The organism is Nonomuraea sp. NPDC049400, assembly GCF_044466425.1.
Lineage (GTDB): Bacteria > Actinomycetota > Actinomycetes > Streptosporangiales > Streptosporangiaceae > Nonomuraea.
In genome coordinates this window covers 113,190-168,147 of the sequence record NZ_JBITMP010000008.1, presented here as the reverse complement: position 1 = coordinate 168,147, position 54,958 = coordinate 113,190, and the positions used below count along the sequence as shown (strand labels likewise).

The window sequence follows — 54,958 nt, the reverse complement described above, 5'->3', positions numbered from 1 at the left end:
GCCTGCTGCACAACTCCCGGTACTCCTTGCTGGTCGAGCGGGCGATCGGCGCGTACTGGCAGCGACTCGGCTGGGCGCACGACCCGGTGCGGTCGGCGTTCAAGGACGTGTTCCTGGCCGTGCGCGAGTTCAAGGTGACCTACCACGCGCCCATCGCCGGGGCGGGCGAGCCGCTGGTGCACTTCTGGATCGACCGCCTCGGCCGCACCAGCGGCGTCTACGGCTTCCGCGTGCTGTCGGCCGATCAGGCGGTGGTGCACGCCGAGGGCTACCGGGTCAACGTCAACCTGGACCCGGCCACGTTGCGGCCTGCGCCGTTCAGCGACGAACTGCGTACCGCCGCCGAGCCGCTGCTCCGCACGGCCGCGGCATGTTGAGGTCCCGCTGGATCGCCGGCCCGGCGGCCGGAGATCCGGGACCGCTGGTGGCCGCTCTGACGGACTACCGCATGAATCGGCTACTCGACCTGCCCGGCATCCTCCGGCATGGCCGGTCACTGAGCCGTCTGTGGCCGCAACTGCCCGGTGCGGTGGGCATGTGGCTCTGGGTGGACGTCGTCGGACGCCGGTGCGGCTCGCTGTCGGTGTGGCGTGGCGAAGAGGATCTCCAAGCGTTCGTACGGCTGCGCGCACACGTGCAGATCATGCGCGCATACCGCCACCGGGGCACGCTCCGATCCCGCACCTGGCAGATCGACACCCTGGACCAGGCCACCTTGTGGCGCTCTCTCGCCCCGGCGTGACGAAGTCGCCTTGACGCCCCGGCTCCGGTAGCCGGGGCGGCAGGAAAATCGTTCGCTCCCCCTGCACGCGCTGCGGCACCATGGCCACGGTGGGTGTCGGCACACGGGGAGGGGGAGGGGCTGTGCTCGGATCACTCGGGGACTCCAGAGGCGGTCCATCAAAACGAAAATCGGCGGTGCTGCTGGCACTGCGCTACTACTGCGGTGAGCTGGTGCGCCAGCGGCGGATCGCGGTGCCCACGCTGATTCTGCCCGCGATGGGGAACATCTGCCTGTTCTACCTGGCGCCGCTGGCGGTGGCCGGGCTCGTGGGGCATCTGTCCGGCGGCGGGGACGGCTCCGTCGCCGCGCTGCTGCCTTATGTGCTCGGCTTCGGCGCGGTGCTGCTGGCGGGCGAGGCGCTGTGGCGGGTGGGGCTGCACTTCCTGAACCGTACGGACGCCCGGGGCATCGAGCGGCTCGGCGTGGTGGGCATGGACGCGCTGCTGGCCAAGGACGCCGCGTTCTTCCACGACAACTTCGCCGGTTCGCTGACCAAGCGGGTGCTGTCGTTCTCCGGCAGCTTCGAGTCCTTCGTCGACACGCTCACATTCTCGATCATGGCCAAGCTGGTGCCGCTGGCCTTCGCCTCGGTGGTGCTGTGGCGCTACCACCCGCTGCTGGTCCTCGTTCTCGTGGGCCTCATCATCGTCACCGGCTTCCTCGTCGCCCCGCTCATTCGCCGTCGCCAGGAGCTGGTCGACAAGCGCGAGGCGGCCAAGGTCCGGGTGTCGGGCCACGTCGCCGACGTGCTGGCCAACATGGAGACGGTCCGCTCGTTCGCCGCCGAGGACCGCGAGGCCACCGAGCACCGGGCCAGGGTCGCCGAGCAGCGCAAGCTGACGCTGCGTTCCTGGGACTACAGCAACCTCCGGGTGGACACCGTCGTCGCTCCGCTGTCGGTGCTCACCAGTGCCGTGGGCCTGCTCCTCGCCGTGGCGCTCCGAGGCGGCCTGGGGGTGGAGGCCATCGTGGTGACCTTCACCTACTACACCAACACGATCAGCATCATGTTCGAGTTCAACCAGATCTACCGGCGCATGGAGAGCGTGCTCACCGAGGCCGCCCAGTTCACCGAACTGCTCCTCGTGCCGCCGACCGTGGTGGACCCGGCCGACCCGCAGCCGCTGCGCCCGGCCGACGCGAGCGTGCGCTTCGAGCGGGTGAGGTTCGCGCACGACAATGGCCCGCCCCTGTTCGATGGCCTGGACCTGCACGTTCCCAGCGGCACCAAGATCGGGCTGGTCGGCCAGTCGGGCGGCGGCAAGACCACCCTCACCCGGCTGTTGCTGCGGCTCATGGACGTCGACGGAGGGCGGATCCTGATAGGCGGCCAGGACATCACCCGGCTGCGCCAGGCCGACCTGCGCAGCCTGGTCGCCTACGTCCCCCAGGAACCCGCCATGTTCCACCGGTCGGTGCGTGACAACATCGCGTTCGCCCGCCCGGGCGCCACCGATGCCGAGATCCTCCAGGCGGCGCGGGCGGCGCACGTCACGGAGTTCGCCGAGTCCCTGCCGAACGGCTTCGACACCTTGGTCGGCGAGCGTGGCGTCAAGCTCTCCGGCGGCCAGCGGCAACGCCTCGCCCTGGCGCGCGCCATCCTGCGCGACGCCCCGATCCTGCTGCTGGACGAGGCGACCAGCGCCCTCGACTCCGAGAGCGAGCTCCTCGTCCAGGAAGCCTTGTGGCACTTGATGCAGGACCGCACGGCGCTCGTGGTCGCGCACCGCCTGAGCACCGTCGTCCGCATGGACCGGCTGGTCGTGCTCAACCGGGGACAGATCGTGGAGCAGGGCACCCACGGTGAGCTGCTCGAGGCCCAGGGTCCCTACGCCCGGCTCTGGCACCACCAGTCCGGTGGCTTCCTGGTTGACGACGACGCCCCGGACGCGGTCATCGGGCGGGGGTCATAGCCACAGGCGCACGGAGAGGGCCGCCAGGAGGATGATGATCGAGGTGGCGATGAGGACCTTCCCGAGGGTGGAGACCGGCTTCAGCCTGCTCAGACCGGGACGCCTGCGATACCACGGCTTCCGGCCGTGGCCGTCGTCCTCGGGGGCGGTCATGCGGTCGAGGCCGGCCTTGACGCTGTTGGCGACGGGCGTCCCGGCCAGGCCCAGTCCGCGCACCGCGCCGCCCGCCAGCGTGTGCAGCATGGCCGAGGCCGTTCCGGCGGCGCTCACGGCCACCATCGCGAGCAGGAAGGTCTGGGGAGGGCGGTCCAGGTCCGCGAGGATCTCCTCGATGTCGGCCGAGGTGAGCAGCCGGCGATGGCTCACCCAGAGCACATCCTGGTAGTAGAGGATGCTCTCCTCGGCGGCGCAGATGGAGCTGATCGCCTCGATGAGATAGCGGTGTCGCGTCAGCCCGTACTTGACGGCCTCCATGGCCCGTGGATCGGTGGGCACCGCGCGGCGGTCCGCCTCGGCGACGACGATGTCCAGCACCTTGCGGTTGCGGGACCGGACGGCGACGTGGAACAACTCGTCCTCCGACATGCCGTCCAGGATCTTGTGCAGGTGCTGGGGTCCCTGCAGGTTCGCGATGAGCAACCGGCCCGAGGGAGCGCTCCGCGGCAGGAGCCGGCTCAGCGCGGCGAGCAGCGCCGGCGGGAGGTCGGGCTCCGATCGGCGCGAGCCGCCCAGATCGACCAGCATCTCCTCGACGTCGGCCGCGTGCATCGGCGAGGCGTACAGCAGCCGTAGCAGGATCTCGAAGAAGTTCCGCACGACGGCCGAATCGGCCAGCCTTTCTGGCGGTCGGATGGGGTTCGCCCTGATGAACACCCGGTAGGTCTTGCGGTCCCGGTCCGGCACCCGTTCGCGAGCCCGCTGCGCCAGCTGCGCGTTGAGCACGCCGAGCCGCTGCTCCTCGGCGTTCGCGATGCTCTCACGGCACTGGTGCAGCAGGTGCTCCACCGAGGGTTTCGGCGGGCGTACGACGGCGGCGTGCTGGTCGGGCGCGGTCGCGAGCCGAGTGGGGGTACGGCCGCGGAGCAGCCTGGACGCCGCCGCGCGGTGGGACACGTTGTCGAAGTCGCGCGGCTCCGCCAGGGTGGCGAGCCACCTCATCAGCTCGCAGAGGTCGTCGCCCTGATAGCGCTCCAGTTCCTTTTCGTAGAACAGCGCCTGGGGCGGGTACGACTCCGCCGGCTCACCGGCCTCCCAGGGCAGCTCCCACGTCCCGTGGGTGGGCGACACCTCGGCGAAGGACAGGCGGATCCGGTGCCTGGAGGCGCTGTTGGTCCACGTCGAGACCGCGAGCGTGTGGCGGAACCCGTACGGAAGCAGCGCCGCGACGGCGTCGAGGAAGTCCAGCCGCCGGTCCATGGACAGATGGCCGGCCCGCACCACGCAGACGGGCCGCCCGGTGAGCAGGAGCGCCGCCGCCCGCCGGGCCGTGCCGTTCACCTCACCGGCGAGATGACGCTCGTCGTACGCCGCGAGGGAGAGCTGGAAGGGCCGGTCGCCGGAGAATTCCCCCTCCCGCAGCGCCTCGTACAGGGCCCGGTACGACACCCTGGACGGCTCGGAGACGACGTCCGCCCAGCGCACGCAGACGTAGTGCGTCATCGCGTACGGGCGTTGGAAGCCGTCCTGGGATTTCGGCTCGGTCTGCAGGGACAGCCCCAGCCAGGGCTCGCCGTCAGGGCCGGTGGCGAAGTAGCTGGTCGCCACCCGGGGGAGGGCCTTGGGCTCCATGGTGCCGGAGGTGAACGCCTTGAGCCACATGCCGAAGTCGGCGTTGCTGATCGCGCCCGTGCTGCAGCCGATCACGCTGTAGTCGTCCAGGCTCTCCGGGGTCTTGCCGAGAATCGCCCAGTGGGCGGTCAGTCCTCCCATCGGCTGCTCCTCATCGCGCCGGGCCGGAGCATGCGGCCGAGCCAGATCACGGGCTCCATCACGTTCAGGGGGCGGACGGCCCCCCGGATCGTCAGCCCGCCGTTCGCGTTGTCGATGACGTTGAGAAAGTCGTCAGGGTCGAAACGGCCGAAATCCTCATCGATAAACAGGCCCACCGAAGACGTTACGAAGTACCTGATGCGGTCCTCGTGGAAGAACGCCTCGATCAGGTCGAGGATCATCTCCGCGTTGTGGTCCTGGGCCTCCCGGCACAGCAGCCGGAAGAAGTCGCGGACCCGAGCTTCGGGCACACGGGGGATCCGCAGCTCATCGGTGGGATCCCGTTCCGTGTACCCCTCTTCCATCGCGACTCTCAGCACCCTGGGATCGTCGTACTTGGTGATGCAGACCGCGATGTGGTGGGGCAGCTTGCCGTCCTCGTACTCGTCCCCGACGAGCATCCGCCCGGCGACCTCGTGCAGTGCGGCGTCCAGGTGTTTGAAGGCGTCGCCCACCCGGGCCTCCCGGTCCGGGTCGAACATGTAAATCAGCCCGCGGCTCTTGACCAGGCTGTCGACCAGCGCCTTTTTGTCGATGTTCGTCTCGGACTCGGCGTACAGGTCGCCGCGCAGGTCCAGGAAGTCCAGCTTGACCTTCGGCGCCTTCGTCACGTGCGTGGTCCACGGCCTCCACCATCGTCTGCGCGGCGCCTCCGCCGGGCCGATGATCATCCAGCTGTAGTGGGTCAGCGCCTCGGTCGGGGCCGGGAACGTGCGCGCCTGCAGCAGCGTGTTGCGGAGCTTCGCGAGTTCTGTCCGGGACACCGGGTTCTCCCCGATGAGCCGCCAGCCCGCGTCGGGGGCCTTGTTCAGTGCGATGCTCAGCGCCGCCAGGAAGGCGGTCTTGCCGCTGCCCGAAGCCCCCCACATCGCGATGTCGGGATCGCGACCGCGCTCAGGATCGCCGGGGGCGGAGTCAGTGTCGACCACCGATGTCCTCATTCTGGGAGACGAAGGGAAGGGAAAGCGCGGCGGCGGGCTCGCTCGCCAGGCCGAGCCGGAAGACGAGTTCTTCCGCGTTCACCGCATCCACCTGGAACAGCGCGGCAGAGCCGAGCCGATGCCAGGGGGAGGAGGGGGCGGGCGGGCTGTCGCAGATGGCCGCGCTCCTCAGCTCGAGGCGCTGCTCCAGGTCGTGCAGCAGCGCCAGCCAGTCGTGCCGCGAGGGGCAGGGGGGCACGCGGTCGAAGCCGGACCGCGGGGGATGCGGCGGGCGCGCCCCGATGGTGAGCAGCGCCGTCCGCGGGTTGCCCTGCTGGGAGAGCAGCCGGGCGTGCACCTCCGCGAGCACGTCCTCGAGCAGGGCGGCGTTCGGGTAAGTCGGTGCGGTGGGCTGCAGGGACTCCAGGGCGGCCCGTGCCTGCGCCGTGGAGGCGGACCAGACGGCCAATCTCGGCCGCGTGCGGTCCGCGTGCCTGGTGCCGAACACGTGGGTGCCGTATCCCACGACGGACACCTCGAGCTGCTGGAGGTCGAGACGGCGTTCGGCGAGAAGGTCGATGACGTAGCCGGCCCAGTGGCAGCGGGCCTCGAACTCCGCCATGGTCCCCGCCGTCTCTATGGCGCACACCAGGTGCGCGGGCCGCGGCGCGGGTCCCAGCCGGTCCGGCAGCGCGGCCACCACCTCCGCCCACGGGCGCGTGTCCGGCTGGAGGCCGGGGACCTCGGGGAAGCGGACGACGCCGGGCCGTTCCAGCACCGCCCGCAGCACATGCCGTCCTGGCGGCAGCGGCGCGTGCTCCACCGACACCAGCTCCGACGGCTCGAGCAGGCCTGACCAGGCGGAGACCGCGAGCAACATGCCGGTAGGCGCGGTGCAGGTGACGGTCACCTGGGCCTCGTCCCCGGGCTTCGCGCCGGAGCCGAAGAGCCGCCGTCCCACCAGCTCGAGCCGGCCGTCGTCCGCGCGCTTGCGGGCCACGATCAGGTCGTACGCATGACGCAGGGGCGCGCCGGCGACCAGCTCGGCGAGCAACTGCCCGACCTTGACCCCGGGCGCCTCGACGACCTGGGCCGATGGGCGCCGTTGTCGCAGCGCGCGCAAGGCCGCCTCCTGTTCGGGCCCGTCGGCGGAGCGCACCACCAGCACCGGGTCCTCCTCGTCGGCGGAGATCAGATCGCCGGCGATCCGGAGCACCGCGTCGAAGACCTCATCGCCAGAGGCGGTCAAGGTGGACCACTTGGCGGCGGCTCTGCGCGTGTCGTACGGCGTGCCGACCTCGTCGACGCGGACCTCGAAGATCCGTATCCCGGCGGCGTCGATCTCGGCGACGGCCAGCCGTTCCCTGAACGAGTCGATCAGATCGGTGAGAGCGGCGCGCAACCCGCCCTCTGCGAAATGGTTCAAAGAATCTCCCGCCAGATTCGAACGTTTATTCGTTGTAAACCCCGGTTTGACATAATTGGCGGGACGTATGGCGATAAAGGCGGATTGTCAATTCTTTGTCCGATTTCTGGTGGTTTGTGATCGCTCTTTGCTCCTTGGGGAAGCGGCGGGCTGCCGGGCATAGTCTCTTGCGATAAATCAAGATTGCCGGTTGTTTATGGTAGTCAGTGGATTACTCACGGGGTAGGGCGTACAGCGCCCTGTCCCTTCTCCCCGGAGCCGCGCGTGGTCGGTAGATGGTTGATCGTATTGTCAGGTGCCCGTCCGGATGTGCTCGAGCAGTGCAGGGGGGAGCGCGCCAGGTTTCACGGCCTGGGTGGCGCCATCCTGACCACGGCCTGCATCGCCGCCATCTCCATGACATTCGCGCTCGCCTCTGCGCTCAAGGTGTTCCTGCCGGTCGCCGTCCTGATCGGTCTCGTCTGGGGTGTGGCGATCCTGAGCCTGGACCGGTGGCTCGTCACGTCCCTGCCGGTCCAGGGCGGGCGGCGCTTCTGGCTCGCCCTGCCCCGGGTGCTCCTCGCGCTGCTGCTGGGCGCCGTCATCTCCACGCCGCTGGTCCTGCAGATCTTCAAGCCCGAGATCGATGCCGAGATCGTCGACATCCAGCAGGAGAAGGCCGACGCGTTCACCCGCACGCAGCAGGGTGGCGAGACCGGTCGGCGCATAGCGGCGCTGCAGAAGTCCGCGGTGGCGCTGCAAGCTGTGATCGCCTCCCGCGGGGAGACGGCTCTCGATCCGGCGGCCGATCCCCGGATCCAGGAGCTGAACAAGTCGCGCGATCAGGCGGTGAAGCAGCGGGACAAGTTCTACCAGGAATGGCAGTGCCAGCTGTACGTCGGGCCGCCCAAATGCGCGAAGAAGGGGTCCGGGCCTCTTGCGAAGGCGGCGGAGGAGGCGTACAGAGCCGCCCGCGACCGGGTGAATGAGATCAACCAGCAGATCGAGCAGCGCAAGAAGCAACTCAGCAGCACTCAAGAGGCCGGAAAGGCGAGCAGGCTGGCCCAGGCGGAGCAGGACCTGCGCGGTGTGCAGGCGGAGCTGGACAAGCTGACCAAGCAGCAGGCGGGGCTCCGGGACGGCTTCGCCGCCGAGATCACGGGGTCCGACGGCCTGATGCTGCGGCTGGAGGCGCTCGGCAGGGTGTCGCAGGACAACGCGACCCTCAACATGGCCAGGCTCTTGCTGTTCCTGTTCATCCTGCTCATCGAGTGTCTGCCGGTCCTCGTCAAGCTGATGCAGCGGCCTGGTAGTTACGACACGATCGTGGCCGCGCTGGAGAAGCAGGAGATCGAGACGGCCATCGACAAGATCTACAAGGCGGACAGGCAGCCGCGGCGGGCCGCCTGGGGAGAGGGCACGACCCGGCCGTACATCGCGGACGAACCCCGTACTGAAGTTTTCCACCAATCCGGCACGCCGTCCTCGCCCCCGCGGGCGGAGCACAACGAGCCCAGGAGTTTCGAGGACGACGCACTTCGCAATCTCCGCGACAACCGCGCTTCGCGGCCGGCGGGCACCGGTCACGGCCGGCGCACTGAGCACGCCGGACTGAACGATGATTGGTGACCGCATCGCCGGCCGGTTCGTCATTGAGGCGCAACTGGGCGCCGGCGGCATGGGACGGGTCTGGCGCGGCCGGGACTGCAAGCTCGACCGCGTGGTGGCCCTCAAGCAGGTACGCGCGGACGTCGGGCGACTGCCAGAGCTGAAGAAACGGGCCAAAGTGGAGGCGCAGGCGCTGGCCCGGATCGACCACCCGGGCATCGTCCGGGTCCTCGACGTGCTCGACGTCCCGGACGGCCCGTGGATCGTGATGGACTACGTGCGGGGCGACGCGCTCAGCGCGCTCATCAAGAGGGAAATCCTGTCCGAGCCCGCCGTGGCGCGGATCGGCGCCCAGGCGCTCGACGCGCTCGCCGCCGCTCATGCGGTGGGGGTGTTCCACCGCGATGTGAAACCGGACAACATCCTGATCACCGCTGCCAAGCAGGTCGTCCTGGTGGACTTCGGGATCGCCGCCATCGAGGGCCACGAGCGCATCACCATGCTCGGTCAGGTGGTCGGCACCCCGGACTTCACCGCCCCTGAGCGGTTACGAGGCGAGCCGGCAAGTGAGGCGTCCGATCTCTGGTCGCTCGGCGCCACCCTCTACACGGCCCTGGAGGGACGTCCCCCCTTCCACGGGAGCTCCGACCAGGCCACCAGGCTCGCCATCCTCGCTCTCCCGCCGCACCCCATGATCCGCACGAGCAGCCTCAAATCGACGATCAACCGGCTGCTGGTCAGGAGCCCGGACAACCGGATGAAGGCCGGTGAACTGGCGCGGGAACTGGAACAGGTCGCCAGGGCCAATCCCGGGTCGGGGCCCCGAGGGACATCGCAGGGCCACTCCACCACGGGACCGCCCCCGCCCCCGCCCCCGCCTCCGCCCCCGCCTCCGCCTCCGCGAGTGAATGGGGCGTATGGGGCCGGGGGGATGAGCGGCGGCGTCTCCGGAGGGAGCCGGAGCCGTGGCCGAGTCGGGAACGGCGCGGGCACGGATGGGGGCGTGGCGGCGCAACGAGTGCGCCGGGCGCTCGCCGGCGCCGCCGCCGCGGAAAGAGGCTCGATGGTCCTCGCGCTGCCCGCCGGCGAGGCGGCGGTGCTCCTCTCCCAGCAGTGGCAGTTGTTCACGACCGCCGCAGTGGAGGAGATGTGCCGCCAGCCGGCGAAGAGCGCGAAGATCCTGGGAATGCTGCTCCCCAGCCGCGTGGGCAGGCTGCTGGACCAGGTGCGTGACCCGGACCTCGTGGCCGGGGTCGTACTCGCGATGGACACCCACCACCGCGGACGCGTGCTCGGCCATATGCACGACCGGCACTCCGCGGCGGCCATCGAGGCGATGGCCGCCATCGATCTCCGGCAGGCCGGTCTCGCGGTCGCCGCGATGCCGGAGGGTCCCGCCGGTCAGGCGCTGAGCCGCCTTCCGCCCGCCACGATCGCCGGGCTCCTCGCGCATTGCCCGCGTTCCGGCCGCGACCGGCTGCTGCCCCCGCTGCCGTCCGCGACCCGGGAGGCCGTTGAACGGAAACCAGCGGGCGGGCACGACGGTTAACAGACGTTGCGCTACGACCGTAGTGCAACGTCTGTCCCTCATACAATGGCGGGCATGGACACGACCACCCCGGCCCAAGGTGGCGCCCGCAGCCGCAACCGGCGGGGCCAGGGCGAACTGCTGCGCGAGGAGATCGTCGCCGCCGCGCTCCGCCTGCTCGACGAACTCGCCGACGACCAGGCGCTGTCACTGCGCGCCGTGGCACGCGAGATCGGCATCGCGGCGACGTCCGTCTACATCCACTTCGCCGACCGGGACGCCCTCGTGTTCGCGGCCATGGAACGCTGTCACAGCGATCTCATCAACGCCATCGACCAGGCGGAAGGCGCGTCCGACGGCCCGGTGGCCAAGCTGCGCGCCCGGGTGCTCCTCCAGGGGCAGTGGGCCTACCAGCACGCGGGGCTGTACAAGGTCCTCCACGAGAGCACGCTCAACCAGCGGATGGAGATGCCGTTCAAGAAGGTGCTCGGCGAGCGCACCGCGGCGGCGATCCAGCGCTGCATGGACGCCGGGCTCGCCCCGGCGGGCGACGTCGCCACGGTCGCGCTGGACCTGAGGGCGGCCGTCCACGGCGCCGTCTCGATGCGCCTCAACCAGCCGGACCTGGTGCTGCCGCCGCTGGAGGAGCAGGTGGACCGGTTCCTCACCAAGCTGGTCGGCGTCTCGCTCTGACCGCTGCGCCGGCGTGACCGGGCGCGTCGATGGCCGCTTTGAGCGATCGGGGAGTGCGGCCGACCATCCGGCGGGCCAGGCGGGTCAGGTGGGGCTGATCGGCGAAGCCCGCGACGTGGGCCGCCGTCGCGGGCGGATGCTCGGCCAGGTGGGCGACGGCGGTCCTGAGCCTGGCCCACTGCCTGAGCCGGGCCAGGGGAACACCCACCGCCGACCTGGCCAGGGCGCGTAGGCGGGACGTCGAAAGGCCCACCTCGGCGGCCAGGTCCGCCAGGCGTACGGGCTCGGCGAGGTGGTTGAGCGCGTGCTCCATCCGCTGGTCCAGGACGGGTGGGCCGCCGAGGAGAGGCGTCAGCTCGGCGCGCAGGCTCGGCAGGTCGGCGTCATGGTGCAGGCGGGCCGCGTCCAGCAGGCGCCGTACGGTCGCCTGCTCCAGCGACAGCGGACCGGCGGCGCCGTGCCAAGGATCGCCGCGCCAAGCGTCGAGGAAAACCGCCACGTACGGCCCTGAGGTGAGACAGACGTGGGCCAGCTGCGGCGGGACGATCAGTCCAGCGGCTCGCAGCGGCGCGTGCCCTTTGCGGCGGACTTCGGCGTGGCCGTGCTGGGACAGCACCACCTTCCACGCGGGATGCGCGTGATGGGTGACGGCCGCGGCCCGGTCCTCGGCGAACACGGTCAGGCCCGGGGTGAGGACGAGCCCTCGCCCGAAACGTTCAAGACCGTGGGCACTGTCCGATCCGACCATCACTTCATGGACGTTATCGCAACGCTCGCTCTCGCCGGTCTGCTGCTCGTTTCGGGGGTGACGCACTGGGTGTTCCCGGCCTACTACCGCACGCTGGTGCCGGGATGGGTGCCCTTGCCGGGGCCGGTGGTGGCGGTCACGGGAGGGTTCGACGTGCTCGCCGGGCTGCTCACGGCGGTGCCGGCCACGCGGACGATCGGTGCCGCCGGGGCCGCCGTACTGATCAGCGGATACCTGATCTCGCACGTGGACGCGCTCGTTCACGCCAGGCGGGACGATCCCAGCCCGCTGCGGCGCCCCGCGGGTGCGATCGCCCGGATCCTGGTCAACCTCGGCTACATCGCCTGGGCCGTCGCCGTCGCGGCGGCCTCTCGCTGACCCTCCGCCAGCGATCGGGGCCGGTGCCGCTGAACGGGTCGCCGGCCGGCAGGTCATCAGCCACTGTCAGGTTTCACGTCTCCCATGGGTGGGCGCTTCAGGCGGCGGGAGGGTGAGGACCGCGCGGACGGCGGCCTTGAGGCGTTCACGGCTGTCGGCTCCGATCACGGGCCGGCCGTCTGTGGTGGGCTCGCTCAATGCCCGGCGGAACACGGCGGTCGGCAGGTCGACCACGCACATCGTCACCACCTCGACGCTCGCCCCGTCGGCTCGGCCCCACAGCGCCCGCGACAGGCGGGTCAGCAGCGCCACCAACCGCTTGTCCAGGGCGAACATCTGCTCGGCCAGCTCCTGCGGCACCTGGGGGCCGAGCAGCTGGTCCCGGCGCACCGTCACGAGCATCCGGGCCGCGGCGGGGCGGCGGTCGGCGAACACCGCGGGTGCGCTTGCCGCCGCCACCACTGCCTCGACCGCCGACTCGCGGTCGCCCCCATGCACCGCGTCGATGAGCTCGACCTGCAGATCCAGGAAGTCTGCCGCCGCCCTGAGCCACAGCCGCCCGAGCAGCACCGGCAGCGATCCGAACGCGTGGTAGATCGCGCCGTTAGACACCCCGGAGGCCGCCGCCAGCCCTCGCACCGTGAACCGCTCAGGACCGCCGTCGGCCACCAGCTGCTCGGCGACGTCCAGCAACCGATCGAGATCATGGATTCGAGGGCGAGCCATGGTCGCCATAATAACAGAACATGCGCTCCAAAAATGCATGCTCGCGACCCGCTCATAACGGCCGGTCCGCTGAGACCCGGCCACCGCACCGCGCCTGCCGGCTCGGGATGACGGCCGCCGGCTGGGTCCCATGGCACCCGCCTCATGAGGAGACATGACACTCAGTGACCGGCCTTATGGGTGGGCGATAGACTTTCAGCAGAGGCTTGGGCCGGGCAGGGGGAGTAGGCCCAGGCCGGCTACGCGGACCGGGAGCTGGCGTGGGTAGCGGCCTGACCCAGCGCGCGGTGGCCGCGGGGATCGTGCTCGCGCTGGTCGTCGGGGCCACTTTCGTGATGCTGCTCTACTCGATGGCCGACATGCGCCGTTCGCAGCTCCGGGCCGGGCACTCCACCCAGGTCCTGGTGGTCGCCAACCGGCTCGAACGCCGGATCATGGACATGGAGACGGGCCTGCGCGGATTCGCCTTCACGGGTCAGGAGCGCTTCCTGCAGCCGTGGCGGGAGGCCCTCGCGGCATACCCCGGGGAGGTCGGCAGGCTGGAGAGGCTGGTCGCCGACGATCCCGCGCAGCGGGCTCGCACGCAGCGGATCGTGACCGCGGGCACCTCGTACATCGACGACTACGGGAGATCGGCCTGCTGCAGCGCAGCTTCAACACGATGGCGGCCACCCTCGCCCGTAACCGGGAGGAACTGGCCGCCTCGCGGTCGCGTATCGTGACAGCCGCCGACCAGGCCCGCCGGCGCATCGAACGCGATCTGCACGACGGCATCCAGCAGCGGCTGGTCTCGCTCGCCCTCGAGGTCCGCACCGCCCAGACCGCGCTGCCGCAGGAGCGGACAGAGCTCGGCGAGCAGCTGAACCGGCTGGCCGACGGGCTGAGGGAGGCCGTGGACGAGCTGCGCGAGATCTCCCGCGGCATCCACCCGGCGATCCTGAGCCGAGCCGGGCTGGCCCCGGCGCTGAAGGCGCTCGCCCGTCGCAGCCCGGTCCCGGTCGAGCTGGACCTGAACGTGCCCACCCGGCTGCCGGAACCGGTCGAAGTGGCCGCGTACTACGTGGTTTGCGAGGCGCTGGCGAACACCGCCAAGCACGCCCGCGCGACGCTCGCGACGGTGCAGGCAGCGGCCCGGGACGGGGTCCTGCACCTCGAGATACGCGACGACGGCGCGGGCGGCGCGACCGCCGGCGAAGGGTCGGGGCTGGTCGGAGTCAACGATCGGGTCGAGGCGCTCGGCGGGAGCATGACCATCACCAGCCCGCCCGCCCAGGGCACGACCCTCGTCGTCGATCTTCCAGTCGGCGGTCAATAGGGCGTCGTGGAATCCTCGCAGCTCAGGCGGGCAGGGGAGGTTCGTGAACGCAAGCGCGACGCGGGTGGCGCTGGCCGACGACGACGTCCTGCTGCGTGAGGGGCTCGCGAGCCTGCTCACGAGCTCGGGGTTCGAGGTCGTCGGCCAGGCGGGGGACGCGCCGGGGCTCCTCGCTCTGGTCCGCGAGTGAAAGCCGGACCTCGTCGTCGTGGACATCCGCATGCCTCCCGGACACGAGACGGAGGGCCTCGAGGCGGCCCGGGTCATTCAGGAGGAGTCGCCCGGGACGGGCATCCTGCTGCTGTCGGCGCATGTCGAGGTCGAGCAGGCGATGGAGCTGCTCGCCGCCGGGCACCGGGTGGGCTACCTGCTCAAGAGCCGGGTGATCGACGTGGGCGACTTCGTCGAGACGCTACGGCGCATCACGCAGGGCGGCTCGGTCGTCGATCCGTGCCTTGTCCAGGAGCTCATCGCGGCACGCCGCAGGGACGACCCGTTGCAGACCCTCACCGAACGGGAGCGGGAGGTCCTGTCCTTGATGGCGGAGGGCCGCTCGAACGCCGGGATCGCCCATCGGCTGTGGATCACCGAGGGCACCGTCGAGAAGCATGTGCGCAGCATCATGGCCAGGATGCGGCTGCCGGAGACCGAAGACGATCACAGGCGCGTGCTCGCCGTGCTCACCTTTCTCGAGTCCCGCTAGGCGACGCCGAGGGCCTGGTGGATGGTGCGCGCGGAGAGCTCAGACTTCGGCAGGAACGCGGTCGCGGGGCTCTCGTCGATCAAATCGGCGAAATCGCTCTCGTCGTACGCCGAGATGAGGATGACGCTCGCCCGGCTGCCGTCCCGCCGCTCCAGCAGGCGCTGCGCCACGTCGAAGCCACTCTCGCCGCCGAGGTCGATGTCGACCAGCGCGATGTCCGGGCGCAGCTCTTCGTACCGCGCCAGCGCATCGGCGCCCGTCGACGCCACGCCGACGACGTCGATCCCCTCCCGCTCCAGCAGCTGGCTCGCCGCCTGGAGGAAGTGATCGTTGTCATCGACGATCAGACAACACAGACCCACACGCTCAGGATCTCAGCAGGGGGCCTCCCGCACATTGCAGCTAGCTGGAATCTCCGGAGTTCTAGGGTCAGGAGACTCCCGTGACCGACTTCTTGGGCTTCGGATCGGTTAGCCATACGGTGTAGCGGGAAGTCCGATTTTGTGCTCCCCCCGGCAGTCGTCGGGAGGAACGCGTCGTGACCAGGATCGAGGAGCCGCAGCCGGAGCCCATGACCTCCGTCCGGGTCAGCCGCCGGGCCAGGACCGGCCGGTTGATCGCTTCGTGGCTGTCCACCACCGACCACAAGGTGATCGGGTACCTCTATCTCTCGACCAGCTTCACGTTCTTCCTCCTGGCCGGGGTCATGGCGATGGTGATCCGCGCCGAGCTGGTCGCGCCGGGGCTGCAGTTCGTCACGGCAGAGCAGTTCAACCAGCTCTTCACCATCCACGGCACGGTCATGCTGCTCTTGTTCGCGACCCCGCTCTTCGCCGGGTTCGCCAACTTCATCATGCCCCTGCAGATCGGCGCCCCCGACGTCGCCTTCCCCCGGCTCAACATGGTGGGCTACTGGTTGTTCCTGTTCGGCGGGCTCATGGTGGTGGCCGGCTTCTGCACCCCTGGCGGAGCGGCGTCCTTCGGCTGGTTCGCCTACACCCCGCTGTCCACCATGGACTTCAGCCCCAGCGTCGGCGGCGACCTGTGGTTGATGGGGCTGGCGCTCAGCGGTCTTGGCACCATTCTCACCTCGGTCAACTTCGTCACCACCATCATCTGCATGCGGGCGCCCGGCATGACCATGTTCCGTATGCCGATCTTCACCTGGAACACCCTGCTGACCAGCATGATGGTGCTGATGGCGTTCCCGGTGCTGGCAGCGGCGCTGCTCGTGCTGGAGTCGGACCGCAAGCTCGGCACCCACGTCTTCGACGCGGCCAGCGGCGGCGCGATGTTGTGGCAGCACCTGTTCTGGTTCTTCGGCCACCCCGAGGTGTACATCATCGCGCTGCCGTTCTTCGGCATCGTCACCGAGGTGATCCCGGTGTTCAGCCGCAAGCCACTCTTCGGCTACATCGGCATGGTCGGCGCCACCATCGCCATCGCCGGGCTGTCGATGACCGTGTGGGCCCACCACATGTTCGTCACCGGACAGGTGCTGCTGCCGTTCTTCTCGTTCATGACATTCCTCATCGCCGTCCCGACCGGGGTGAAGTTCTTCAACTGGACGGGCACCATGTGGCGCGGCCATCTGTCCTTCGAGTCGCCGATGCTCTTCTCGGTCGGCTTCCTCGTGACGTTCCTGATCGGCGGGCTCACCGGCGTCATCCTCGCCTCACCGCCCCTGGACTTCCACATCAGCGACACCTATTTCGTGGTGGCCCACTTCCACTACGTGGTCTTCGGCACCGTGGTCTTCGCGATGTTCGCCGGCTTCTACTTCTGGTGGCCCAAGTTCACCGGCAAGATGCTCGACGACAGGCTGGGCAAGCTGCACTTCTGGCTGCTGTTCGTCGGGTTCCACACGACGTTCCTCATCCAGCACTGGCTCGGCGTGCTGGGCTTCCCGCGCCGGTACGCCGACTACGGCGTGAACGACGGGTTCACGACGCTCAACGAGATCTCCTCGGTCGGCGGGTTCCTGCTCGGTGGCTCGACACTGGTGTTCCTCTACAACGTCTGGCGGACGTACCGCCGTGCGCCCAAGGTGACCGTGGACGACCCATGGGGCTTCGGAAACTCTCTGGAGTGGGCCACCTCGTGTCCGCCGCCGCGGCACAACTTCACCTCGTTGCCCCGCATCCGCTCCGAACGCCCGGCCTTCGACCTGCACGTCCCGCACGTCGGCAGGGCACAACTGCCCGGTGAGCCGCAGGCGGAAAGCCCGCCGCCCTAGATTGCCGAGCGCCGGCACACGCCGGCGCCCACGCCGTCCTCCGACGGAGGTCTACGGGAGCGCCGGTGCCCGCGCAGTCCTCGGACGGAGGGCTACGGGAAGACGGCGTTGAGTGCGCCGTAGTCGAGGCCGTTCGCGAGGGCCGTGTACGTGCCGCCGCCGAGCAGCTCGGAGGCCGCTCGCGCGGCGTACCCGTAGGCGGACTGGGCGATCGCGGAGCCGACGCTGACTCGGGCGACGCCCGCCGCCGCCAGCTCGCCCACCTGCGGCGCGCCGGGCCCGGCCATCACGTTCAACGGCAGCGGCCCGCCGGCCAGGCGGGTGATGGCGTCCAGGTCCAGCAGGCCCGGCACGAACAGCCCGTCGGCGCCGGCGTCGGCGTAGACCCGCGCCCGCGCCTCGACGTCGGCGAGCCGGTCCCCGGGCGCGCCGACCCCGAACAGGTAGACGTCGGTACGGGCGTTGACGAACAGGTCCACCCCGGCGGCCTCCGCCGCCGCCCGCGCCGCCGCGATGCGCCGGGCCTGATCCTCGGGCGACAGCAAGGGCGCGCCGTCGGGGCCGGGGGAGTCCTCGAGGTTGACGCCCACCGCGCCGGCCTCGATCACCGCGCGAACGGTGGCCGCGACGTCGTCGGGGCCGGGGCCGTACCCGCCCTCGATGTCGGCGGTGACCGGCACGGTCACGGCCGACACGATGCGGGCGACGGCCGCGACCATCTGCTGCCTGCTGAGCCCGTGGGCGTCGGGTGCTCCGTTCGCCCAGGAGACGCCGGCGCTCGTCGTCGCGATCGCCTGCGCGCCCGCGGCTTCGATCAAGGCGGCGGAGGCGGCGTCCCAGGCGTTGGGGAGCACGAGCACCGTGCCCCGGTGCAGGGCCCTGAAGCGGGCCGCTTGCGTGATCGTGGTTGGCGTCATGCCGAGATCTCCTTTCGAGGCACGGTGCACGGGTTGCTGGAGGCTGACCAGGAGTTCGTGGTCGATCTCCACGATCAGCTCGGAGAAGCGTCCGGCGATGAGCTCCAAGGATCTTCTGCGGCGCCCTCGCGCGTCCGGCCAGATCCGGACATGTCGCTTGGACAGGCGGTCAGACGAGGTGAGCCTCGTAAGCGGCGATGACCAGATGGACGCGGGTACGGGCGCCCAGCTTGGTCAGCAGGCTGCTGACATGTGTCTTCACCGTGCTGAGACTGACGTACAGTCTCCGGGCGATCTCCGCGTTGGGCAGGCCCTGGGCCACCAGGACGAGGACCTCGCGCTCCCGTTCGGTGATGTCCAGGCCGCGCGGCGGTGGCGCCGGGCTCACGAACCGCTGGATCAGCCGCCGGGTGACAGTCGGCGCCAGCAGGGACTCGCCTGACGCGATGACTTCGACGCTTCTGATCAGGTCGGCGGGCGGAGTGTCCTTGAGCAGGAAGCCGGCGGCACCCGCCTGGAGCGCTCCGTAGACGTACTCGTCCAGGTCGAACGTGGTCACGATGAGCACGCGCGTCTGCGGCCGCTCGGCGCAGATCCGGCGCGTGGCCTCGATGCCATCCATCTCAGGCATGCGTACGTCCATGAGCACCAGGTCGGGACGGTCGCGAGCCGCGGCCGTCACCGCCTGCGCGCCCGTCGCGGCCTCGCCGATCGCGTGGAACCCCGGCGCGCTGTCGATCAACCGGCGGAAGCTGGCCCTGATGAGCGCCTGGTCGTCGGCCACCAGCACCTTGATCACAGCGGCAGCCTCGCCATGACGCGAAAGCCGCGCAGGGGGCGCGCGCCTGCCTGGAACTCGCCGCCGAAGATGTGCACGCGCTCGCGCAGCCCCGTCAGACCGTGTCCGTACGGTCGCGCCCGGCCACGCGTGCCGTCATCGGTGACCTCGACGACCAGGGCGTCCTCCTGCCGTTCGATCCGGACCAGGACGTGGCGGGCTCCGGCGTGTTTGAGCACGTTGGTCAGCGCCTCCTGCACGATCCGGTAGACGGTCAGCTCCATCTCCCCCTCCACTTCGCCGTCGATCCTCAGCTCCACCTCCAGGCCCGCCGTCCTGGTCCGTTCGACGAGCTCACCGAGATCGGCCAGTCCGGGGGCGGGGGCGAGCTCCGCCTCGCCGTCCTCGCGCAGCACGCCGAGCAGCCTCCTGGTCTCGCGCAGTGCCGACCTGCTGGTCTCCTCGATCGAGGTCAGCGTGCGGCTCATCTCCTCCGCCCCGCCGACGTGGCCCGCCACCCCGGCCTGCACGGCGATCGTGCTGAGACTGTGCCCGATGACGTCGTGCAACTCCCTCGCGATCCGCAACCGCTCCGCCACGGCCTCCGCCCGTGCCCGCTCTTCCGCCTGCGCCGCGAGCTGTTCGGTGTAGCGTCTGCGCTGGCGTACGGCCGTGCCGGCGGCCCAGGAGGCGACCAGGATCGCCAGCACCAGCCCGAGCTGATCGCGTACGTTGCCCGTCAACGGCAGCGCCACCACGCCCTGCACGGCGGCGGCGGCCGCCACGAGCAGCGGGCCGACGGCTCTGCCGCGCGTCGCCAGCGTGTACAGCGCCAGGGGCAGGCAGAGCGGGTCGGCGTGCGGGATGAGGAACTCGCGCATGCCGAGCCCGCCGAGCAGGACGACCACGAAAACCGTGCGCGGCCACAACCGCCTGACCGCTATGGGCAGGCTGGTGGCGAGGGCCGCCGCATAGTCGATCAGGTCGGGCGCCGACGTGTTCCTCGATGAGGCGAGTCCGATGAAGGCGGCCGCGAAGAAGAGGGCGACTCCGGCGTCGATCGTCACCCAGGTCCAGGCCGGTACCCGGCTCAGCAGGGGAAGACGGATCTGTTGGCGCACGGCACGAACCTAACCGCGCCGCCCGGCCGCGCGCATCGGTCTCAAGACCGATGCGCCGCCGGACGGCTCCGGCGGATCGTTGAGGACATGATCGAAGTCAGCGGACTCACCAAACGTTTCAGACAGACACCGGCCGTGGACGACCTCACCTTCACGGTGTCGCCCGGCCGGATCACCGGCTTTCTCGGCCCGAACGGCGCCGGCAAGACCACGACCATGCGGTTGATCCTCGGACTCGACCGGCCCACCGCCGGACGCGCCACGGTGAACGGCATGTCCTATCAGCACCTCGAAAGGCCGCTCACCCAGGTCGGCGCGCTGCTGGACGCGACCGCGGTGCAGGGCGGACGCCGCGCGGAGCAGCACCTGTGGTGGCTGGCGCGCTCCAACGGGATCTCCCGGCAACGCATCGGCGGGCTGCTCGAACTCGTCGGGCTCGGCGACGCCGGGCACAAGCGCGTCGGCGGCTTCTCGCTGGGCATGAAGCAGCGGCTCGGGCTGGCCGCGGCGCTGCTCGGCGATCCGGAGGTGCTCCTGCTCGACGAGCCGATCAACGGGCTCGATCCCGAAGGCATCCGCTGGATGCGCGAGCTGCTCAAGTCGCTCGCCGCCGAGGGCCGGACCATCCTCGTGTCCAGCCATCTGATGAGCGAGATGGCGGTCACGGCCGACCACCTGATCGTCGTCGGCCGGGGCAGGCTGCTCGCCGACGCCGAGATCACGGAGTTCGTACGGCCCGGCGCGTCGCTGGAGGACGTGTTCATGGAGGTCGTCGGGAAGTGTGCGCCGTGAACACGATCGCCGCCGAGTGGATCAAGTTGCGCACGCTGCGTTCGACCTGGTGGGCGCTGGGCGTCGGCGTCCTGTTGTCGCTCGCGCTCACCGCGCTCGGCGCCGCCACCGTCATCTCGCGCTGGGACCCGGGCCGCACGCCCGACCAGGCAGCCATGGGCATCATCGTGGCCGTCTACGTGGGAGTGATCCTGGGCCAGCTGCCGCTCGGCATGCTGGGCACGATGACGATCACCGGCGAGTACGCGTCCGGCATGATCGACACGACCCTGGTGGCCATGCCATCCAGAGGGCGGGTGCTGGTGGCCAAGGCGGCGGTGCTGGGCGGGGCCGCGATCGCCGCCTCGCTGCTCATCGCGGTTCCCGGCTATCTCTTCGGGCGGCTCGTGGCCGCGGGGTTCCACCCCTCACCGCTGCCCGCCGAAGCCTGGAAGGTGATCGGCGGTGGCACGCTCATGATCGCGGCGACCACCCTGCTCGGACTGGCGCTCGGCGCAATCCTGCGCAACGGGGCCGTGGCGACCGCGGCGCTGGTGGCGATCGTTCTCCTGCTGCCGTTCGTCGCCAACATGCTGCCCTGGGGCGAGGAGGTCAACAGGTTCCTGCCGACGTGGCCGGCGCTCCAGCTGATCGAGCAGTTGCCCGACATCATGCCTACCTGGGCGGCGTTCACCGTGCTCGCCGGGTGGGCGGTGGTCCCGCTGCTGATCGGGATGATCGTGCAACGGCTACTGGCGAGCCGGGGCGGGGCCGACTGACTGGCCCGGCACCAGGGTGCAGGGGATGAGGGTGTGCGGCGGGGCGTCCTGGACCCCTTCGAGCTGGTCGATCAGAGCGTTCACGCCGAGGTGTCCCAGCTGGGAGGCGGGTGCCGCCATGACGGTGAGGGACGGCTCGATCATCTCGCCGAACTCGGCGCTGGTCGCCGCGGAGATGACCGAAAGGTCGTCCGGTACGGCGCGGCCGAGCGCTCGTGCCCCCTTGACCAGCCCCGCCGAAGCGCGCTCGTTCACCAGGATGACGGCCGTCACCTCCGGGAAGTCCTCGCTGAGCCGGCGGGCCGCCTCCCGCCCTCCGGCCGACGTGCCCTCCACGGCGATGACGGCGGACGGCTCGCCGAGGGCCGCCATCGCGTCGCGGTACGCGGATTTCACCCGCATGATCCAGCCGGGCTCGTTCTCGGACGGGGCCTTCATACGCAGGGTGACGAGCGCCATGCGCCGGTGGCCGAACGACCGGAGATGCTCGACCGCCTGGTCGATCGTGGTGGCGAAGTCCATGTCGACGAACGGCAGGTCCTCGTTCTCGGTCCGTCCGATCAGCGCGAAGGGAAGCCGGGAGGCGATGAGCCGGTCGACGCGGGGGTCGCGGAACTGGACCTCCATGAGCAGCGCGCCGTCGACGAGGCCGCCGGCGAGCAGGTGCGACATCTGCTCGTCGTCGTTCACGGGCCACAGCACGAGGTCGTAGCCGCGCGCGCGAGCGCCCTGGGCGGCGCTCATGACGAACTGGTTGCCTGTGGCGTTCGGCCAGGCCTCGCGGCAGGGGTGCAACAGCGCGAGGATGCGCGTGCGCGAGCTGGCCAGGGCGCGGGCGACGACGTTTCGCCGGTAGTCCAGCTCCTCGATGGCCGCCTCGATGCGGGCCCGGGTCTCCGGCGCGACCCGCTTGGTGCCGTTGATGACGAAGGAGACCGTGGCGATGGAGACATTGGCTCGCTCCGCGACGTCGCGCATCGTGACCATGGATGCTGCCTCCCGGCTCGTGAGGACGCGCGAAGAGCAGGGTAACCCTATCGCGGCTTCTTCGGTAAATCGCTTAACCAGTTATTGACATCACACGACGACAGGCGCAACATACTTCACAAGCGAGCGTGGTTAAGCGCTTTACCACCTGTCCATGTCTCGAGGGCGATGCGTCCCGCATCTCCTGGCTCTCTCCGTGACTCATCCGCCAGTGGCCGCTGAAGGGAGGCCGGTAGCGTGTGGCTGGTTGACAGCAGCCCAGCCCGCGACGCCGCGTTGGGCGATGTTGCGGGCCGCGATGTGGTCGGCGTGCCCAGCGAGGCCGCACCAGGTGCAGGCGAAGTGGCCCCGTGCCGGCCGATTCGCCCTGCTGGTCCATCCGCATTCCGGGCAGGCCTGGCTGGTTTAGGCGGGATCGACCAGGGTGAAGGCGATCCCGCGACCGGTGCGCTCGGCTTCGCGCACCACGTACTTGCTGATTCATTTTCCATGCTGTTTCGAATCCCGGGCCGGCGCCGTCAGCGGCGCGATCAAGTGAGAAAGGAACGTGCGTGAAAATAAACGTCACGGTATGGGGCGAGAACCGCCACGAGCAGGTCGAACCCCGTGTGGCCGAGATCTACCCCGACGGCATGCACAACGCCATCCGCCGGGGCATCGAGGGCTGGCTGGGTGAGAAGGCGGCCGTCGCCACGGCCACGCTCGACGATCCCGAGCACGGCCTGACCGAGGAGGTGCTCGCGAACACCGACGTGCTCACCTGGTGGGGTCACGCCGCTCACGCGGAGGTGGCCGATGAGGTGGTCGAGCGGGTGCACCGGCATGTCCTGTCGGGAATGGGGCTGATCGTGCTGCACTCCGGCCACTGGTCGAAGATCTTCACCAAGCTCATGGGCACCACGTGCACGCTGCGCTGGCGCAGCGAGAACGACCGCGAGCTGGTCTGGACGGTGAACCCGACCCATCCCATCGCCCGCGGCATCCCGCACCCCATCGAGATCCCCGTCCAGGAGATGTACGGCGAGCAGTTCGACATCCCGGTGCCCGACGAGCTCGTCTTCATCAGCTCCTTCACCGGCGGCGAGGTCTTCCGCAGCGGATGCACCTTCCGGCGCGGCAACGGCAAGATCTTCTACTTCAGTCCGGGCGACCAGGACTATCCGGTGTACCATCACCCGGACGTCCTGCACGTCATCGCCAACGGCGTCGAGTGGGCGGCCGGCGACCGGTCACGGCGCGAGCTGCCGACCCTGCTCCGCTACGACGCGGGCGACTTCTTCAGCGGGCACGGTTACCGCGGCGCGATGCACAACAAGGAGCACGCCGAGTGAGCCCTTTCGCCCGTGCCGCCGACCCGGCACGCCCGCTCCGTGTCGTGCAGGTGGGGGCGGGCGCGATGGGCCGCGCCTGGATAGGAACCCTGACCGCCTCCGACGACGTCGAGCTGGTCGGGGTGGTCGACCTCGACACGGACCTGGCGCGGGCGGCCGTACGAGCCGTCGGCGGCGAGGCCGAGGTGGGCGCCTCGCTCAGCGAGCTCCTCGCGTCCACCGCGCCGGACGCCGTCGTGAACGTCACCGTTCCGGCGGCGCACGGCGCGGTCAACGCCGAGGCGTTGTTCGCCGGGCTGCCGGTCCTGTGCGAGAAACCGGCGGCGCCGACCCTCGCGGAGGCGCTCGTCCAGGCCGCGGCCGCCGAGGCGTCCGGACAGCTGCTGATGATCAGCCAGTCGCGCCGGTACTTCGCCGCCCTCGCGGAGTTCCGTCACCGGATCGCCGAGCTCGGCACGGCGGGGCTGCTCACCACCGGCTTCTTCCGCGGCCCGCGGTTCGGCGGCTTCCGTGACGAGATGGAGCAGCCGCTGCTGGTCGACATGGCCATCCACGCCTTCGACGCCGCCCGATACCTGCTCGGCGCGGAGCCGGTCTCGGTCGTCTGCGAGAGCTGGAACCCGGCCTGGAGCTGGTACCGGGGCGACGCGGCGGCGACGGCGAACTTCCTCTTCGACGACGGCGCCCGCTACGTGTTCACCGGCAGCTGGTGCGCGGACGGTCTGGAGACGTCCTGGAACGGCGAGTGGCGGGCCTCCGGCTCCGCGGGCACGGCCACCTGGGACGGCGAGGACCGCGTCGCCTCCAGTGTCAGCGGCGCGGCCAGCGTGCCGCCGGGGGACAACGAGCAGATCGCCGGGGCGCTCGTGGAATTCGTCGCGGCGCTGCGCACGGGCGTGGAGCCGTCCGGAGCGATCGCCCGCAACATCCGCAGCCTCGCCATGGTCGCGGCGGCGGTCCGCTCCGCCGAGTCGGGCGGGCGCGTGGAGATCGACGCGCTGCTGGACGAGGCCTACCGCGACGCGCTGTCCCGTCCCGTGCCCGAGGAGATCCGTACGAGGCTCGAGTCGTGGGGAACGCCGGCGGCAGCGCTCGCGGGCGACATCGTCACGAGCTAGCCGACATCGGCAGCAGGCCCTGCACGATCGCCCGCACCCCCTTCTCGTAGGTGTCGCGGGCGGTCAGCTCCTCCCAGCGTTCGCCCAGCGCGGCCAGGCGGGGTAGCTCGGCCGCGTCGAGGTTCGCGAACAGCCGGCTGCGATAGGTCGGCTTGCCGCCCTCGCGCCGGCGTCCGGCGGCCGCCCGCGCGCTGATCTCACCCGCGGTGTAGTGCCAGATGATCCGGTACAGGTCCACGGCCGTCTCCGGGGTGAGCCCGGCGCGTACGGCCGCATCGATGATCGTTTCCGGGTACCACAGCGCGTGGACGGACACCAGGTCGTCGGCTCTGAGCACTTCGACGGTCCACGGCACGCCGATCAACGCCTGCCGCATGGCGACGGCGGCGACCACGATGCGCTCGCCCTCGCCGTCGGGCAGCTCCGGCCTGGGCATGCCGCTCGCGTAGTCGTCGAGGAGCAGCTGGAGCAGCTCGTCCTTGTCCTGGACGTGGTGGTAAAGAGCCATCGGCGTGGTGCCGACCTCGCGGGCCAGCCTGCGCATGGTCAGGCCCGATACGCCCTCCTCGTCGATGATGCGGTGGGCCGCGGACACGATGTCCGCTCTGGAGATCTTGGGGGGCCGCCCCGTGCGCGCCGACATCCTGCCATGCTACTTTCTATACATGTATAAAAAGTCGCCTTGGGCGGCCGTCGGCGTACTCGCGTTCGCCGTGGCCGTGGGGACCCTGCAGATGACCGCGGTGGTGCCCCTGCTTCCCGTGCTGCAACGCCAGCTCCAGGTGCCGCTCACCTCCGTTTCCTGGACCGTGACCGCCGCGCTGCTGTCCGGCGCGGTCTCCATCCCGCTGCTGTCGCGCCTCGGTGACCTGTACGGCAGGCGGCGCGTGGCCATGGCCACCCTCGGCCTGCTGATCGCCGGGGCGCTGCTGAGCGCCGTGGCCACCACGCTTGCCCTGGTCATCGCCGGTCGGGTGCTGCAGGGCGTGGCCGCGCCCCTGCTGCCGCTGTCCATGGGCATGGCCAGGCAGCAGGTGGCACGCGACCGGCTCCCGACGGCCATCGGCGTGCTGAGCGCCATGATGGGGGTCGGCAGCGGCGCGGGCATGATCCTTGCGGGCCTGGTCGGCGGCACGTACCAGGCGCTGTTCTGGATCCTGGCCGGGCTCGGCGTGGTCGCTTTCGTGCTGGTCGCCCTCTTCGTCCCCGAACCTGCCCGGCCCGCGCCCGACGGGCGTCCCGATCTCGCGGGCGCCGCGCTGGTGGCCGCCTGGCTGGTCTGCCTGCTGCTGGCCATCACCAAGGGCGCGGCCTGGGGCTGGACCTCCCCGCCCACCTTGGGACTGCTCGCGGCGGGCGTCGCGGTGTTCGTCATCTGGGTCGCGACGGCCCGGCGTACCGCGTCGCCGCTGATCGAGATCCCCATGCTGACGCACCGCGGGACGGTGGGCGCGACGGTGGCGTCGCTGCTGCTCGGGTTCGCGCTGTTCGGCGTCATCACCACGCTGTCGTCCGTGGCGCAGACGGCGCTGGGCGCCTCTGTGCTCCAGGTCGGCCTGTACCTGCTGCCGACGGCGTTGCTGATGCTGACGGTCTCGCTGTTCGCGGGCCGTCTGATGCGCCGCTTCTCGGCCTCGTCGCTGGTCGGCAGCGGATCCTCGCTGGTGGCCGTGGCCGCCCTGTGGCTGAGCCTGGCGCACCACCGCTCGTCCGACCTGTACGGGGCGGCGCTCGTCCTGGGCGTGGGCATCGGCCTCGGCTACGCGGCGCTCGGCACGATGGCCGTCGAACACGTCGAACCCGCCAGGACGGCGGCGGCCGGAGGCGTGAACGCCCTGGTCAGGCTTGTCGGAAGCAGTCTGGCGGGAGCGGTGACCGCGGCCATGATGTCCGGCTCGGGTGCGGGATGGAGCTTCGGCGCCGCGGCGCTCGCGGCCCTCGTCTCAGCGATTTTCGGCTACGCGCATGGCGTTCTGGGTCGGGTTCCCGGCCTGGTGAAGGAGGAACCGGCATGACCCACGACGACGACACGACCGGCCGGCGGCTGATCGCATGGGGTGACGAGCTGGTGAAGCTGCACGACGGGTTCCGCCGCGATCTCGTGGAACTGCGGCGTACGTCCAGCTGGAGCCCGAGCATCCGGGAGCACTGCCTGACCTTCTGCGAAGCCCTGCACGCCCACCACTCCGGCGAGGACGGCGTGCTCTTCCCACATCTGGACGGCCTGCATCCCGAACTGGCCGCGGTGCTGACCCGGCTGCGCAGCGAACACCAGGTGGTCGGGCGCATCCTGGCGCAGATCCGGACCCTCCTGGACGCGGGCGGCGGCGTCGAACTCGCGACCGAGCTCGACCGGCTCGGAGCGGAGCTGGAGGCACACCTGGATTACGAGGAGGAGCAGCTCGTGCCCCTGCTCAACGAGATGATCGACGTGCCGGAGAACCTCTAGGTCTTCGGGCCGCGCGGTCGTCAGCTTGCCTCGAACCACACGGCCTTGCCTGTGTGGGTGAGATCGACACCCCAGCGCTTGGACAGCAGATGGACCATGCAGAGCCCGCGCCCGCCCTCGTCGCCGGGGCCGGATCGCCGGGTGCACGGGAGCCGGGGGTCCTCGTCCCAGACCTCGCAGCGAAGGGTGTCGCCGCGCGCCGACAGGGTGAGGACCGGGTCCCCACGGGCGTGCTCCACGGCATTGGTGGGCAGCTCGGTGGCGAGCAACTGCATGACGTCCATGATCTCGCTGCGCCGATGGATGCCCCATTCGGCCAGTTTGTTGCTGACCAGGTGACGTCCCGCGGGTATCGACGCCGCATCCTGTGGCAGCTCCCATGAAGCTCGGCGGTCCTGGAGCACCGATCTCGCCCTGCGCACGAGCTCGCGAAAGCACCGCGTGCGCGGATGGCCCTCGTCTCGGCTGGTACGGCGCGGCGATGTCGCTTCGCGCAGCGAGCGTGGTCCGGAACAGCACAAGACGGCATGGAGCATCATCGGCAGACGGTGGATGTCGGCGGTCATCGCGCCACTTCCTCGGCAGAAAGACTTGCTGTACTGCCCTACGATTCCCGCCGCCGACGGCCGCCGTCTGCACCACCAGCACCCATCTTCGACCCCGGGAAACGGCACTTCAGGGTGCTGGCTAGCGGGAAAGTGGGCCGGCGGTCGCGGCCGCGTGGGCGGCGCCCCGCCCGGTGGCCCGGGCGACGATCTTGCCGGCCTGCACGCGTACCGCGGCCTCGGTGGCGTCGTCGACGTCCGGGACTCCGACGGCCGAGGCGATGGTGGCGTGGTCGTCGAGGACGACGCGCAGGAAGGGCAAGGCGTCCGGCGCGAACACCCGTCGCAGGCAACCGGTGAGGTCGCCGACCCTGAGCAGGACGAGACGTCCGAGCTCGGCGGGATCGCCGGTCACCACGGCCACGGTGACGCGGTCGCCCGGGTGGGCGGCGCGGACGGCTTCCTCGGCCGCCTCCAGCCGGCCGGCGCCGAGGACCGCGATCACGCCGTCGGCGTCGAATCCGGCCTGGTGGCCGCTGATCTGGTCCGGCAGCTCCGCCGGCGGCTCCCAGGCGTCCCGGACAGCTCGCGCGGGGGCGATGTAGGGCAGGTGCGGCGGGTCCCATGTGTCGGCGAGGTCGAGGCCGGCCAGGTGCCGGCAGGCCTGTGTCACGTCGAAGGGGTCGCCGAAACCGGGCGCCGCGTCGGCCAGGTGGCCGGCTCCGGTCAACAGCGTGAGGACCAATTCGGCCAGCCGCACCCGCCGCGTGTGGCGTGGTACGCGTGACTCCAGCGCGAGGGCGAGCAGCAGCGCCTCCAGCCTGGTGATCTGGGCCAGCGCGGTGCGGCCTGGCTCGTCGTCGAACACCCCGGCCAGCGAGCGCAACTGCAGCTTCCCGCCGGCGGGCGTGTCCCCGGTCAACGGCAGCCGTTCGAGCCAGACGCGAGCGAACGAGCTCAATGCCGCCGCCAGGGAGGACGACGACGCCTCTTTCGCGCCGGGATGTTCGGCCGAGTCGATGAGGACCGCGAGGTAGAGCGCGCGCTTGCTCGGGAAGTTCGAGTACACCGCGCCACGGGTCAGCTCGGCCCGCTCCGCGATCCGGTCGACCTTGGCGTCGGCGTATCCGCGCTCGGCGAACTCCGCCCTTGCCGCGGCCAGCACGGCCGCTCGGGTGCGTTCCTGCTGCTGCGCCCGGGTCAGCCTGACCACTGCGGCCCCCTCGCCTCACTCGGATGTTCCCATCATCTGAACGATACAGTCGACCTCGCCGCCAGGTCGTCCTCCACCGTGGCGAAGATCTCCGTGAGGCCGGTGACGACCTCGGCGTGCAGCCAGTCCAGCGACGGTTTCCTGGGCAGATCGCGCGCCCGGGCCAGGTCCTTCGCGGCGGTCCCGGCATCCCGGGCCGCCGCGCCGGAGACGAGGGCCGCCCACCTGGCCAGGGCATCGGGCGGCGGGTTCGGCGGCAGCCGGGCGAGCTCCCTGCGGGCCGCGTCCAGCTGGGAGAGCCGGCAGGCGAGGACCCAGGCCGCGCCGGTTCTGGCCAGCCGCTCACCCGCGCACGCCGGGGAGGGCTGCTTGCCCAGGGCGCGGTAGCGGCGGGCGGCGTCGCGCCACTCGTCGAGCGCCTGCGGCCACTGGGAGGCGTGGCCGAGGACGATCGCGCGCGTGAGGGCGACGTCGGCACGGGCGTGATCCTGGTCGCGGCGCAGCTCGTCGAGCCGGTCCTCGCGGAGCCGGGGCGCGACCTCGGCGTCGATCAGGTCGAGTGCCTGGCTCGCCGCCTGTGTCCAGCGCAGCGCGTCGAGACCGCTCAGCGGCCGGCGCGAACTTCGGTCGAAGCCGGAGGATGCCTGCCCGGGCGCGATGTGCCCGCGCGCGCCGAGGACGGCCATGCCGAGGAAGATCCGCACGGGCGCGTAGTCGAAGCGGCTCGTGCGCCGCAGGAACCCGTCGTGGAGCCAGCAACCGAGCTGCCAGAGCCTGCTGTTCTGCGGCCAGAAGATCGTGTGGGCGTAGAAGCGCGCGTCGAGCGTCGCCAGCAACCGATCCTCCCCGACGATTGGCCGCAACAGGACGAGCAGCGTCTCCGCGCCGAGCAGCATCCCGGTCGTGACCAGCGCGTCGGGCCGCGGATGGAACACCACGATCGTCCAGTACGGCACAAGGCCGAGGCCACTCATCGCCCGCAGCGCGAACGTCGGCAGCCGCCAGAGGCCGGCGGAGCCGAAGCGGCCCGACCAGGCGAGCACCGAGACGCCGGACAGGAACAGCCCGCCCGCCACGCCCCCCGGCCACTGCGCGGCCAGCCACGCCCCCGGCGGCCCGCCGGCGAGCAGCGCCACAAGGGCGACCGAGCCCGCCAGCCAGGCCAGGCCCATCCGCCGGATCCAGCGATGGCGCCCGCTGGAGGCCGAGAACGCCGCGCCGAGCTGGAAGGCCACCATGACCGCGCAGGCCGTACGGAGGGGAAGATCCGGCCCGCCGGCGGTCAGGGCGAGCGCGACGAGCGGGGACACCACGGCGCCGATGCCCGCCGCGATCCATAAGCGGTCCGCGACAACCGGCGGGGTCACCACCGCGCCCCAGCGTTTGATCGTGCGCGTCATGGTGGTGTACGACCGCCACATCATCGGCTGGGCGTGCCCCAGCCTGAAGAGCGCACCCGCAGTGATCGGCAGCGCCCACGCCAGCAGCAGATCCTGGCTGGGCACGAGGAAGGCATAGCCCAGGGCCGCGCCCAGCCCGGCCTGGGACAGGCCGATCGCACCGAGGAGCAGCGCGCAGGGGACGAGCAGGCGCGGATCGAGCTCGCGCAGCGGCCCGGCGATGAGAACCGCGGCGCCGGTCCACACGGCAGCCGGAAGAGCCAGCACGGCCAGCGGACTGGCCGGGGTGACGATGGTGTCCAGCATGAGGACACGCGGGTCTTTCCTGCGGGCCCGCACCCGCCGCTGGGCCAGCAGGCACCAGCCGCACACGACCGCCAGCGTGACACCCGTCAGCTGCATGATGGTGGGCACAAGACAAATGTCCCCGTTCCAGCCGCCGTTGTTCGGGGGTTCGGCCGATTCCCGCCACGGAACCCTGGAAACTGCGACGATGTCGGCATGCGGTTCTGGCCCGTGGTATATGCGGGTGTCGGCCTGCTGCCGACTGTGCTGGCGCTCTGGTTCGTGCTGCGCGGCTCCCCTGTGCCCGCGCCGCTGCTCCTCGGACCGGCTGTGGTTCTCACCATCGTGAACCTGGCTCACCTGCACGCCACCAGACGGCTCTCTCCGCTCCAGCGGGGGCGCGTCCTGGGAGGCGAGTGCTGGTGGCGCAACATCGCCTACGCCTACTCGCTGAGCCCGCTCGCCCCGTGGCTGGCCGAGACCTGGCACAGCTATCCGTGGCTGGAGCGCTACCAGTTCTGGCTGGCGTTCGTCCTGGTGGCCTGGCGATGGACGCCGCTGGGACGGTTTCTGGAAGGCGCGCGCGGCGTGCTGCCCAACGCCTTTCTCATGCAGGGCCTGTTCGTCTTCCTCGTCGCGATGTTCCGCGGCGACCAGAGCCTGGCAGTCTTCGCCGCCCTGCTTGCCGGGTTCTCCCTGCCGCTGGAGCTGCTCAAGATCAGGAGTCTGGCTCTGCCGTCAGACGTGATGCGCCGGCTCGACGCCCAGCGATTCGGCGACCGCCCCGGGGAGTACCGGGCCGAGGTGCTCCGATCCTGGTCCGGCAGCGCCCTGCACAGGCAGCGGTCACCCGTGGCGATCGTGTTATACCGGCTGGTACGGGGGCCGTGGCTGCGCCCGCGCGCGTTCGACCACCGGCGTTTCGCCGAGGGCACCCGGCAGTACAAGTACGACGAGCGCGCCAGGCGGCTCGCGGCCTGGAACCGGCTGCCGCCTGACCTGTCGCTGGTGCACACGCTGTGCTACGAGGGATTCTCGGCCGCCCAGGCGACCAAGCAGAGCGAGCAGCTGGAGAAGATCCATCCGACCGTAGCGCGTACGGGGGCGGCGGCCTTCCACTGGACGAATCTGGGCGAGGCGGTGATGAGCTCCGTCCGCCTCCTCTACCCCCACACCACCGCGCGTGAGCAGCGCGCGCTCGACCTCGCCGACGCCCACCTCGCGGAGGCCAGAGGGGACATCCACGACGTGCTCGGGCAGAAGGAGGAGGCGGCGCGCGAGAACCTGGCGGCGCGGCGGCTCCGGCTCCAGCACGGCCTGGTCAACATGGTGGCCGAGGAGCTGTCAGGCCAGGCGGCCGCAACCGTGGCCGCGACCATGTCCCAGCGGATGCGGCCCCAACAGGTCCTGGAGGAGCTGGAGCCGCTGGCGGCGCATCCCGGGCTCGTCCCGCTGACCCGGCGTATGGCGCTCACCGGGATCAGCACCTGCTACGAGTTGCTGGGCGACCGCGAGGCGGCCCGGCGCTACCGGCGCGAGGCCGAGGCCGTGCCCGTACGCCGGCGCGACGCCCTGCGGATCTACCGGGAGGCCCGCCAGGCGGGGACGGAGCCGGCCTGGCCACCCTCCCACCTGGACTCGCTCGCGATCTACGAGCTGATCAACGTCGGGGCCGACCGCCTCTTCGGGGTCGACCTCTACACGGTCGACCTCGGAGAGCGGCGGATCCCGCCGCTGGTCGTCGCCAGGCACAACGAGCAGGCGGGAAAGCTGGCCGAGGCCGGGATCAAGTTGTGGATGGCCGGCCAGGCCATCGACGGAGCGGCCAAGGTCCGCGAGGCGGCCGATCTCCTGGAGCGCGAGAATCAGCCCGTCCACGCCTGCTGGGCCCTGCTCGACCTCGGCTTCGCGTTGCGCCGGCTCGCCCCTGCCGCGGCCTACGCCGACCTCGCCCGTGGCCTGGAGATCCAGCAGCGCCTCCGGGGGGCCGTCGCCGACGCCGATCTGCGGCTGGCCTCGGGCGTCACGACGCAGCGGATCGTCACGGCGATGATCTCCCTGCTCGCCGAGGCGGGTCCCCATCCCGGGGACGGCTGGCCGGAGCGGCGGGCGGCCACCGTCTTCGCCCTGTCGGAGACGGCGCGCTCCCGTGTCCTGCTGGAGCTGCTCGGCGAGCCGCTGTTACGGCAGGGACGCAACGAGCCGATGACCTATCAGCAGCTGCACGAGTTCCTCCAAGCCGAGAGCGCCCGGACGATTGACCCCGAGGAGGCCTGATTGACCGGACGGATGATGCTCGCCGAGTACTTTCTGACGGAGAACCAGGCGGTCATCATGATCGCTTCAGCCGACCTCCAGGAGCCCGAGCTGGTGACCGTCAGCTGCTCGCTGGCGTCGGTGAGAGCCCTGGTGAGCGAGCTCACCGCGGCCCTGGAGTCCGCTCCCAAGCAGCCGGCCGCGCTCGCCCGCATCGCCGACCTGCTCTCCGACGACCTCCTGGTCGACCTGGTCACTCCGGTCGCCGACCGGCTCGCGCCGGGCGACCGGCTGTGGCTGGTGCCCCACGACGCCCTGCACCGCGTGCCCTTGCACGCGGTCGGTCCCGGCCTCGCCGCGCACTCCGTCGCCTACGCGCCCAGCGCGTCGGTGCTGCGCTACTGCCGGGCCAACCGGGGCGGCGTACGGCGGGGCGCGCTCGTCGTGGCCGACCCGCCGGCCACCGAGAAGCTGACGTTCGGCGGCGCGCAGGCGGCCCTGCTCGGCAAGCTGTTCGCCACCGAGACCCTCGCCGGACCCGAGGCGCTGAGCACCACGCTCACCGAGCGGCTGGCCGCCACCCCGCCGGACATCCTGCACGTGGGCAGCCACGGCGTGTTCGACGCGACCGCGCCCATGCGGTCCGGTGTGCTGCTCGCCGACGGGCTCTTCACCGCCGAGCGCTTCCTCGGCCTGCGCCTGACGGGGACGCTGGTGGTGCTGGCCGCCTGCCGTACCGGGGTGGCCGCCAACCGGCCGGGGGACGAGCTGCTCGGCCTCGTACGGGCCGTGCTGCACGCCGGGGCGCCCGCCGTGCTGGTGAGCCTCTGGACAGTGGACGAGCTGGCCACGACCCTGCTGCTGGGCCGGTTCTACCAGGCCCTGGCCGACGGGACCAGCGCGATCGACGCGTTGCGTGCCGCGCAGGCGTGGCTGCGTGAGGTGCCGGCCACCGAGGTGCTGGGTTACCTGGCCTCCGTCGCGCCCATGGTGAGCGGCGAGGCCGGAGCCCGGCTGCTGGTGGCCGAGGCGCTGATCCGGCTGGCCGCCCGAGACTTCGAGGGAGCCGCCGCCGCCTGCGCCGCGGCACTCGAGACCCTCGCGGAAGAGCACGTCAGGCGCACGGCTCAGGCGCTGCGGCAACGGGCCCTGCTGCTGGCGGCCGGCGGCGCCGCGCCCGACCTCGACCGGCCCGTGTATCCCCATCCGTTCTTCTGGGCGGCGTTCGTACTGATCGGCGACTGGTACTAAGAGGAGGCGTGTGATGACGGTCAAGTCGGCCGCGGACGTGATGCTGACCGCGTACCGGACGGCGCTCGGCGAGGCGGCCCCGGAGCGCTCGGATGACCTGCTCGTGGTGGTGGACGGCGACGGCGGACCGCGCTGGGTGGTCGGGCCCTCGGGTCCCGGTCCGGTGGTGGCGGTCGGCCCCGACGAGCCGGTGACCGGGCTGGCGGCTAGCCCCGGCGTGCTGCGGCTGCTCAACGGAGGGCTGCCGGCCGTCCTGGTGGTCGAGGACGGCCGGCTCATCGGCGTTCTGGAGCCGGACGGCATCCGCGCGGAGCTGTACGAGGCGCTGGAGGAGGACGGCGACGCGATCGGCACCGTGCTGGACGGCAGTGACTGGGAGCTGCACGGCCTGCCCAACCCGCCAACGGGGCTGATCCAGGTCACGTGCGCCGCCTGCGGCCACGCCGGCGTCATCGAGGAGTATCCGCCGCCGGACGGTTTGTGCCCGAACGGCGGCGACCACCTGCTCGTGCCCGGTTGGGCCCAGTAGCGTGACCGGCCTGCTCGACGGAGCCGCCTCCCTGCTCGACCGGCGGCAGCTCACCTCGGTGTGGGTGCCTCTGGTGGTCTTCCTGGCGGGCCTCGCCGCCGTCGTCGCCGCCGGCGTGGGCTGGGGCGAGAGCCTCGCCTGGTGGAACGGCCTGGCCACCGAGACGCGGGTGCTGCTCGTCCTGGCCGTGGTCCTGGTCACGGTCGTCGCCGGACACCTGCTCAGCGCCGCCAGGGCAGGACTGGTGCGCTGTTACGAGGGTTACTGGCCCGGCTGGCGCGTGCTGCGCCCGCTGCGGACCAGGCTCCTCGCCCGCCACCTGACGGCCCAGCGCGCCCGCGCGCCGGGCGACCCCGAGCTGTTCCTCACCTATCCCCGATCGGCCGGGCGCACGCTGCCCACCAGGCTCGGCAACATCCTGCGCGCCGCGGAAGAGCACGGCGACCGCTACGGGCTCGACACGGTCAGCGCCTGGCCGCGGCTGTACAGCGTGCTGCCCGACGCCTTCCGCGCGTCGTTCGCGCAGGCCGCCGCGGCGCTGGAGACCGCCGTCACGGTGAGCTTCCTGAGCGCGGTGTTCGCCGTGGTGGGCGGCCTCGCCGGCGTGCTGCTCCTGCCCGGGCCCGGAGCGGCCGTGTGCGTGTGGGGCGGCGCGCTGCTGGCCGTGCTGGGCTACCGCGGCGCGGTGCGCGCGGCCAGGCCGTACGGGCAGCTCGTCAGGGCGGCCTTCGACGTGCACCGCTTCCTGCTGCTTGAGGCCATGCGGCTGCGCCTGCCCAACGGGCCGGGGCAGGAGCTCGCGCAGTGGCACCAGCTCGGCAAGCTCTGGTACCAGGGCGCCGCCGACTTCGACCAGGTCCACGCGCTGCGGTACCCGGCCGAGGGCACGCCGCCGGAGCCCGTCAAGAAGGCGCCCGCCAAGGTCGCGGCGGCGCCGGCCGAGGCCGGGCCCGAGCCGCGGCGTTCCCGGATCCGCGCCGCCCTGACCGTCGCCGTGCTGGCGATCGGCGGGCTGGCGTGGGTGGCCGCGGCGGCGCTGCCGCCGCTCGGACCCTCGGACGCCGGGGTGGTGGCCGCGAGCGATCTGCCGGCCTTCCAGGTGCTGGCGAGCGGCTCCCTGCGCCAGGTGGAGGGCCCGACGAAGGTCGCCGATCTCGTCGGCCGCTACACGCTGCGGCCCCTCGCGCGCCAGGCCCCGGTACGGCCGGCCGATCTGGGGCCGCGCGTGGGCGGAGCGCTGGCCGGGCGGGCGGTGACGACCGTGACGATCGATGCCGGCGCCGACCGGATAAGACGGGGCCAGATGGTGGGCGTGCGCACGTCGACGGCCGCGTTCGACGGCCTGATCGTGCTGGACGTCCACGTGCCCACGCAGAAGCTGATCGTGGCCGTGCCCGCGGACGACCTCGACACGTTCGCTCAGGAGGTCACGCCGGCTCCGGCGCGTCTTGTCCTCCCGCTGAGACTTGCGGGGAACTGACCGGCCGGCGCTCGGTGAACGCGGACCAGGCCTCCTTCACCTGTTCGCGCACCCCCCGCAGCACTTCGGCGTCGATCGGCGAGGCGCCGGGCACCAGTGGCCCGGCAGGCAGAACGGCACCCTCCTCGGCGCAGACCGCGGCCCGCTCGTCGTCGCCCGCGGCCAGCGCGCACAGTCCCGCCACCGCGTACACCCACTTGAGCACACCCGGTGCTAGCTGGAGGCCGGGCGGGATCCTGATGAGCTCCTTGTGGGCGGCCTCGGGCTCCCCGGAACGCAGCAATACCCAGGCCGTGCCCACCCGGCAGGTGGCGGCCAGCTCGGGCAGGCTGAGTGCGCGGTAACGCTCGTTCGCCTCGCGCCACGCCCGGACGGCGTCCGCCCACTGCTCGGCGTAACCCAGCACGAGGGCCCGGCTCAACGCCAGCTCGGCCCGCACCTGGCCCAGCTCGCCCGCGACGGCCTCCGCCCGGCCGCCGGCCGCCCTGGGCAGGACCTCGGTCTCGGCCAGGTCGAGCGCCTGGGCCGCGATCTGGGTCCAGCGCAGCGCCGCCAGCCCGGTGAGCGGCTCGCGCAACTCGGCGTCCCTGCCCAGCGGGTCCACTCCCGGGATCATCCGCCCGCGTGCCGACTGCACCGCGAACCCCAGGTAGATCCGGGCCAGGTCGAAGCCGGCACCATGGCGGAGCACCTCGTGGAGCCAGGGACCGAAGAAGCGAAGGCGTTGGACCGGGGTCCATTGGATCATGTACGCCGCCCACCGGCGCTGGATGTCGGTGGGAATGCCGCGCTCCGCGAATCCGGCGATGAACAGCTCGGTCTGGATGACCAGGAACGCCGCCTGCAGGACGCCGGGCGCGGGATGGAAGACCGCGGCCGTCCAGAACGGGAACAGGCCCAATCTGGTGACCGGCCTGAGCGGCACGATGTTCCAGCGAACGCAGGCGGTCACGACAGCGGAGAGCACGATCCCGCCGAGCCAGCCCGACAGCACGCTCCCCTCCCACCACTCCGCGACGACGGCTCCCACGGGGCCTGCCGCGACGACCGCGGCCAGGGCGACGGCCGCGGCCATCCAAGCTCTGACCATCCGGCGCACCCACCGGTGGATGGGACGCGTGCGCAGGTCCGCCACCAAGAGCTGGGTCGCCACCAGGCCCGCGCACAACCCCTGGAGCGCGGCCTGGTCCTCGTAGGGTTCGAGCAGGATCGCGGCCATGGGGGAGACGATCGTCAGAATCGACACCGCGAACCAGAACCGATCGACCGGACGCGGCGGGCGCAGGGCCTGTCCCCACCGGTTGAGGTGATCAAGCATGGCGATCAGCGACCGCCATTTCTCCTGGCCGGTGTGTGCCAGCCGGACGAGATAGCCGGCCAGGACCGGCAGGGCCCAGTGCAGCAGCAGCCCGGCGTCGGGCCGTACCAACGTGAAGACCACGGCGGCGGCGCAGGCTGCCTCCGGCACCCTGATCAGCTGAAGCCGGAGTTGTGGTCCCGCGCCCTCCGGCTGCTGGACCGAGCGGGGCAGCGGCACGCCGATCAGGCCCACCGCCAGGCCCAGTACGGTGAGCACCGGGGCGGGCGTCGCCGCCATCGGCGTGGCGGCGAGCCATGTGACCGCGCCGAAGAGCAGCAGCGGAATGCGTACGGCCCTGAGCCGATCGCGAAGCCGGTCCGGACGGGCGACGAACTCGACCACGAATACGCGCGGATCGTCGCGGCGCGCCCTGATCCGGGTTTCGAGCAGGGCACACCCACCCGCGACGGCCGCCAGCGCAAGGCCCCACACCTGAAGGGGGATCGGCACGCCGTCAGTGTCTCAGCGGTCACGTCTTGTGGCCAGAGGAATTCGCGATGTGCTCGACGAAGCAGGCGTTCGGGACGACGATGAGCGCATGCGCCTGTGGCCGTTCGTCTATGCCGTGCTCGGCCTGCTGCCGACGGTGCTCGCCGTCCGCGCCGTGGTCACGGGGTCGTCCGTGCCCGCCGGCCTGCTGCTGGGGCCCGCGGCGGTCATCACGGTGCTCAGCCTGCTGAGCCTGCGCTCGTCCAGGGTGTTGCCGCGCGCCCAGCGCGGCCGCACTCTTGCCCTCGAATCCTGGGGCGCGGTGTACGCCTTCGTGATGGCGGGCACGTTCGGCGCCGCTCTGGCCGGTTGGTGGCACGGCCTGCCATGGCTGCACGCCAACGACGTCTTCGTCGCGCTTGTCCTCGTGGTCCTGGTCTTCCTGCCGGGGCAGGAGCGGCTGATACGCGTCCCCCTGCTCAGGCCACTGCCCATCATGATCAGGGCCCTCACCGACAAGGGGCTTTTCATCTTCCTCGTCGCGCTCGCGGCCGACGACACCTGGGTGGCCAGGCTCGCGGCGTGGCTGGTGGCGTTCTCGGTCGTGCCGGAGCTCGTGACGAACGCCGCCGCGCGTGACCCGCTGTGGCGGCCGCGCAGGCTGGGCGCGCGCCGGTTCCTCGACGCGCCTGCGGAGGAGCAGGACAAGGCCATGGACTACTGGGTGAGCGAGTACGTGCGGGGACGGCGGGTGCCCAACCTGGCATTCGTGCACACGCTGTGCAACGAGGCGTCGTTGGCGGTCAGAGGCGGGGATCCCAATCCCGAGCTGGCCCTCATCCAGCCCACGCCCCGCCGTCCCGGCCCGGCGGCCATGGCCTGGCTGGACCCGGCCAAGACTCTCCTCGACCGAGCCTCAGCGGCCCTGGACGCACCTGAGTCGCCGGATGCGGCGCCCACGCCGGCCGTACGGGCGCTGGACCTCGCCTGGGCGCACTGGCACGAGGCGCACACCGAGATCGACCTGAACGCCGGCCATCGCGAGGAGGCGGGCACCCACATGCGCCTGACCCGTGAGCTGCGCGTGCGCCACGGACTGGCCGACCTGTGCGCCTTCAACCTGGCGGACGAGACCATGAACGCCGTGCAGGGCACCAGCTCCCAGACGATGCTGCCCGACCAGGCGCTCGAGCAGGTCCAAACGATGCTCCAGCTGTCCGGCCTGAGCCCGGCCGCCCGCCGTGTCCTCCTCATCGCCGCGGGCTGCTGCCACGAGTCGCTCGGCCGGCACGCCGAGGCCGAGAAATGCCGCCGTGAATGGCGGGCGATCCGGGTGCGCCGCCGCGACCTGCGCGCACTCGTCCGCCAGGACCGCCTGGCCGGCAGTCTGACCGTGTCCGCCCGCTCGCACCGGCTCATGATGGCCCTGTACGAACTCCTGGACCGCGTGGTGCAGGGCATGGCCTTCGACGACGTCTACGACCAGGGCGAGACCCCCATGCCCCCGCTCGTCCTGGCCTCCTACTGGCCCGACGTTCCTCAGCGTGCCCTGGTCAGGCAGGGCATCCAGCAGTGGATGCTGGGCAACCTGGACGGCGCCGAGAAGAGCATGCTGCGGGCCGTGGAGATGCTGGAGGCCGACAACCTGCCCATCTACGCGATGTGGGTGCTCATGGAGCTGGGCTCGGCGCAGCGCAGGATCGACCCCGCCGCCTCCTACGCCAACCTCACGCGGGCGCTCGCGATCCAGCAGGACCTCAGGACCCGCATTCAGGACTCGGACCTCCGCCTGACCACGGGCGCCACCACGGAGCGCCTCACGCGCACCCTGACCGATCTGCTCCTCGGGGCGGACCCGGGCCCCGGCTGGCCGTCGGACCGCCCGGCGACCGTCTTCCAGCTCAGTGAGCTGTCCCGGTCCCGTGTCCTGCTCGAACTCCTGGGCCTGCGCTCGGAGCCGGCCGATCCCTTGTCGTACGCCGAGCTACGAGGGCTGCTGCGCACCGCGGACCTGGACCTGTCCGGCGCGGGGGAGCGCTGACCGCCGCCGATCACGGCGGCGTGCTCGCCTGGCCGGTCATATGGTCGACGAAGAGCCGTACGCCGGGCCAGTCCCATCCGCCCGGCCGGGTGACCGCGTACATGCGACGCCGCGCGTCGATGCCGGACAGCGGGACGAAAGCGACGTCTTCGCGCGCGGGCAGGAAATCCGGCACCAATGCGATGCCCAGGTCGGCCTCGACGATGTCCAGCACCAGCTCCAGGCTGTCGGCCCGATGGGCCACGAGGGGCGTGAAGCCGGCCAGCGCGCAGACCCTCGCCACGAGCTCGTCGTCGGCCTTGCCGCGCGAGTTGAGCACCCACGACGAACCGGCGTAGGCGGCCAGCGCCGCCGGGGAATCCACCTCCGCCGGCACGTGGCCGTGTGCCGGCACGGCCAGCACCAGAGGCGTCTCGCAGAGCAGCAGCGAGGGGCTGTCGCAGCTCCAGGGCACCAGGTTGTAGTCGTAGACGAAGCCCAGGTCGATCAGCCCGTCGTCGAGCAGGCCAAGCACCTCGTCGGGCTCGTGCTCGTGCAGCTGCGGCCGCAGCGCCGGATGCGAGCGCCCCAGCAGACGCGCGACCGGCAGCAGGTCACGGGAGATGGCCCCGGCGTAGGCCGCGATGCGCACCACCCCGCTCGGCTCGGCCTGCGGATCCAACGCCGAGCGTGCCTCCGCCACCGCCGCGAGGATTCCCCTGCCGTGCTCGGCCAGCCTGCGCCCGGCCGGGGTGAGCCGTACTCCGCGGCCCGCGGGCTCGACCAGGGCCGTGCCCATCTCCCGCTCCAGCGCCGCGAGCTGCTGGGAGACGGCCGAGGTGCCGTAGCCGGTGGCCGCGGCCACGGCGCGGAGCGTGCCCCGCCGTTCGAGCTCGACCAGCACGCGTAGCAATCGAGTGTCCACGTGGCCAATTATCCGCTGATCGTGGACAAACAGTCCACGATGACGTGGTGGACGCGGATGGTGGGGATCGGCTGACATATATCGCGTGACAAATGCCTCCCTTATCAAGATCTCGCCGGCCGCGTCCCGCCACCAGGTGGGGCCGGTGGCGATGGCGGTCGGTTCGATGGCCTGCGTACAGATCGGGGCGGCGGCCTCCACCGGGTTGTTCTCGAGCGTGGGGCCGGCCGGCAGCTCCTGGCTCAGGCTCAGCTTCGCCGCCGTGCTGTTCGTGGCCGTCGCCAGACCGCGGGTCTGGGCCATTCCCCGCGCGGACCTGGGCTGGTCGGTGGTGCTCGGCGTGGTCACCGGAGCGATGACGGTCCTGTACGTGGAGGCCATCGCGCGCATCCCGCTGGCCATGGCCACCGCGCTGGAGTTCCTCGGGCCGCTGGCGGTGGCCGTGCTGCGCCGCTCAGGACGGTGGGGCCTGGTGTGGCCGGCGCTGGCGCTGGCCGGTGTGCTGGCGCTGACCAGGCCGTGGCAGGGTGACGCGGACCTGGCCGGGGTGGCGCTGGCGCTCGGCGCGGCCTCCTGCTGGGCCGCGTACATCCTGCTCACGCAGCGGGTGGGCGAGCGGCTGCCGGGCGTGCAGGGGCTGGCCATCTCGATGCCCGCCGCCGCGGCGGCCACGGCGGTGGTCGGCGTGCCGCAGGCGCTGCCCGGGCTGTCGGCGCAGGTGCTGTGGCAGTCGGCGGCGCTGGCGCTGCTGCTGCCGGTCCTGCCCTACACCCTGGAACTGCTCGCCCTGCGTCGGCTGCCCAGTGCGGTGTTCGGCGTGCTGATGTGCTTGGAGCCCGCGATGGCGGTGCTGGTCGGCCTTGTGCTGCTCGGGCAGGCGCCGGCTGTGGTCCAGGTGGCCGGGATCGCGCTGGTGACGGTCGCGGGGATCGGCGCGAGCCGCATGGATCGTTCGTTGCGCTAGCTTGGGAGGCGGATGATCACTAATGGAGGCCGGGTCATGACGGAGCAGGGCGGTGGCGTGTCGGCGGGGATCGACGTCACCAGGCCGAGTGTCGCCCGTATGTACGACTACTACCTCGGAGGAAAGGACAACTTCGAGATCGACCGGGAGTCCGTGCGGCGGGTCGAGAAGGCGATGCCCGAAGTCCGTCAGCTGGCCCAGGAGAACCGGGCCTTCCTTCGCCGCGCGGTGCGGTACATGGCTCGGCAGGGGATCCGGCAGTTCATCGACATCGGCTCCGGTCTGCCCACCGTGGGCAACACACACGAGATCGCCAAGCAGATCGTCCCGCACGCCCGCGTGGTCTACGTCGACAACGACCCGGTCGTGCTGCAGCACGGTCGCGCGCTCCTGGCGACCGACCAGCACACCGCGGTGGCCGCCGCCGACATGCGGCGCCCGGCAGGGGTTCTGGACCATCCGGAAACCGCCAAGCTCATCGATTTCAGCGAGCCGGTCGGCGTCCTGATGATCGCCATGGTGCACTTCCTCACCATGGACGAGCAGGCTTCGATCATGAGCGAGCTGCGTGACGCCCTGTCGTCCGGGAGCCACTTCACGGCCACACACGTCACCCGCGACGGTCACTCGGCGGACGCGGTCGCCCAGATCGAGACCGTGTACGCGGCCACGCCGACGCCCATCTACTTCCGCGAGCACGCGGAGGTCGCCCGCTTCTTCGATGGGTTTGATCTGGTAGATCCCGGTCTGGTCACCATCGACACGTGGCACCCCGACCCGGACGACCCGGCCCCCGCGGCCACGAGGTGGCTGTACGGAGGTGTCGGCCGCAAGCCTTGAGAGCCACCCGCGGGTGACGGCGGTCGTCATTCCGAGTCCGATTCTGATCACTCTGCGTGAGATGTCAACCGTTACGGTCACGAACCGTGTGCTGACAAAGAGTCAACCCGCCATTCGTGTTGATTCTTCGCATCCGCACCTTGAAGTACATCTGCCCCATCGGCATAGTGGACGGACCACAATGCCAGTCGTGGTGGAGGTTCTCGGGGGCGGTGCCGGTTCACGACTGCCCAGCGGCGCATCGCCATGCGCGGAATTGGACAAGAAGGATGAACTCGCCCCCACCGATCCGTACCAAGCTGCTCAGGATCCTCCTGCTTCCGCTGGTCTCCATGGTCGCCTTGTGGGGGTTCATCGCCTACTCGAGCGCGTCGGAGATCGTCACGGTCTCCCAGGCGCAGGACCGCTGGGAGGCCATCGGCTCGCCGGTGCTGCAGCTGATCGTCGAGTTACGGCGGGAGCGCCAGCTCTCGGCGGAGGCGCCGCGCGGCACGGCGGCGTACGCGCCGCTGATCGCACAGCGGCGGACCACCGACGCCAAGGTCGAACGCCTGAGCCAGATCATCGGGTCCGTTGACGCGCAGTCGGCGGGCGCGACCCCGGCCCAGGTGCACACGCTGTTGCAGTCGCTCGACGGACTGCAGGCACTGCGCGAGTCCGCCGACGGCGGCGCGCTCGCTCCGTCGCTGGCGATCATCGACGCGTACAACAACCTGATCAGCGTCGCCAACCAGCAGTTCAACGACCGCGACGCGCTGAGCGACGTCTCGTCCTTCCGATCGGTGCGCGGCATGGCCGCCTACAGCGCCTCGGCCGAATACCTGGGCCGCGAGCACGCCGTGCTCACCAGCACGATGGTGCAGCGGAGGATGACGCCGACCGACCGGGCAGCGTTCGTCGCCGCGTTCACCAGCCGCAGGATCGTCTTCGCCAACGCCGAGCGCGACGTCGGTCCCGAGCTGCGGGTGAACTTCGACAAGCTGGTCGACAGCGGCGCGTACCGGCGGCTGGTGCAGACGGAGGACGAGCTGTTCACGTGGGACACCAGCGGTGGCGCGCCGCCGGTGGACCCCGCCGAGTGGAAGAGCGACATCGACTCCCTCATCGGCGCGATCGACCGCGACACCCAGGCGGAGCTGGCCCGCACCACGGCGGAGGCCGAGGCGCTGAAGACCGGGGCGTACTGGCGGATCGGACTGGTCCTGGTCCTCGGCCTGGCGGCGGTGCTGGCGTCGGTGACGCTGTCGTACCGGTTCGGCCGCTCGCTGATCTCCGAGCTGCGGCGGCTGCAGGGGTCGGCGGTGGAGCTGGCCGAGCAGCGGCTGCCCTGGCTGGTCGAGCGGCTGCGCCGCGGTGACGACGTGGACCCGGCCACCGAGGCGCCCGACCTCGCCCCCGCCGACACGGCCGAGGTCGATCGGGTGGTGCACGCGTTCGCCGCCGTACGCCGTACGGCGGTCGAGGCCGCAGTGGGCCAGGCGACGCTGCGCAAGGGCGTCGGCCAGGTCTTCCTCAACCTGGCCCGGCGCAACCAGGCGCTGCTCCACCGCCAGCTCGCGCTGCTCGACACCATGGAGCGCCGGGTCGACGAGCCGGACGTCCTGGAGGACCTGTTCAAGCTCGACCACCTGACCACCCGCATGCGGCGGCACGCCGAGAACCTGATCATCCTGTCCGGCTCCGTCCCCGCGCGGCGCTGGCGCGACCCGGTGCCGCTGTTCGACGTCGTACGCGCGGCGGTGCTTGAGGTCGAGGACTACACCCGCGTCACCGTCGTGCCGATGCCGGGCGCCCCGCTCCTGGTCGGCGGCGTGGTCACCGACGTGATCCACCTGGTCGCCGAGCTGGTGGAGAACGCCACCGCCTTCTCCCCGCCCGACACGACCGTGCACGTCCGGAGCATGACGGCGGCCAACGGCTTCGCGCTCGAGGTGGAGGACCGGGGCCTGGGGCTGAACCAGGCCAACCTCGACGAGCTCAACGCCAAGCTGGCCGACCCGCCGGAGTTCGACCTGGCCGACAGCGACCGGCTCGGCCTGTTCGTGGTGTCCAGGCTCGCGGCCCGGCACGGGATCAAGGTCTCGCTGCGCCGCTCGCCGTACGACGGGACCACCGCGATCGTGCTGCTGCCCGCCACCCTGCTCGCCAACCTCCAGCCCCAGGTCGTGGCCCCGGCGGAACGCCAGGCGGAGCACGCCGTCGCCCGCGTGAGCAGGCCCATGCGCGCGCTCGGCACGGCTCCCGCCGAGGCCCGGTCCCAGGTCGTCTCCGCGGAGTCCGAGCGCGGGACGTGGTTCGAGGCTCCCGCGCCGAGGACGGATCCGATGACGAGGACGGACCCGATGACCGATTCCGGGCCGCAGCCCGAGCATGTCACCGAGCCGCGGCCCGAGCCTGTCACCAGGCCGCACCCTGAGCCTGTCACCGGGCCGATTCCGACGCTTGTTCCCGGCTCCGCCACGCCTTCCAGCCCGTCCGCCGAGTGGAGCGTCACGGTCCCGGCGCAGGCGGCGGACGAGGACCTCGACGGGCTGCCGATGCGGGTGCCGCAGACGAACCTGGCCCCTCAGCTCCGTGCCGCCGCCGGGCGCGCGGATCGGCGCACCGTCCCCGGGCGCTCGCCGGAGGAGCTCGCCCAGCTCATGTCGTCCATGCAACGCGGCTGGCAGCAGGGTCGCCGCCAGGCGGAGCAGGGACGAGATCTGTGGAACCGAAAGGACGACCATCCCGATGCCTGACCCCAAAAGTGAACTGAGCTGGCTGCTCGATGACCTCACCCAGCGCGTTCCCGGCATCAGGCACGCCATCGTGCTGTCCGCCGACGGGCTGGCCATGGGCGGCTCCCGGGGCCTGACCCGGGAGGACGCCGAGCACCTTTCCGCCATCTCCGCCGGCAGCCACAGTCTCGCCATGGGCGCCGGACGGCACTTCGGCCTGGGCGGCGTACGGCAGACGATCATCGAGATGGAGGAGGGCTTCCTGTTCGTCACCGCGGCCGGACAGGGCGCCCGGCTGGCCGTGCTCGCCTCGGGCGACGCCGAACTGGGCATGGTCACGTACGAGATGGCACTCCTGGTCAAGCGGGTCGGAGAGCACCTGTCCGCGCAGCCGAGGGGAGCGGCGCCGGCACCCGCCTGGAACGGCGCGACACCGTGAGCGGAGGGGATCCCGGGCCGCTGATCCGGCTGTTCGGGCTGACCGGGGGCCGGGCGAGGCCGCAGGGCGAGTCGTTCGACCTGGTGGCCATCGTCACGACGGTCAGCGGCTCCTTCGAGGCCGCGGAACTGATCCCGGAGCACCGCACCGTGCTGTCGGTGTGCCGGACGCCCACGCCCGTGGCGGATGTCGCGGTGCACCTGGAGTTGCCACTCAACATCACCCGGGTGATCCTGGGCGACCTGCGGCGGGAGGGGCTCGTCACCATCGAGCGTCCGCGCCCCGTGGCGCAGACGATCGACGAACGGATTTACAGGGAAGTTCTGCATGGACTACGCAGCCTCTGAGCCGGGGGCGACGGCGGTCGCCTCCGCCCTGGCCATCAAGATCCTCATCGCGGGCGGCTTCGGCGTCGGCAAGACGACCATGGTCGGCACGATCAGCGAGATCCGGCCACTGCACACCGAGGAGTTGCTGAGCGAGCGGAGCGTCGGGGTGGACGACACCTCGGGCGTGGAGTCCAAGGTCACGACCACCGTCGCGCTGGACTTCGGCCGCATCACCATCCGCGAGGGGCTGTGGCTGTACCTGTTCGGCACCCCCGGGCAGGACCGCTTCTGGTTCATGTGGGACGAGCTGGCCCTGGGCGCGCTCGGCGCCGTCGTGCTGGCCGACACCCGCCGCCTGGATGACTGCTTCCCCGCGGTGGACTACTTCGAGCAGCGCGGCGTCCCGTTCGTGGTGGCCGTGAACTGCTTCGACGGCGCCCGCCGCTACGACCCGGCCAAGGTGCGGCGGGCGCTCGCGCTGAACGAGAACATCCCGATCGTGCTGTGCGACGTGCGGGAGCGCGCGTCGGTCAAGGAAGTGCTCACGACGCTGGTCACGTACGCGGTGAAGGGCGTCTGACCACAGCAGGCCACTTATCCGGAACGCCAGCCGCCCGAGTCGAGGGCGCCGGCTGCCTGCGGGCCCATCAGCCCCAGCCCGCCGTCGACGAACACGGTCGTCCCCGTGACATAAGACGAGGACGGGCTCGCGAGGAAGGCCACGACCGCGGCCACCTCGCGGGCGTCCCCGGGCCGGGGCACGGGGTAGCCTGGCCTGGTGCCGGGCTGCGGCGGCAGGTCCTCCTGCCCGGTCATCGGGGTGGCGATCTCGCCGGGCGCCACGGAGTTCACGGTGATGCCGTGCTCCGCCAGCTCCAGCGCCAGGACCCGGCTGAGCATGCGCAGCCCGCCCTTGGCCGCGCAGTACGGGCCCGCGCCGACCCTCGGATACTCCTCGTGAACGCTGGTGACGTTGACGATGCGGCCACCCCTGCCCGATGCCACCATGCGCCTGGCGGCCCGTTGCGCGCACAGGAACGCCCCGTCGAGGTCCACCGCCAGGACGGAGCGCCAGCGTTCGTAGCCGATCTCGAGCAGCGGCTCGCTCGTGCCGGTGCCGGCGTTGTTGACCAGCACACCGACCCCGCCCAGCTCATCGGCCAGCTCGTCGACGACCGCCGACGCCCGCTCGGGATCGGTCAGGTCGTGCCTGCGCACCGCCGGCACCTGGCCCAGCCCGCGTACCAGGCTCGCTGTGTCCTCCGCGCCCTCGCGGTCCATGTGGTACGTGATGCCGACATCGAACCCCTGCTCGGCCAGGGCCACGGCGGTGGCCTTGCCGATGCCGGAGTCCGCCCCCGTCACGATCGCCACCTGGTCGTAGGCGTCACTCATGATCTTCCCTTCGGAAAGCCGATCCGGCGAAACCGTGCCATTCGGTCGCCACCACGGTGGCGTCGTCGTGCAGCTCGCCGTCGTGGTAGTCGAGGATGCCCCTGATCAGCCGGCGTAGCGTCTCCGGGACCGGCAGGCTGGAGCTGCTCTGGCGCACGATGAAGTCCACGAATCGCGTAAGCCCGAACTCGCGGCCCTGGGCGGCGCCGGCTTCGACGATGCCGTCGGTGTACAGCAGCAGCCGATCGCCCGGCTCCAGCTGCTCGCGGCAGACCGTGACGGGCATGTCGAGGTCCAGGCCGAGCGGGTGGGCGGGCGGGCACGTCAACGTGGTGATCCAGCGGCCGCCGCGGATCAGCACTGGCAGCGGGTGGCCGCGGTTGATCCAGGTGAGCAGGCCGGTGCGCAGGTTCAGATCGGCCATGACGGCGGTCACGTACCGGGTGCCGCGGCCGAACTCGCTGATCAGCACGCGCTCGATCGCCTGGCTGTTCGCCGTGAGGTCCATGTCCTGGCGGCGGTGATTGCGGCTGGCGGCCATGGCCAGGTTGGCCGTCAGGCCCGCCGAGACGTCGTGGCCCATCGCGTCGAAGACGGCCAGGTGAAGGGTGTCGCCGTACAGGGCGTAGTCGAACACGTCGCCGCCCACCTCGTAGGCGGGCTCGAGCACGGCGCTCACGGTCACTTCCGGGGTGGCGAACGTTAGCGGCGGGAGCAGCCGCCACTGCATCTCCGCGGCCACGTTCATCGGTCTCGAGCGCACCAGGCGCTGATACTGGTCGCTCTGCGTGCGCTGGCTGACGACGAGGAGTGCGATCAGCCCGGCCAGGTGGACGGCGGCCGGCGGGACCTCGGCCGCGTCACTGCCGACCCGCAGCAATCCCAGCCGCTCGGTGCCGTCCAGCAGCGGAACCCACCAGTAGCGCTCGCCCCGGTCCCCGCCCTGCGGCAGGACGCGTACCTCCTGGAAGGCCCGTCCTGCCAGGGTGCCGTCCACCCGCATCTCGTCGGCCGGCTCGTCATCCGCGTCGTGGGACTTCAGCCGGCGCAACGTCACTTGCTGCAGGTCCGCCAGGTAGATCGCCACCTCCCCGAGGCCGGCCAGCGCGGCGCTCTCGGTGGCCAGCGCCGGCAGGCGCTCCAGCGTGCTCGTGTGGCTGGCCTCGAGCAAGGTGACCAGCATGCGCTCGATTCCGCAGGATTCGCTCATGCCTCCCTACCGGTTCATCACCGACGTCGTGACGGGTCAGGAGCGTCCCCGGCCGGTGATGGCGTCCCGGATGCGGTCCACGAGCCCGGCTCCCGGTGCCAGCAGCTTGTTGGCGGGCGGGGTGTCGGGCGCGGCGGGGTGCGGGCGGGTCGGGGCCAGCTTCTTGGCCTGCTGGACCTTGCCGCCCAGCTCAGTCAGCTGCTCAGGCGTGCAGGCCTCGCGCAGCCGCGGGAACAGGTCGTTCTCCTCCTCCCGGACGTGGGCGCGGATCTGGCTCATCAGGAGCTCCATGGTGGGCCAGAACTCCCTTTCGTTCGGCTCCAGGGCTTCCAGCCGCTTCATCGTCTCCTCGGCCTCGGCGTGCTCGGTGATCTCCTGGTCGGCCAGCTTGTTGCCGCCAGGCACGTGCTCGCGCACGGCCGGATACAGGTACTCCTCCTCGGCGATCGAGTGCCGGACCAGCTCGATGACCACCTTTTCCGCCAGCGTCTTGGCCGGCTCACCGATGCCGCCGATCATGTGCTCCAGCTCGCCGAACATCTGCTCGACCTCGCGGTGATCGGTCACGAGGACCTCGATCACATCCTGTTGTGTGGCCATGACGGCTCCCTCCGTGTCGTCTGGCTTGCGCCCGCGGACGACAGCGGGCCTATCTTGCCCCGTGCCCAGTGACAGGGGCCGAAACGTGCCGGAGGGCCGGCGCGGACCAACATGCCGTCAAGCCGTGGCAACCCAGGGCAGATCGCGGACCGACGGGTGCTGGCGGGTGGCCGCGCCCTCGTCGGCCGGCTCCTGAGGGGGGCGGTCATGAGCCGGGTCGTCGTGATGAATGGGGTGAACGGTGATGAGGAGATCGGCCAGGGCGGCGTGGACGTAGGCGATGGCCTGCGTCAGCTCCTCGCGTTCGGCTGCGGCTGTGGCGGAGTGATCGAGCTGGCGGGTCAGCGTTCGCAGCCGCGTGCCGAACCGGGCGCACTCACCGATGACGTACGTGGCGACTTCGGCGATATCAGCCCCATCCACCGGTTGGTGATCGATTGTGCTCATCCCGTAACACTAGGTTGATCCGTTCGGCAAGGCCGCAAGGCGCGTATACCGGCGGCGAGAACTTGACCTGCGCATTAAACCGTTTGTGGGCCATATAGGCATTCCGCCACGATCAGGTATGACGGTGACACGGGAGCTGCTCGCCTACTACGAGCAGGACAGGGAGCACGCCCGGCTTCGCGAAGGGCGTGGCCGGTTGGAGTTCTGGCGCACCCAGGACGTGCTGCGCCGCACGCTGCCGCCGCCACCCGCTCGGGTGCTGGACGTGGGCGGTGGCACCGGCGTGCACGCCGAGTGGCTGAGCGCCGACGGCTACGAGGTCGAGTTGCTGGACCCGGTCCCGCTCCACGTGGAGCGGGCCGCGGGGCTGACCGGGGTGACCGCGCGGCTGGGTGACGCGCGGCAACTGCCGGTGCCGGACGCGAGCGTGGACGCGGTCCTGCTGCTGGGCCCGCTCTACCACCTGCACGAGCGGGCCGATCGGGTGCGGGCGCTGGCGGAGGCACGGCGTGCCGTACGGCCCGGCGGTCTGGTGGCGGCCGCGACCATCAGCCGCTATGCGGCCGTTCATGACATGGTCTACCGGGGTCATTACCTGGAGGAGCGGCATCGGCAGGCCGCGCACGCAGCCATGGTGGACGGGGTCATGCTCTCTTCCATGCATGGCTTCACCGGCTACTTGCACGATCCGGACGAGGTTCCCGGGGAGTTCGCCGACGCCGGGTTCGCCCAGGTGGAGCGATACGGGCTGGAGGGAGCCTTCTGGCTCTACGGCGACGTCGACGACTGGCTTGACGACCCCGAACGCCGAGCCCTCATGCTCGGCGCCCAGCGCTCGATGGAATCCGTCCCGTCCCTTCTCGGAGTCAGCGGCCACCTGCTCACCGTCTCCCGGCGGGAGCGGTGACCATGCGCCCGGCGGTTACGCGACGGAGCCGTAGGAGGGCTTGCCGGCCCACTCGTAGGTGATGTAGACGACGCCGGCGTCGGTGGTGGTGGTGCCGGTGTGCTTGAGCGCCGCCGGGGTGGTTCCCTCGGCGAAGAGCCGCTTGCCCTCCCCGAGGACGACGGGGAAGACCAGCAGGCGGTATTCGTCGACCAGCTCGGCCGCCTGCAGCGAACGGATGAGGTCGCTGCTGCCCTGGACGAGGATCTCGCCGTCGGTGCTCCGCTTGAGCTCGGCCACCGTCTGGGCGGCCTCGCCCACCAGGACCTGGGTGTTGCGCCACTCGGCGGTCATCGGCGTCCTCGTGGTGACGTACTTGGGCATGCTGTTGATCTTGGCGCCGCCCTCCTCGTCGGGCACGCTGGGCCAGTACGAGGAGAGGATGTCGTACGACTTGCGGCCCAGGAGCATGCCGTCGGCGCGGTCGAGCTGGTTCCCCATGATCTGGCCGAACCCCTCGTCCACGTACGGGGGCAGCCATCCGCCGTGAGGGAAGCCGTTGGAGTCGTCCTCGCCGGGCCCGCCGGGAGCCTGCATGACGCCGTCCAGCGACACGAAAGTCGAAACCACCAGTTTGCCGGCCATCTGCCACTCCTTGTCCGAGACCCGTTGTTTCATGTGCCCTCAGTGTGGCAAAGGCCGTTTAAGGATTCCTTACGGCTTCCCTAAGGTGCGGGCGGAGACCGGCGGCGGCGCGGAAGGGCACACCCAAAGCGACCCGCCCTCGCGCCGTAGGACGTGAGGGCGGGTCCCTACCCTGAGCGGCCGTCACTTCTTGAAGACGCCCTTGACCTTCCGGCCGGCGTCCTTGATCTTCTCTCCGGCCTGCTTGGCGCCTCCCTTGGCCTCGTCGGTGCGCCCCTTTTCCCGCAGCCGTTCGTTGCCGGTGGCGTGCCCGATCGTCTTCTTCGCTCGCCCCTTGAGCTCCTCGGCCTTGTTGCGGATCTTGTCCTTGGCGCTCATGTCCATGCCTTTCTGGTCGTATCCTCCGGAAGCTCCGTATCCCCCGGACGCACTTCCACTTTCCGGACAAACGACGCAGAAACCCCGGCGCTCGCGCGGGATCCTCAGTTCACGGGCGTGAGGGGGGCGCGCCCGGCGAGGACGGCGGCCGCGTTCGCCACCGACAAGCCGCACATCCGCTCGCGCGTCGCCGTTCCCGCGCTGCCGATGTGCGGCGTGAGCACGGTGTTCGGGAGCTTGGCCAGCTCGGGGTCGACCCGCGGCTCGTCCTCGAAGACGTCCAGCCCGGCGGCGGCGAGCGCCCCCGACCGCAGCGCCTCGATCAGCGCCCGCTCGTCGACGATGCCGCCCCTCGCGGTGTTGACCAGGATCGCCGTGGGCTTCATGCGGCGCAGCGCGGCGGCGTCGATGAGGTGCCGGGTCTCGGGCGTCAGCGGGCAGTGCAGGGTCACCACGTCGCTGCGCTCAAGGAGCTCGGGCAACGCCACGAACTCGACGCCGAGGCGGTCCTCGTCGGTGAGCGGCGAGGACGTGGGCGTGGCGAGAACGGACATGTCGAACGCCCGTGCGCGACGGGCCACCGCCCGCCCGATCCTGCCGTACCCGACCACGCCGAGGGTCGCGCCGGCGCTGAGGTCGATGCCGAGCATCATCCGCGGCCCCCAGATCCAGGGGGACCCCTCGCGGATCAGCCGGTCGCCGTCGAGCACGCGGCGCGAGGTGGCCAGGATCAGCGCGAAGGCCAGGTCGGCGGTCGCGCCGTCCAGGACGCCGGGGGTGTTGGTCACCCGCACGCCGCGCTCGGTGGCGGCGGCCACGTCGATGTTGTCGTAGCCGACAGCCGTGTTGGCGACCACGCGCAGGCCGGGCCCCGCGGCGTCGAGCACCTCCGCGTCGATCCGCTCGGTCAGCGTGCACACCACCGCCGCCGCGCCTGCCACGTCGCGCAGCAGCGTGGCGCGGTCGGGCGGCTCCTCCCCGCCGGCGATCACGGGATGGCTCAGCTCGCGCACCTTCGCCATGGCGGCGTCGGTCAGCGTGCGGGTGACGTAGATGTGGTTGTCCATCTGCCCTTCTCCGTCGATGGGACCGGCCCCCACTACTATGCCGCGACCGTTAGCGGCGGGCGGCGGCGGGATCGGGCCGGAGCCCGCCTCACCGGGCCGCCGCTCGTTCCTGATCGTCCGTGACGCCGTAGGCGGTCGCCCGGAACAGGAAGGAGGCCCAGGAGCGGTAGGGCCGCCAGGCCTCGGCCAGCTTCCGGTACGCGGCCGAAGGCGCGTCCTCGGGCAGGCCGTACGCCTCGCGCAGGATGCCGAACAGGCGTGGCTCGTCGCCGGGGAACGCGTCGGGGGCGCCAGCGCCGCGGATCAGGATCAGGCCAGCGGAGAACGGCCCGACGCCGGGCAGGGCGCGCAGCTCGGCGAGGGCCTCCTGCGGGTCGAGCGCGCGCAGGTGCTCGGTGGTCAGCAGGCCGTCGAGCGCGGCTCGGGCGAGGCCGCGCAGCCACTCCTCCTTCTGCGCGGGCAGGCCCAGCCCGCCGGCCTCCAGCAGCGTCACGGGCGGGGGGAAGGCCGCGTACGTCCGCCCGTCCACGGTGACCTGCGCGCCGTGGCGCTCGGCGATGCGTTGCTTGATCCGGGAGGCGATGAGCATCGAGGAGCGCTGCACGATGACCGCCCAGCACGCGGCCTCCCACGGGCTCCAGAAGCAGACCGGGCGCAGGCCGGGGGAGAGCCGCTGCAGGTGGCCGAGCACCGGGTCGGCAGCGCCGGCCGTGCTGCCGAGCGCGGCGAAGCCGGTGCCGTCGACGTCGAGGGAGAGGATGCGCGCCACCTCACCCCGGATGCCCGGCCCGGCAGGGCGGGTGGTGGCGACGGCCACGCCGCCCGGCGCGGCGGTCACTCTCACACCGATCGGCAGCCAGTCGGACTCGGCGCAGTAGGCGAAGCGCAGCGCCTGCCCGTCGGACGGCAGCGTGCTGGTGGCCGGCCAGTCCTCGACGAAGCGCAAGGAGGCGCCGAAGTCGAACGGGCCCTCGGCGGTGAGAGTGAATCCGTGCGTGGTCATGCGCCGCATGGTAGGGGTCCGGGCCGACATACCGGCCCCCCGGGCGGTGAATGTGCTGGATGCGGGGGTAGGGGCCGAGCGTAGCCGGAAGGAAGGGGATGGTCATGGGCCGCATAGGGGAGTGGCTGAAGAAGGCGGAGAGCCTGGCCAGAGGGCATTCCAAGCAGGCAGACCAGCTGCTGGACCGCGCCGAGAAGATCGCGAAGGAGCGGACCGGCCACAAGTACGACGAGCAGATCTCGAAGGGCGCCGACGCCGTGCAGCGCCGCTACGGCGGTGGCCGCGGCGAGGGCGGCGTTCAGGAAGAGAAGCGGCGCGAGGGCGGCAGCTGAGCCACGCTTACCTGTCCTCGACGAAGGTCAGGTAGCGGTCGGCTGAGCGGCGGACGGCCTCCGCGCCGTCCGCGAACACGACGCGCTTCCACCAACCCCCATAAACCCTGTCGAACGCGTACGGCTCCAGCAGGTCCAGGGCACGGCGCACTACGTGCGGACGTTCGGGGATGAAGTTCGGGTAGCTGTACATGAAGCTCACCCAGCGCCGGTCCTGGACGACCGTGAGGATGTCTCCCGAGAACAGGGCGCCCTGGGACGACGAGTGGAGCACCTGGCCGCCCTCGAAGTGCACACCCGCGTTGATCAAGGTGAGGTCCTCGGACAGCCGGTGCGTGTCGCCCTCCCAGAAGACCACCGAGTCATCGGGCCTGCCCACCCACTGCCGGTCGGAGGCGTGGATGTACACGGGGGCGTCGAAGGCGTGCGCCCACTCGATCATGGAGCCGTAGAAGTGGGGGTGGCTGATGGCGATGGCCGCCACCCCGCCCAGCTCCCTGACCTGGGCGACCAGGTCGTCATCCAGGTAGGAGACCATGTCCCAGAGCACGTTGCCCTCGGGCGTGCGGATGAGCAGGGCGCGCTGGCCGATGGCCGTGGGCGGGGCGGTGCCGACGCCGATCACGCCCGGGCCCTCCTCCTCGACCCGGCCCCGATGGCCCTCGGCCGCCAGGCCCGCCATCGTGGTCCACTGCTGGCCGTCCCAGCCGACGTACTGGCGCTCGTCCTCGCAGATCGGGCAGTGGGGGCGCGGCTCGCCGTACTGGACGCCGCATGTGCGACAAATGGGCAGATCCGACGGTGGCATGCGGCCAG

The 54,958-nt window shown here is 71.1% G+C and carries 55 protein-coding genes and 3 pseudogenes (1 of these 58 running past the window's edge); 32 read left to right on the top strand and 26 right to left on the bottom strand.

From position 1 onward, the window contains the following. The 3 genes from ACIBVN_RS14460 to ACIBVN_RS14450 form a co-directional block, all read left to right on the top strand. Positions 1-377, top strand: the 3' portion of a protein-coding gene (locus ACIBVN_RS14460; RefSeq protein ID WP_397136286.1) for an acyl-CoA thioesterase. It extends 61 nt beyond the left edge of the window; only the last 377 of its 438 coding nucleotides appear in the window; its start codon lies beyond the left edge, outside the window; its stop codon occupies positions 375-377. Next, positions 371-742 (top strand): hypothetical protein, encoded by a 372-nt coding sequence (locus ACIBVN_RS14455; RefSeq protein ID WP_397136284.1) that lies wholly within the window; start codon positions 371-373, stop codon positions 740-742. The genes ACIBVN_RS14460 and ACIBVN_RS14455 overlap by 7 nt, the downstream gene beginning before the upstream one ends. Before the next feature lie 176 nt (positions 743-918). Beyond that, the gene (locus ACIBVN_RS14450; RefSeq protein ID WP_397136282.1) at positions 919-2,697 is read left to right on the top strand and encodes an ABC transporter ATP-binding protein; all 1,779 of its coding nucleotides are present in this window, start codon (positions 919-921) and stop codon (positions 2,695-2,697) included. Here ACIBVN_RS14450 and ACIBVN_RS14445 read toward each other — a convergent pair. From ACIBVN_RS14445 to ACIBVN_RS14435, 3 genes are read right to left on the bottom strand one after another with little or no spacing between them, the layout of a single operon-like run. Next, positions 2,692-4,626 carry a hypothetical protein gene (locus ACIBVN_RS14445; protein WP_397136280.1) on the bottom strand — a complete coding sequence of 645 codons (1,935 nt, stop codon included), beginning with the start codon at positions 4,624-4,626 and terminating at the stop codon, positions 2,692-2,694. The two genes, ACIBVN_RS14450 and ACIBVN_RS14445, sit on opposite strands and share 6 nt — an antisense overlap. Continuing rightward, positions 4,614-5,615, bottom strand: a complete 1,002-nt coding sequence (locus ACIBVN_RS14440) for a hypothetical protein (RefSeq protein WP_397136278.1) — start codon at positions 5,613-5,615, stop codon at positions 4,614-4,616. Before ACIBVN_RS14440 ends, ACIBVN_RS14445 begins: the two co-directional genes overlap by 13 nt. Beyond that, a complete protein-coding gene (locus tag ACIBVN_RS14435) occupies positions 5,602-7,032 on the bottom strand; it encodes a hypothetical protein (RefSeq protein WP_397136276.1) in 1,431 nt (476 codons plus the stop codon). The genes ACIBVN_RS14440 and ACIBVN_RS14435 overlap by 14 nt, the downstream gene beginning before the upstream one ends. Before the next feature lie 309 nt (positions 7,033-7,341). Here ACIBVN_RS14435 and ACIBVN_RS14430 point away from each other — a divergent pair, with 309 nt between their 5' ends. The 3 genes from ACIBVN_RS14430 to ACIBVN_RS14420 are packed head-to-tail and all read left to right on the top strand — an operon-like array spanning position 7,342 to position 10,840. Further along, entirely contained in the window at positions 7,342-8,640 is a 1,299-nt protein-coding gene (locus tag ACIBVN_RS14430; protein ID WP_397136274.1) for a DUF4407 domain-containing protein, read from the top strand. Then, positions 8,630-10,168 (top strand): serine/threonine-protein kinase, encoded by a 1,539-nt coding sequence (locus ACIBVN_RS14425; RefSeq protein ID WP_397136272.1) that lies wholly within the window; start codon positions 8,630-8,632, stop codon positions 10,166-10,168. The genes ACIBVN_RS14430 and ACIBVN_RS14425 overlap by 11 nt, the downstream gene beginning before the upstream one ends. A 54-nt stretch (positions 10,169-10,222) precedes the next feature. Continuing rightward, entirely contained in the window at positions 10,223-10,840 is a 618-nt protein-coding gene (locus ACIBVN_RS14420; protein WP_397136270.1) for a TetR/AcrR family transcriptional regulator, read from the top strand. Here the strand turns inward: ACIBVN_RS14420 and ACIBVN_RS14415 are convergent. Beyond that, on the bottom strand, positions 10,812-11,588 hold the full coding sequence (locus ACIBVN_RS14415) for a helix-turn-helix domain-containing protein (RefSeq protein ID WP_397136623.1): 777 nt from the start codon (positions 11,586-11,588) through the stop codon (positions 10,812-10,814). The genes ACIBVN_RS14420 and ACIBVN_RS14415 overlap by 29 nt on opposite strands. A gap of 6 nt (positions 11,589-11,594) precedes the next feature. Here ACIBVN_RS14415 and ACIBVN_RS14410 point away from each other — a divergent pair, with 6 nt between their 5' ends. Then, positions 11,595-11,966, top strand: a complete 372-nt coding sequence (locus ACIBVN_RS14410) for a hypothetical protein (protein WP_397136268.1) — start codon at positions 11,595-11,597, stop codon at positions 11,964-11,966. A gap of 66 nt (positions 11,967-12,032) precedes the next feature. Here ACIBVN_RS14410 and ACIBVN_RS14405 read toward each other — a convergent pair whose 3' ends face one another. Further along, the gene (locus tag ACIBVN_RS14405) at positions 12,033-12,692 is read right to left on the bottom strand and encodes a helix-turn-helix domain-containing protein (RefSeq protein WP_397136266.1); all 660 of its coding nucleotides are present in this window, start codon (positions 12,690-12,692) and stop codon (positions 12,033-12,035) included. Between the two features lie 260 nt (positions 12,693-12,952). On the opposite strand from ACIBVN_RS14405, the gene ACIBVN_RS14400 reads away from it, so the two are divergent. The 5 genes and pseudogenes from ACIBVN_RS14400 to ACIBVN_RS14380 all read left to right on the top strand — a co-directional run bounded on the left by ACIBVN_RS14400 (position 12,953) and on the right by ACIBVN_RS14380 (position 14,710). Then, positions 12,953-13,414, top strand: coding sequence for a CHASE3 domain-containing protein (locus ACIBVN_RS14400; protein ID WP_397136264.1), 462 nt, complete (start codon positions 12,953-12,955; stop codon positions 13,412-13,414). Next, positions 13,354-14,007: a sensor histidine kinase gene (locus ACIBVN_RS14395; protein WP_397136262.1), complete on the top strand. Its 654-nt coding sequence runs from the start codon at positions 13,354-13,356 to the stop codon at positions 14,005-14,007. The genes ACIBVN_RS14400 and ACIBVN_RS14395 overlap by 61 nt, the downstream gene beginning before the upstream one ends. A 43-nt stretch (positions 14,008-14,050) precedes the next feature. Further along, the gene (locus tag ACIBVN_RS14390; protein ID WP_397136260.1) at positions 14,051-14,197 is read left to right on the top strand and encodes a hypothetical protein; all 147 of its coding nucleotides are present in this window, start codon (positions 14,051-14,053) and stop codon (positions 14,195-14,197) included. Positions 14,198-14,209: 12 nt separating this feature from the next. Further along, positions 14,210-14,374: pseudogene (locus tag ACIBVN_RS14385) on the top strand (DNA-binding response regulator); the annotation flags it as partial. Beyond that, positions 14,366-14,710, top strand: coding sequence for a LuxR C-terminal-related transcriptional regulator (locus ACIBVN_RS14380; protein ID WP_397136621.1), 345 nt, complete (start codon positions 14,366-14,368; stop codon positions 14,708-14,710). The pseudogene ACIBVN_RS14385 and the gene ACIBVN_RS14380, both read left to right, overlap by 9 nt. Here the strand turns inward: ACIBVN_RS14380 and ACIBVN_RS14375 are convergent. Then, complete coding sequence (locus ACIBVN_RS14375) at positions 14,707-15,072, bottom strand: response regulator transcription factor (RefSeq protein WP_397136258.1); 366 nt, start codon at positions 15,070-15,072, stop codon at positions 14,707-14,709. The genes ACIBVN_RS14380 and ACIBVN_RS14375 overlap by 4 nt on opposite strands. A gap of 209 nt (positions 15,073-15,281) precedes the next feature. On the opposite strand from ACIBVN_RS14375, the gene ctaD reads away from it, so the two are divergent. Beyond that, positions 15,282-16,946 (top strand): cytochrome c oxidase subunit I, encoded by a 1,665-nt coding sequence (ctaD, locus tag ACIBVN_RS14370; RefSeq protein WP_397136619.1) that lies wholly within the window; start codon positions 15,282-15,284, stop codon positions 16,944-16,946. 92 nt (positions 16,947-17,038) lie between these two features. On the opposite strand, the gene ACIBVN_RS14365 is transcribed toward ctaD, so the two are convergent. The 3 genes from ACIBVN_RS14365 to ACIBVN_RS14355 all read right to left on the bottom strand — a co-directional run bounded on the left by ACIBVN_RS14365 (position 17,039) and on the right by ACIBVN_RS14355 (position 19,762). Continuing rightward, positions 17,039-17,971, bottom strand: a complete 933-nt coding sequence (locus ACIBVN_RS14365) for an isocitrate lyase/phosphoenolpyruvate mutase family protein (RefSeq protein ID WP_397136256.1) — start codon at positions 17,969-17,971, stop codon at positions 17,039-17,041. A gap of 61 nt (positions 17,972-18,032) precedes the next feature. Then, a complete protein-coding gene (locus ACIBVN_RS14360) occupies positions 18,033-18,662 on the bottom strand; it encodes a response regulator (protein ID WP_397136254.1) in 630 nt (209 codons plus the stop codon). After that, the gene (locus tag ACIBVN_RS14355; RefSeq protein WP_397136252.1) at positions 18,659-19,762 is read right to left on the bottom strand and encodes a sensor histidine kinase; all 1,104 of its coding nucleotides are present in this window, start codon (positions 19,760-19,762) and stop codon (positions 18,659-18,661) included. The genes ACIBVN_RS14360 and ACIBVN_RS14355 overlap by 4 nt, the downstream gene beginning before the upstream one ends. A gap of 87 nt (positions 19,763-19,849) precedes the next feature. Here ACIBVN_RS14355 and ACIBVN_RS14350 point away from each other — a divergent pair. Beyond that, positions 19,850-20,488, top strand: a pseudogene (locus ACIBVN_RS14350) (ATP-binding cassette domain-containing protein); the annotation flags it as partial. A 62-nt stretch (positions 20,489-20,550) separates the two neighbouring features. Beyond that, positions 20,551-21,312, top strand: a complete 762-nt coding sequence (locus ACIBVN_RS14345; protein WP_397136250.1) for an ABC transporter permease — start codon at positions 20,551-20,553, stop codon at positions 21,310-21,312. On the opposite strand, the gene ACIBVN_RS14340 is transcribed toward ACIBVN_RS14345, so the two are convergent. Both ACIBVN_RS14340 and ACIBVN_RS14335 read right to left on the bottom strand, forming a co-directional pair. Beyond that, complete coding sequence (locus tag ACIBVN_RS14340) at positions 21,283-22,299, bottom strand: LacI family DNA-binding transcriptional regulator (protein WP_397136248.1); 1,017 nt, start codon at positions 22,297-22,299, stop codon at positions 21,283-21,285. The two genes, ACIBVN_RS14345 and ACIBVN_RS14340, sit on opposite strands and share 30 nt — an antisense overlap. 201 nt (positions 22,300-22,500) lie before the next feature. Then, positions 22,501-22,644 (bottom strand): annotated as a pseudogene (locus tag ACIBVN_RS14335) (hypothetical protein); the annotation flags it as partial. A 206-nt stretch (positions 22,645-22,850) separates the two neighbouring features. Here ACIBVN_RS14335 and ACIBVN_RS14330 point away from each other — a divergent pair. Beyond that, complete coding sequence (locus ACIBVN_RS14330; protein ID WP_397136246.1) at positions 22,851-23,630, top strand: ThuA domain-containing protein; 780 nt, start codon at positions 22,851-22,853, stop codon at positions 23,628-23,630. Further along, positions 23,627-24,748 carry a Gfo/Idh/MocA family protein gene (locus tag ACIBVN_RS14325; protein ID WP_397136244.1) on the top strand — a complete coding sequence of 374 codons (1,122 nt, stop codon included), beginning with the start codon at positions 23,627-23,629 and terminating at the stop codon, positions 24,746-24,748. Before ACIBVN_RS14330 ends, ACIBVN_RS14325 begins: the two co-directional genes overlap by 4 nt. Here ACIBVN_RS14325 and ACIBVN_RS14320 read toward each other — a convergent pair. Next, complete coding sequence (locus ACIBVN_RS14320; protein ID WP_397136242.1) at positions 24,738-25,391, bottom strand: TetR/AcrR family transcriptional regulator; 654 nt, start codon at positions 25,389-25,391, stop codon at positions 24,738-24,740. The genes ACIBVN_RS14325 and ACIBVN_RS14320 overlap by 11 nt on opposite strands. Positions 25,392-25,413: 22 nt before the next feature. Here ACIBVN_RS14320 and ACIBVN_RS14315 point away from each other — a divergent pair, with 22 nt between their 5' ends. Next, positions 25,414-26,763, top strand: a complete 1,350-nt coding sequence (locus ACIBVN_RS14315) for an MFS transporter (RefSeq protein WP_397136240.1) — start codon at positions 25,414-25,416, stop codon at positions 26,761-26,763. After that, positions 26,760-27,197 carry a hemerythrin domain-containing protein gene (locus ACIBVN_RS14310; RefSeq protein WP_397136238.1) on the top strand — a complete coding sequence of 146 codons (438 nt, stop codon included), beginning with the start codon at positions 26,760-26,762 and terminating at the stop codon, positions 27,195-27,197. The genes ACIBVN_RS14315 and ACIBVN_RS14310 overlap by 4 nt, the downstream gene beginning before the upstream one ends. A gap of 20 nt (positions 27,198-27,217) precedes the next feature. Here the strand turns inward: ACIBVN_RS14310 and ACIBVN_RS14305 are convergent, their stop codons facing one another. The 3 genes from ACIBVN_RS14305 to ACIBVN_RS14295 all read right to left on the bottom strand — a co-directional run bounded on the left by ACIBVN_RS14305 (position 27,218) and on the right by ACIBVN_RS14295 (position 30,769). Then, on the bottom strand, positions 27,218-27,601 hold the full coding sequence (locus ACIBVN_RS14305; protein ID WP_397136236.1) for an ATP-binding protein: 384 nt from the start codon (positions 27,599-27,601) through the stop codon (positions 27,218-27,220). Between the two features lie 283 nt (positions 27,602-27,884). After that, entirely contained in the window at positions 27,885-28,955 is a 1,071-nt protein-coding gene (locus tag ACIBVN_RS14300; RefSeq protein ID WP_397136234.1) for a TetR/AcrR family transcriptional regulator, read from the bottom strand. Between the two features lie 32 nt (positions 28,956-28,987). Then, a complete protein-coding gene (locus tag ACIBVN_RS14295; protein ID WP_397136232.1) occupies positions 28,988-30,769 on the bottom strand; it encodes a hypothetical protein in 1,782 nt (593 codons plus the stop codon). Between the two features lie 87 nt (positions 30,770-30,856). On the opposite strand from ACIBVN_RS14295, the gene ACIBVN_RS14290 reads away from it, so the two are divergent. From ACIBVN_RS14290 to ACIBVN_RS14275, 4 genes are read left to right on the top strand one after another with little or no spacing between them, the layout of a single operon-like run. Next, entirely contained in the window at positions 30,857-32,917 is a 2,061-nt protein-coding gene (locus ACIBVN_RS14290; RefSeq protein WP_397136230.1) for a hypothetical protein, read from the top strand. Beyond that, the gene (locus tag ACIBVN_RS14285; protein ID WP_397136228.1) at positions 32,918-34,147 is read left to right on the top strand and encodes a CHAT domain-containing protein; all 1,230 of its coding nucleotides are present in this window, start codon (positions 32,918-32,920) and stop codon (positions 34,145-34,147) included. It begins immediately after the preceding gene. A gap of 13 nt (positions 34,148-34,160) precedes the next feature. Then, positions 34,161-34,676, top strand: a complete 516-nt coding sequence (locus ACIBVN_RS14280; RefSeq protein WP_397136226.1) for a hypothetical protein — start codon at positions 34,161-34,163, stop codon at positions 34,674-34,676. Between the two features lies 1 nt (position 34,677). After that, positions 34,678-36,156: a hypothetical protein gene (locus ACIBVN_RS14275; RefSeq protein ID WP_397136224.1), complete on the top strand. Its 1,479-nt coding sequence runs from the start codon at positions 34,678-34,680 to the stop codon at positions 36,154-36,156. Here ACIBVN_RS14275 and ACIBVN_RS14270 read toward each other — a convergent pair. After that, entirely contained in the window at positions 36,104-37,966 is a 1,863-nt protein-coding gene (locus ACIBVN_RS14270; protein WP_397136222.1) for a hypothetical protein, read from the bottom strand. The genes ACIBVN_RS14275 and ACIBVN_RS14270 overlap by 53 nt on opposite strands. A gap of 49 nt (positions 37,967-38,015) precedes the next feature. Here ACIBVN_RS14270 and ACIBVN_RS14265 point away from each other — a divergent pair, with 49 nt between their 5' ends. Continuing rightward, entirely contained in the window at positions 38,016-39,986 is a 1,971-nt protein-coding gene (locus tag ACIBVN_RS14265) for a hypothetical protein (protein ID WP_397136220.1), read from the top strand. Between the two features lie 10 nt (positions 39,987-39,996). On the opposite strand, the gene ACIBVN_RS14260 is transcribed toward ACIBVN_RS14265, so the two are convergent. After that, positions 39,997-40,890, bottom strand: coding sequence for a LysR family transcriptional regulator (locus ACIBVN_RS14260; protein ID WP_397136218.1), 894 nt, complete (start codon positions 40,888-40,890; stop codon positions 39,997-39,999). A gap of 85 nt (positions 40,891-40,975) precedes the next feature. Between ACIBVN_RS14260 and ACIBVN_RS14255 the strand changes: the two genes are divergently transcribed. The 6 genes from ACIBVN_RS14255 (at position 40,976) to ACIBVN_RS14230 (ending at position 46,759) form a co-directional block, all read left to right on the top strand. Further along, a complete protein-coding gene (locus tag ACIBVN_RS14255; RefSeq protein ID WP_397136216.1) occupies positions 40,976-41,854 on the top strand; it encodes an EamA family transporter in 879 nt (292 codons plus the stop codon). Between the two features lie 36 nt (positions 41,855-41,890). Further along, the gene (locus ACIBVN_RS14250) at positions 41,891-42,694 is read left to right on the top strand and encodes an SAM-dependent methyltransferase (protein WP_397136214.1); all 804 of its coding nucleotides are present in this window, start codon (positions 41,891-41,893) and stop codon (positions 42,692-42,694) included. A 269-nt stretch (positions 42,695-42,963) separates the two neighbouring features. Further along, positions 42,964-45,432: a nitrate- and nitrite sensing domain-containing protein gene (locus ACIBVN_RS14245; protein ID WP_397136212.1), complete on the top strand. Its 2,469-nt coding sequence runs from the start codon at positions 42,964-42,966 to the stop codon at positions 45,430-45,432. Then, positions 45,425-45,850 (top strand): roadblock/LC7 domain-containing protein, encoded by a 426-nt coding sequence (locus ACIBVN_RS14240; protein ID WP_349452275.1) that lies wholly within the window; start codon positions 45,425-45,427, stop codon positions 45,848-45,850. The genes ACIBVN_RS14245 and ACIBVN_RS14240 overlap by 8 nt, the downstream gene beginning before the upstream one ends. Continuing rightward, positions 45,847-46,197 carry a DUF742 domain-containing protein gene (locus tag ACIBVN_RS14235; protein ID WP_397136210.1) on the top strand — a complete coding sequence of 117 codons (351 nt, stop codon included), beginning with the start codon at positions 45,847-45,849 and terminating at the stop codon, positions 46,195-46,197. Before ACIBVN_RS14240 ends, ACIBVN_RS14235 begins: the two co-directional genes overlap by 4 nt. Next, positions 46,178-46,759: a GTP-binding protein gene (locus ACIBVN_RS14230; RefSeq protein WP_397136208.1), complete on the top strand. Its 582-nt coding sequence runs from the start codon at positions 46,178-46,180 to the stop codon at positions 46,757-46,759. Before ACIBVN_RS14235 ends, ACIBVN_RS14230 begins: the two co-directional genes overlap by 20 nt. 14 nt (positions 46,760-46,773) lie before the next feature. Here the strand turns inward: ACIBVN_RS14230 and ACIBVN_RS14225 are convergent, their stop codons facing one another. From ACIBVN_RS14225 to ACIBVN_RS14210, 4 genes are all read right to left on the bottom strand, one after another. Further along, the gene (locus ACIBVN_RS14225; protein ID WP_397136206.1) at positions 46,774-47,574 is read right to left on the bottom strand and encodes an SDR family oxidoreductase; all 801 of its coding nucleotides are present in this window, start codon (positions 47,572-47,574) and stop codon (positions 46,774-46,776) included. Further along, the gene (locus ACIBVN_RS14220) at positions 47,567-48,784 is read right to left on the bottom strand and encodes a PP2C family protein-serine/threonine phosphatase (RefSeq protein ID WP_397136204.1); all 1,218 of its coding nucleotides are present in this window, start codon (positions 48,782-48,784) and stop codon (positions 47,567-47,569) included. Before ACIBVN_RS14220 ends, ACIBVN_RS14225 begins: the two co-directional genes overlap by 8 nt. A gap of 36 nt (positions 48,785-48,820) precedes the next feature. After that, the gene (locus ACIBVN_RS14215; protein WP_397136202.1) at positions 48,821-49,384 is read right to left on the bottom strand and encodes a hemerythrin domain-containing protein; all 564 of its coding nucleotides are present in this window, start codon (positions 49,382-49,384) and stop codon (positions 48,821-48,823) included. Between the two features lie 117 nt (positions 49,385-49,501). Further along, a complete protein-coding gene (locus tag ACIBVN_RS14210) occupies positions 49,502-49,831 on the bottom strand; it encodes a hypothetical protein (RefSeq protein WP_397136200.1) in 330 nt (109 codons plus the stop codon). A gap of 118 nt (positions 49,832-49,949) precedes the next feature. On the opposite strand from ACIBVN_RS14210, the gene ACIBVN_RS14205 reads away from it, so the two are divergent. Then, a complete protein-coding gene (locus ACIBVN_RS14205; RefSeq protein WP_397136198.1) occupies positions 49,950-50,738 on the top strand; it encodes a class I SAM-dependent methyltransferase in 789 nt (262 codons plus the stop codon). 15 nt (positions 50,739-50,753) lie between these two features. On the opposite strand, the gene ACIBVN_RS14200 is transcribed toward ACIBVN_RS14205, so the two are convergent. The 4 genes from ACIBVN_RS14200 to ACIBVN_RS14185 form a co-directional block, all read right to left on the bottom strand. Beyond that, on the bottom strand, positions 50,754-51,395 hold the full coding sequence (locus tag ACIBVN_RS14200) for a dihydrofolate reductase family protein (RefSeq protein WP_397136196.1): 642 nt from the start codon (positions 51,393-51,395) through the stop codon (positions 50,754-50,756). 150 nt (positions 51,396-51,545) lie between these two features. Beyond that, positions 51,546-51,740 carry a CsbD family protein gene (locus ACIBVN_RS14195; RefSeq protein ID WP_397136194.1) on the bottom strand — a complete coding sequence of 65 codons (195 nt, stop codon included), beginning with the start codon at positions 51,738-51,740 and terminating at the stop codon, positions 51,546-51,548. A 104-nt stretch (positions 51,741-51,844) separates the two neighbouring features. Next, entirely contained in the window at positions 51,845-52,807 is a 963-nt protein-coding gene (locus ACIBVN_RS14190; RefSeq protein ID WP_397136192.1) for a 2-hydroxyacid dehydrogenase, read from the bottom strand. 88 nt (positions 52,808-52,895) lie between these two features. Next, positions 52,896-53,810 (bottom strand): DNA-3-methyladenine glycosylase family protein, encoded by a 915-nt coding sequence (locus ACIBVN_RS14185; RefSeq protein ID WP_397136190.1) that lies wholly within the window; start codon positions 53,808-53,810, stop codon positions 52,896-52,898. 104 nt (positions 53,811-53,914) lie between these two features. Here ACIBVN_RS14185 and ACIBVN_RS14180 point away from each other — a divergent pair, with 104 nt between their 5' ends. After that, a complete protein-coding gene (locus tag ACIBVN_RS14180; RefSeq protein WP_397136188.1) occupies positions 53,915-54,142 on the top strand; it encodes an antitoxin in 228 nt (75 codons plus the stop codon). 7 nt (positions 54,143-54,149) lie between these two features. Here the strand turns inward: ACIBVN_RS14180 and ACIBVN_RS14175 are convergent, their stop codons facing one another. Beyond that, positions 54,150-54,950: an MBL fold metallo-hydrolase gene (locus ACIBVN_RS14175; protein WP_397136186.1), complete on the bottom strand. Its 801-nt coding sequence runs from the start codon at positions 54,948-54,950 to the stop codon at positions 54,150-54,152. Positions 54,951-54,958: the final 8 nt, after the last annotated feature.

Coding starts and splice junctions, on each gene's coding strand:
- ACIBVN_RS14455 (WP_397136284.1), top strand. CDS start 371: ATGTTGAGGTCCCGCTGGATCGCCGGCCCGGCGGCCGGAGATCCGGGA.
- ACIBVN_RS14445 (WP_397136280.1), bottom strand. CDS start 4,626: ATGGGAGGACTGACCGCCCACTGGGCGATTCTCGGCAAGACCCCGGAG.
- ACIBVN_RS14425 (WP_397136272.1), top strand. CDS start 8,630: ATGATTGGTGACCGCATCGCCGGCCGGTTCGTCATTGAGGCGCAACTG.
- ACIBVN_RS14420 (WP_397136270.1), top strand. CDS start 10,223: ATGGACACGACCACCCCGGCCCAAGGTGGCGCCCGCAGCCGCAACCGG.
- ACIBVN_RS14415 (WP_397136623.1), bottom strand. CDS start 11,588: ATGGTCGGATCGGACAGTGCCCACGGTCTTGAACGTTTCGGGCGAGGG.
- ACIBVN_RS14410 (WP_397136268.1), top strand. CDS start 11,595: ATGGACGTTATCGCAACGCTCGCTCTCGCCGGTCTGCTGCTCGTTTCG.
- ACIBVN_RS14405 (WP_397136266.1), bottom strand. CDS start 12,692: ATGGCTCGCCCTCGAATCCATGATCTCGATCGGTTGCTGGACGTCGCC.
- ACIBVN_RS14395 (WP_397136262.1), top strand. CDS start 13,354: ATGGCGGCCACCCTCGCCCGTAACCGGGAGGAACTGGCCGCCTCGCGG.
- ctaD (WP_397136619.1), top strand. CDS start 15,282: ATGACCTCCGTCCGGGTCAGCCGCCGGGCCAGGACCGGCCGGTTGATC.
- ACIBVN_RS14340 (WP_397136248.1), bottom strand. CDS start 22,299: ATGGTCACGATGCGCGACGTCGCGGAGCGAGCCAATGTCTCCATCGCC.
- ACIBVN_RS14320 (WP_397136242.1), bottom strand. CDS start 25,391: ATGTCGGCGCGCACGGGGCGGCCCCCCAAGATCTCCAGAGCGGACATC.
- ACIBVN_RS14315 (WP_397136240.1), top strand. CDS start 25,414: ATGTATAAAAAGTCGCCTTGGGCGGCCGTCGGCGTACTCGCGTTCGCC.
- ACIBVN_RS14310 (WP_397136238.1), top strand. CDS start 26,760: ATGACCCACGACGACGACACGACCGGCCGGCGGCTGATCGCATGGGGT.
- ACIBVN_RS14290 (WP_397136230.1), top strand. CDS start 30,857: ATGCGGTTCTGGCCCGTGGTATATGCGGGTGTCGGCCTGCTGCCGACT.
- ACIBVN_RS14280 (WP_397136226.1), top strand. CDS start 34,161: ATGACGGTCAAGTCGGCCGCGGACGTGATGCTGACCGCGTACCGGACG.
- ACIBVN_RS14250 (WP_397136214.1), top strand. CDS start 41,891: ATGACGGAGCAGGGCGGTGGCGTGTCGGCGGGGATCGACGTCACCAGG.
- ACIBVN_RS14245 (WP_397136212.1), top strand. CDS start 42,964: ATGAACTCGCCCCCACCGATCCGTACCAAGCTGCTCAGGATCCTCCTG.
- ACIBVN_RS14240 (WP_349452275.1), top strand. CDS start 45,425: ATGCCTGACCCCAAAAGTGAACTGAGCTGGCTGCTCGATGACCTCACC.
- ACIBVN_RS14230 (WP_397136208.1), top strand. CDS start 46,178: ATGGACTACGCAGCCTCTGAGCCGGGGGCGACGGCGGTCGCCTCCGCC.
- ACIBVN_RS14225 (WP_397136206.1), bottom strand. CDS start 47,574: ATGAGTGACGCCTACGACCAGGTGGCGATCGTGACGGGGGCGGACTCC.
- ACIBVN_RS14220 (WP_397136204.1), bottom strand. CDS start 48,784: ATGAGCGAATCCTGCGGAATCGAGCGCATGCTGGTCACCTTGCTCGAG.
- ACIBVN_RS14215 (WP_397136202.1), bottom strand. CDS start 49,384: ATGGCCACACAACAGGATGTGATCGAGGTCCTCGTGACCGATCACCGC.
- ACIBVN_RS14210 (WP_397136200.1), bottom strand. CDS start 49,831: ATGAGCACAATCGATCACCAACCGGTGGATGGGGCTGATATCGCCGAA.
- ACIBVN_RS14205 (WP_397136198.1), top strand. CDS start 49,950: ATGACGGTGACACGGGAGCTGCTCGCCTACTACGAGCAGGACAGGGAG.
- ACIBVN_RS14200 (WP_397136196.1), bottom strand. CDS start 51,395: ATGAAACAACGGGTCTCGGACAAGGAGTGGCAGATGGCCGGCAAACTG.
- ACIBVN_RS14195 (WP_397136194.1), bottom strand. CDS start 51,740: ATGAGCGCCAAGGACAAGATCCGCAACAAGGCCGAGGAGCTCAAGGGG.
- ACIBVN_RS14190 (WP_397136192.1), bottom strand. CDS start 52,807: ATGGACAACCACATCTACGTCACCCGCACGCTGACCGACGCCGCCATG.
- ACIBVN_RS14185 (WP_397136190.1), bottom strand. CDS start 53,810: ATGACCACGCACGGATTCACTCTCACCGCCGAGGGCCCGTTCGACTTC.
- ACIBVN_RS14180 (WP_397136188.1), top strand. CDS start 53,915: ATGGGCCGCATAGGGGAGTGGCTGAAGAAGGCGGAGAGCCTGGCCAGA.
- ACIBVN_RS14175 (WP_397136186.1), bottom strand. CDS start 54,950: ATGCCACCGTCGGATCTGCCCATTTGTCGCACATGCGGCGTCCAGTAC.